Source organism: Pseudoalteromonas sp. bablab_jr011 (genome assembly GCF_016464045.1).
Taxonomy (GTDB): domain Bacteria; phylum Pseudomonadota; class Gammaproteobacteria; order Enterobacterales; family Alteromonadaceae; genus Pseudoalteromonas; species Pseudoalteromonas lipolytica.
Map to the genome: position 1 here is coordinate 1 of NZ_JACDWU010000285.1, position 57,671 is coordinate 57,671.

The 57,671-nt window shown below is 40.9% G+C and carries 43 protein-coding genes (1 of these 43 running past the window's edge); 6 read left to right on the forward strand and 37 right to left on the reverse strand.

Features of this window, described 5'->3' with window-relative positions; translation table 11 throughout:
* Window positions 1–107: 107 nt before the first annotated feature.
* The 8 genes from JIG41_RS16900 to JIG41_RS16935 form a co-directional block, all read right to left on the reverse strand.
* A complete protein-coding gene (locus tag JIG41_RS16900; protein WP_199525132.1) occupies window positions 108–578 on the reverse strand; it encodes a hypothetical protein in 471 nt (156 codons plus the stop codon).
* Between the two features lie 77 nt (window positions 579–655).
* Window positions 656–1,420, reverse strand: a complete 765-nt coding sequence (locus JIG41_RS16905) for a hypothetical protein (RefSeq protein ID WP_199525133.1) — start codon at window positions 1,418–1,420, stop codon at window positions 656–658.
* The gene (locus JIG41_RS16910; RefSeq protein ID WP_199525134.1) at window positions 1,417–2,250 is read right to left on the reverse strand and encodes a hypothetical protein; all 834 of its coding nucleotides are present in this window, start codon (window positions 2,248–2,250) and stop codon (window positions 1,417–1,419) included. The genes JIG41_RS16905 and JIG41_RS16910 overlap by 4 nt, the downstream gene beginning before the upstream one ends.
* A 100-nt stretch (window positions 2,251–2,350) precedes the next feature.
* The gene (locus JIG41_RS16915) at window positions 2,351–3,769 is read right to left on the reverse strand and encodes a TnsD family Tn7-like transposition protein (protein ID WP_199525135.1); all 1,419 of its coding nucleotides are present in this window, start codon (window positions 3,767–3,769) and stop codon (window positions 2,351–2,353) included.
* Window positions 3,770–3,794: 25 nt separating this feature from the next.
* A complete protein-coding gene (locus JIG41_RS16920; RefSeq protein WP_199525136.1) occupies window positions 3,795–4,787 on the reverse strand; it encodes a TniQ family protein in 993 nt (330 codons plus the stop codon).
* On the reverse strand, window positions 4,784–6,058 hold the full coding sequence (locus tag JIG41_RS16925; RefSeq protein ID WP_199525137.1) for an ATP-binding protein: 1,275 nt from the start codon (window positions 6,056–6,058) through the stop codon (window positions 4,784–4,786). Before JIG41_RS16925 ends, JIG41_RS16920 begins: the two co-directional genes overlap by 4 nt.
* A 167-nt stretch (window positions 6,059–6,225) precedes the next feature.
* Complete coding sequence (locus JIG41_RS16930; RefSeq protein WP_199525138.1) at window positions 6,226–8,436, reverse strand: hypothetical protein; 2,211 nt, start codon at window positions 8,434–8,436, stop codon at window positions 6,226–6,228.
* A 5-nt stretch (window positions 8,437–8,441) separates the two neighbouring features.
* Entirely contained in the window at window positions 8,442–9,245 is an 804-nt protein-coding gene (locus JIG41_RS16935; protein ID WP_199525139.1) for a TnsA endonuclease N-terminal domain-containing protein, read from the reverse strand.
* Window positions 9,246–9,654: 409 nt separating this feature from the next.
* On the opposite strand from JIG41_RS16935, the gene JIG41_RS16940 reads away from it, so the two are divergent.
* Entirely contained in the window at window positions 9,655–9,870 is a 216-nt protein-coding gene (locus tag JIG41_RS16940; protein ID WP_199525140.1) for a DUF3892 domain-containing protein, read from the forward strand.
* Between the two features lie 261 nt (window positions 9,871–10,131).
* On the opposite strand, the gene JIG41_RS16945 is transcribed toward JIG41_RS16940, so the two are convergent.
* From JIG41_RS16945 to JIG41_RS17015, 15 genes are all read right to left on the reverse strand, one after another.
* Window positions 10,132–13,407 (reverse strand): DEAD/DEAH box helicase, encoded by a 3,276-nt coding sequence (locus JIG41_RS16945; protein WP_199525141.1) that lies wholly within the window; start codon window positions 13,405–13,407, stop codon window positions 10,132–10,134.
* Window positions 13,408–13,578: 171 nt separating this feature from the next.
* On the reverse strand, window positions 13,579–14,466 hold the full coding sequence (locus JIG41_RS16950) for a hypothetical protein (RefSeq protein WP_199525142.1): 888 nt from the start codon (window positions 14,464–14,466) through the stop codon (window positions 13,579–13,581).
* Window positions 14,466–15,932, reverse strand: a complete 1,467-nt coding sequence (locus JIG41_RS16955) for an AAA family ATPase (protein WP_199525143.1) — start codon at window positions 15,930–15,932, stop codon at window positions 14,466–14,468. Before JIG41_RS16955 ends, JIG41_RS16950 begins: the two co-directional genes overlap by 1 nt.
* 37 nt (window positions 15,933–15,969) lie before the next feature.
* Window positions 15,970–17,316 (reverse strand): McrC family protein, encoded by a 1,347-nt coding sequence (locus JIG41_RS16960; RefSeq protein WP_199525144.1) that lies wholly within the window; start codon window positions 17,314–17,316, stop codon window positions 15,970–15,972.
* A gap of 10 nt (window positions 17,317–17,326) precedes the next feature.
* Window positions 17,327–19,636 carry an McrB family protein gene (locus JIG41_RS22930; RefSeq protein ID WP_249406698.1) on the reverse strand — a complete coding sequence of 770 codons (2,310 nt, stop codon included), beginning with the start codon at window positions 19,634–19,636 and terminating at the stop codon, window positions 17,327–17,329.
* A gap of 81 nt (window positions 19,637–19,717) precedes the next feature.
* A complete protein-coding gene (locus tag JIG41_RS16970) occupies window positions 19,718–21,487 on the reverse strand; it encodes an ATP-binding protein (RefSeq protein ID WP_199525145.1) in 1,770 nt (589 codons plus the stop codon).
* Window positions 21,488–22,621 carry an SIR2 family protein gene (locus JIG41_RS16975; protein WP_199525146.1) on the reverse strand — a complete coding sequence of 378 codons (1,134 nt, stop codon included), beginning with the start codon at window positions 22,619–22,621 and terminating at the stop codon, window positions 21,488–21,490.
* A 36-nt stretch (window positions 22,622–22,657) separates the two neighbouring features.
* Entirely contained in the window at window positions 22,658–23,830 is a 1,173-nt protein-coding gene (locus JIG41_RS23200; RefSeq protein WP_199525147.1) for a restriction endonuclease subunit S, read from the reverse strand.
* On the reverse strand, window positions 23,827–25,407 hold the full coding sequence (locus JIG41_RS16985; RefSeq protein ID WP_199525148.1) for a class I SAM-dependent DNA methyltransferase: 1,581 nt from the start codon (window positions 25,405–25,407) through the stop codon (window positions 23,827–23,829). Before JIG41_RS16985 ends, JIG41_RS23200 begins: the two co-directional genes overlap by 4 nt.
* Before the next feature lie 43 nt (window positions 25,408–25,450).
* Window positions 25,451–28,906 carry a DEAD/DEAH box helicase family protein gene (locus JIG41_RS16990; RefSeq protein WP_199525149.1) on the reverse strand — a complete coding sequence of 1,152 codons (3,456 nt, stop codon included), beginning with the start codon at window positions 28,904–28,906 and terminating at the stop codon, window positions 25,451–25,453.
* 51 nt (window positions 28,907–28,957) lie between these two features.
* Window positions 28,958–30,466 (reverse strand): sigma-54-dependent Fis family transcriptional regulator, encoded by a 1,509-nt coding sequence (locus tag JIG41_RS16995; RefSeq protein WP_063529647.1) that lies wholly within the window; start codon window positions 30,464–30,466, stop codon window positions 28,958–28,960.
* A gap of 224 nt (window positions 30,467–30,690) precedes the next feature.
* The gene (gene gcvP / locus JIG41_RS17000; RefSeq protein ID WP_075593791.1) at window positions 30,691–33,579 is read right to left on the reverse strand and encodes an aminomethyl-transferring glycine dehydrogenase; all 2,889 of its coding nucleotides are present in this window, start codon (window positions 33,577–33,579) and stop codon (window positions 30,691–30,693) included.
* 199 nt (window positions 33,580–33,778) lie between these two features.
* Window positions 33,779–34,168 carry a glycine cleavage system protein GcvH gene (gcvH, locus tag JIG41_RS17005; protein ID WP_036966655.1) on the reverse strand — a complete coding sequence of 130 codons (390 nt, stop codon included), beginning with the start codon at window positions 34,166–34,168 and terminating at the stop codon, window positions 33,779–33,781.
* Window positions 34,169–34,221: 53 nt separating this feature from the next.
* On the reverse strand, window positions 34,222–35,304 hold the full coding sequence (gcvT, locus tag JIG41_RS17010) for a glycine cleavage system aminomethyltransferase GcvT (protein ID WP_199525150.1): 1,083 nt from the start codon (window positions 35,302–35,304) through the stop codon (window positions 34,222–34,224).
* Between the two features lie 177 nt (window positions 35,305–35,481).
* A complete protein-coding gene (locus JIG41_RS17015; RefSeq protein WP_036966649.1) occupies window positions 35,482–36,081 on the reverse strand; it encodes a hypothetical protein in 600 nt (199 codons plus the stop codon).
* A 124-nt stretch (window positions 36,082–36,205) separates the two neighbouring features.
* On the opposite strand from JIG41_RS17015, the gene JIG41_RS17020 reads away from it, so the two are divergent.
* Window positions 36,206–37,051, forward strand: a complete 846-nt coding sequence (locus JIG41_RS17020; RefSeq protein WP_065978637.1) for a LysR family transcriptional regulator — start codon at window positions 36,206–36,208, stop codon at window positions 37,049–37,051.
* On the opposite strand, the gene JIG41_RS23120 is transcribed toward JIG41_RS17020, so the two are convergent.
* Window positions 37,043–37,177, reverse strand: a complete 135-nt coding sequence (locus JIG41_RS23120; RefSeq protein WP_256719294.1) for a hypothetical protein — start codon at window positions 37,175–37,177, stop codon at window positions 37,043–37,045. The genes JIG41_RS17020 and JIG41_RS23120 overlap by 9 nt on opposite strands.
* Before the next feature lie 382 nt (window positions 37,178–37,559).
* Between JIG41_RS23120 and JIG41_RS17025 the strand changes: the two genes are divergently transcribed.
* Window positions 37,560–39,710, forward strand: coding sequence for a TonB-dependent receptor domain-containing protein (locus JIG41_RS17025; RefSeq protein ID WP_075593793.1), 2,151 nt, complete (start codon window positions 37,560–37,562; stop codon window positions 39,708–39,710).
* A 138-nt stretch (window positions 39,711–39,848) separates the two neighbouring features.
* Here JIG41_RS17025 and eno read toward each other — a convergent pair whose 3' ends face one another.
* From eno to rlmD, 5 genes are all read right to left on the reverse strand, one after another.
* The gene (gene eno / locus JIG41_RS17030; RefSeq protein WP_036966640.1) at window positions 39,849–41,147 is read right to left on the reverse strand and encodes a phosphopyruvate hydratase; all 1,299 of its coding nucleotides are present in this window, start codon (window positions 41,145–41,147) and stop codon (window positions 39,849–39,851) included.
* Between the two features lie 102 nt (window positions 41,148–41,249).
* On the reverse strand, window positions 41,250–42,884 hold the full coding sequence (locus JIG41_RS17035; protein WP_036966637.1) for a CTP synthase: 1,635 nt from the start codon (window positions 42,882–42,884) through the stop codon (window positions 41,250–41,252).
* Between the two features lie 146 nt (window positions 42,885–43,030).
* The gene (gene mazG, locus JIG41_RS17040; RefSeq protein WP_036966634.1) at window positions 43,031–43,831 is read right to left on the reverse strand and encodes a nucleoside triphosphate pyrophosphohydrolase; all 801 of its coding nucleotides are present in this window, start codon (window positions 43,829–43,831) and stop codon (window positions 43,031–43,033) included.
* The gene (gene relA / locus JIG41_RS17045) at window positions 43,831–45,990 is read right to left on the reverse strand and encodes a GTP diphosphokinase (protein ID WP_036966631.1); all 2,160 of its coding nucleotides are present in this window, start codon (window positions 45,988–45,990) and stop codon (window positions 43,831–43,833) included. Before relA ends, mazG begins: the two co-directional genes overlap by 1 nt.
* Before the next feature lie 8 nt (window positions 45,991–45,998).
* Window positions 45,999–47,324: a 23S rRNA (uracil(1939)-C(5))-methyltransferase RlmD gene (gene rlmD, locus JIG41_RS17050; RefSeq protein WP_199525151.1), complete on the reverse strand. Its 1,326-nt coding sequence runs from the start codon at window positions 47,322–47,324 to the stop codon at window positions 45,999–46,001.
* Between the two features lie 80 nt (window positions 47,325–47,404).
* Here rlmD and barA point away from each other — a divergent pair, with 80 nt between their 5' ends.
* From barA to JIG41_RS17065, 3 genes are read left to right on the forward strand one after another with little or no spacing between them, the layout of a single operon-like run.
* Window positions 47,405–50,173, forward strand: a complete 2,769-nt coding sequence (barA, locus tag JIG41_RS17055) for a two-component sensor histidine kinase BarA (RefSeq protein ID WP_036969088.1) — start codon at window positions 47,405–47,407, stop codon at window positions 50,171–50,173.
* Between the two features lie 36 nt (window positions 50,174–50,209).
* Complete coding sequence (locus JIG41_RS17060; protein WP_075593794.1) at window positions 50,210–50,686, forward strand: energy transducer TonB; 477 nt, start codon at window positions 50,210–50,212, stop codon at window positions 50,684–50,686.
* Window positions 50,687–50,698: 12 nt separating this feature from the next.
* Window positions 50,699–51,025 (forward strand): hypothetical protein, encoded by a 327-nt coding sequence (locus tag JIG41_RS17065; RefSeq protein ID WP_199525152.1) that lies wholly within the window; start codon window positions 50,699–50,701, stop codon window positions 51,023–51,025.
* Between the two features lie 71 nt (window positions 51,026–51,096).
* On the opposite strand, the gene pdxJ is transcribed toward JIG41_RS17065, so the two are convergent.
* The 8 genes from pdxJ to JIG41_RS17105 all read right to left on the reverse strand — a co-directional run.
* Complete coding sequence (gene pdxJ, locus JIG41_RS17070; RefSeq protein WP_199525153.1) at window positions 51,097–51,828, reverse strand: pyridoxine 5'-phosphate synthase; 732 nt, start codon at window positions 51,826–51,828, stop codon at window positions 51,097–51,099.
* Window positions 51,829–51,871: 43 nt separating this feature from the next.
* Window positions 51,872–52,558, reverse strand: coding sequence for a DNA repair protein RecO (gene recO / locus JIG41_RS17075; RefSeq protein ID WP_036966616.1), 687 nt, complete (start codon window positions 52,556–52,558; stop codon window positions 51,872–51,874).
* Window positions 52,559–52,575: 17 nt separating this feature from the next.
* Window positions 52,576–53,508: a GTPase Era gene (era, locus tag JIG41_RS17080; protein WP_036966614.1), complete on the reverse strand. Its 933-nt coding sequence runs from the start codon at window positions 53,506–53,508 to the stop codon at window positions 52,576–52,578.
* Window positions 53,498–54,175, reverse strand: coding sequence for a ribonuclease III (rnc, locus tag JIG41_RS17085; protein WP_036966612.1), 678 nt, complete (start codon window positions 54,173–54,175; stop codon window positions 53,498–53,500). Before rnc ends, era begins: the two co-directional genes overlap by 11 nt.
* Window positions 54,176–54,177: 2 nt before the next feature.
* Complete coding sequence (lepB, locus tag JIG41_RS17090; protein ID WP_036966610.1) at window positions 54,178–55,113, reverse strand: signal peptidase I; 936 nt, start codon at window positions 55,111–55,113, stop codon at window positions 54,178–54,180.
* A gap of 26 nt (window positions 55,114–55,139) precedes the next feature.
* The gene (lepA, locus tag JIG41_RS17095) at window positions 55,140–56,927 is read right to left on the reverse strand and encodes a translation elongation factor 4 (RefSeq protein ID WP_036966608.1); all 1,788 of its coding nucleotides are present in this window, start codon (window positions 56,925–56,927) and stop codon (window positions 55,140–55,142) included.
* A 70-nt stretch (window positions 56,928–56,997) separates the two neighbouring features.
* Window positions 56,998–57,447, reverse strand: coding sequence for a SoxR reducing system RseC family protein (locus JIG41_RS17100; RefSeq protein ID WP_036966606.1), 450 nt, complete (start codon window positions 57,445–57,447; stop codon window positions 56,998–57,000).
* Window positions 57,448–57,450: 3 nt separating this feature from the next.
* Window positions 57,451–57,671: the end of a MucB/RseB C-terminal domain-containing protein gene (locus JIG41_RS17105; protein WP_199525154.1), read on the reverse strand. 736 nt of this gene lie beyond the right edge of the window; the window shows 221 of its 957 coding nt (coding positions 737–957); the start codon falls outside the window, past its right edge; its stop codon occupies window positions 57,451–57,453.

Genomic DNA, 57,671 nt, shown 5'->3' on the forward strand with positions numbered 1-57,671 from the left:
CGTTCAATGCGAGGATCGGTAATTGAATTAAAGTGTTTCAGAAAAGTAGCGCTCATATTTTACGTGACCAAGGTGATTATTATGCCTTGATCTGATCACTACATATTCTATAAGTTCAATTTATAATGATCTTGCCGTGTGTGGCTGTATTTTAGTTTATTAACTGTTTGCTTTATCAATTCGCGACCGCGAATAGAGTTCATATAACGACGGGGAGGCTCGCCATTAAACAGTAAAACCGGAGTATCTAGCCAGCCATTGAAGTTCTCAACATTATCGAAGTACTTAACACAAAACTGACCTAGCTTTGCAATGTCTAGGACGTTGTCAGTCAGTTGCTTATTGAGCCTTTTTGACTTATGTCGTATCAACATGCCTGATGTTGTGTTTAGGCTCTGAGCGATAACTTCTACGCTCCAGTTCAACGAGTCAGCAAGTGAGCACACACCGGCTTTTGTTACACCTGTATTCGTAAAATCGATTTCGGCAAGAGGGTTTGAAAACGTTGTTAGCTCACCTTGAGTGACGACAGATAAGAAGTCGCATTTACTTGTGTTGCTAGATTGAAACTCAGCCATATTCCGCTCACTCATTTGATGTCTACTATTAACTTTAGTGAGCCGCACTCATAACTTCAAGTATCATCACCAGCCATTCATTCAAGTCGTATAACTGACTGCTCAAAATCTAACATTGATAAGTGCTTACGAATAAACGCCATATCCTTTTGTCTTATAAAAATTTCAGTATCTAAACCAGCTGAATACCCTTTCATTCGCACACTTTGCTGCGTTAATTGAATTTCTCCGTAATAAAACCGTGAATTGACTTGGCGACTCACGTTGTAAAGTGTTGAACTACGACCACTAAGTGCAGCCCCATAATGTATGACCGCCAACAGGTCTTCACGTGTAATTTTATCGAGATGAAGCTCTAAGCCGGGCGTTGTGTATCTTTTTAACCTAACCATCATTTCATGAAAGAGATGCATACCAAGACCTGCATTTTCATCATGCACTGAATCGATAGGCTTTACATACCATGAGGCCCTATTGCGGTATGCTTTTATCTGAATACACAGTTGAGGCTGGGGAGTTGAAAAGCTCAATACTTTAAACGCACTCTTCTTCAATTCATCCTTAAAGTGATACCCAAACTTTAAATCAGACTGATAGCTAAGCTTTAATTCAAAAGCTGTGTTGCTTCCTTTAGGTATGATGTAAATCTCACCCCACCATGAAATCAAAATATTACAACCAGCAGCTTTAAACTCTTTGAATAACTGCTTTAGAACACTTAAGCACTCAGCCCATTCTTCATTTTTAACATCGACACCTGCTCTCCCTCGTGCATGATAACTTAGAATAACGCGACGTTTTCTGGCTTTTTTAAGCTGTGATAGTAGCGTCTGAATATTCATGGTGCTGTCACTAGACTCAGGTAAAATGAAGCATCACGTTTGCCGACCTTCCCTGTTTTTGTAATACCAGCCCCTCTAAAACAGATACGCCCACCATGGTAGTAGCATCCCTCAAACCGCAGAGTCGTCACTGTGCCTTTACCACTCTCAGCATATGAAATGAAATCACCAAAACCGACATTAAACGCTTTATATATAATGCGCTGTAGCAACTGCTCAATTTCAAGTTCATGCGCTTGAACTTGAGCATCAAGTTGGTTCGACTCTTCAATAACTTTAGTCAGCGCACTATCAGCATCAAGCGACAACTTATTAATACACGCTTCGTCGAGGTTTTTTAACGGCTCTTTGACCTCTTCTAGCTTCCAGTATAACTCTGACAGTTCTTCGTATCGCTCCGTTTTACTTTCAAGCTCTTTTATCAGTGATAGAACAAACGGCAAGTATTGAGTATTACGAGAAAGCGATACAACTTCTGTGTCATCTAATATCACTTCCTCGATATCTACATACGGAGTAATAAAGTGCGCCTCGACTTGTGGCGACATAGTCCCTGCAAAAGCAATTTTCCTTGCCGTTATATGAAGGAATGAATCAACACCGTAGTGAAACCGCTCATGTAAATCATAAAACCAGTTCACTATCGTTGTTTTTACTACAACTTCTTGTAAATTATGCTCAAGTAGCAGTTGCCGATTTTTTAACACGCACTCTTTAAAAGCCTGTGTATACTCAACTAACGCATAACTCGGCAGAGTTAAACGATGAACAGGCTCACTCTCGTGCTCTTTAAACTGATTAACATCAAAGCAAATCACTTGATGACTCATCCATATGCCTCCGTTAGTGCTAGTTTTAGCGTCTTTTTAAGCTTTAACGCATTCAATAAAAAGACCAACCCATCTTGATAAAATACAACAAAACCACCTCTCAACCACTCTTAAAATAAAACTTTTTGAATGAGTTCAACCATGGCTTATCGTGCTTAAATAACCACACGTATTCTTTGTCAGCGCTGCGGCGTAACAATGTTATTGTAGGCGTTTTAAGTGTATACAGCGTTGCAATGAGTGCGCGCCTCGCTTGTTGACGATGACGATAAAAACGAATGCGACGCCGAAGCTCTTTAATGATTGGTTGGCCGCTCAAGACTTGCTCGACATCGCCTTTTTTTAAGTTAAATTTATTCGCAATATCAGCAACGTGTCGGCCGATTATGAGCTGAATGGTGATAGCGCGGTGAACTTCGTCGTTAATTTTGCGCTCTTGCGTTTTTAGTGGGATGGCGTGTTTTCTGGCGATATTTCTTACTGTTGCAGCACTAACGTTAGCCACCTGAATAATTTGTCGAAGCGGGAGCCCCTGCCTTAAAAGCGTTAGCACAGTGTCTTGTCGCAATGCATCTATTTCAGATTGCGGTGTAATTGGCTCAGAATGAACCACTTTCAATAGCTCTTTTTGAGTATAAGCATCAATGAAATCATCAACATGTTCAAACAAAAATGTGCATACCAATAAATGCTTTAATGGGTGATGGATTGCTTCATCATTGTAGAAAATGCTTGCGGGGAAAGCATACTCTGCGTCGTTTTGTAATAGCTTAAAAACGGCATCATGGCTCATGTACTCATCAAAATACACTCTCATCTGCTCACGCCACAGACTGTGACGCACAAAACGCGTAGTAGCCAAACCTTGATTGATTAACCTAACTGCATAAGCTTGCCTGAGCCGCGCTGGATCAAAATAATGTGCTTGACTGAAAGCGTAATTAAACGATGTGAGTTTATGCTCAAGCGTTGATATGACAAATGAGGGCTCATAGTCTATCAACGGGAAAAGAAGCCGCTTTCGTTGCTTGGGTATAGAGACAAGCCGGCAGTGGTGCTTATAACAACTGTTGGTTAACGGTAATTGATGTGCTCTAAGCCAATATGCTTCACCAAATTGCTTTTCTTGCTCCTGAGCACACACAGGGCAAAACTGATGAACATCGTGACATGAGATGCGATTAGCTAACAGCCCCAGGGTTTTAAATGCTTCAATACTGTTATCTTTTAGCAACAGTGCTCTAGCTTGCGCTCTGACACTTTCTGTTGAGAACAATGCGTAGTATTGAAATAACGAATGTTTATCAAGAAGCTCGTCGCGTGAGCAGCCACTGACCAAGGCTAAGCGATTAATAAAAGAAGGCAAAATTGAATCTAACTGAATATTTTTATTTTCAAACACATTCAGCATGGATTGAGATATCGATGATGACACATCACTCAGCACTAAGCGTGATGCGATGCTATAGATAGTTTCACCATCGTAAATACGTGGGTATATTTGCTTCATTCGCATCATCAACCTCTGCTTATATACCCGTTAGTTAAGCGGCATTGTCATTTATCAAATCTTCAATCTCAATCGGTGAAACAACAGGCGGTACTCGTTCAATCGCTTTCGTGCTTGCAAGTGAATATTGCATTGATAAATCAAGCTCATCTTGCTTTAAAAATAGATCGATTAACATCAAATAAATCATCGGATGAAAGTTTTTGGCAGGGTCTAGAAACCCCATTAGGCCAATGACTGAATTGAGCGGATACAACCCAGATGCAAGTGCTCCCCATTCAAAATAAGCCATGAAATGCGAGCGATTAAAGCGTTTAGCAAGTCGATTTTGAACATATTGCACTCGCTGCACGTGATACGGATTCTTTCTGTCATAAGAGAAAATACATATTTTTTGATGTATCAAATTCAACGCTCTTATCTTGCGTTCCTCTTGGGGTATTTCTTTCAGCGCATCAACCCAACTTGATAAAACCGCCTCTGTTTTCATATCGCTCGCAGAAGCGGCCACAGACTCAGTTCCTAAGGGCGGCAGAGAAAAATGATAAGGGTCACTTTTTTCAAGCAGCACATTGTGCTTTCGACAAACACGCTTATAAAAGCACTGATGGACGACATGAAAATATGTTGTACCGAACTTTTCATCGTCTTCGCGCGCGCACATTGGGCAGTAACGCCAAGACACATCTTGTGATACATTCAGTGCGTTATGAAACTTGAAGCCAGATAGCTTGTTCAGCATGCTTTCGACAGAGCTATCTTTAAAAACTGATTCATCTAAAAGCAGGCTGTAATCAGTGATATTTGTATACTTTTCAATGAAACGTGCGAGTGAGTATTTTGACGAAAATGACTCTGCGAGCATTAAAAATGCTGGCTGCCACAGGCGTCTTGGCGAGTCTAATTTTGAGTTATATTCTGACTTTATCATTGTTTCAAATTTTGTAAATCGCGTCATTTGAAAGTAGCGATACATTATGCTCGCAGCGTGCTCGCCGGGTAATGGGACTGGCGGCTGATAAATCATGACTCATCTCGCTTTTCATAACTTGCAACTATTGAATCAGCATCAATGACTTCGTCGCCTTCATCTATACGCTCAACTGCACTTGCCGGCTTCAGGTGATGTGCACTAGTACGTTTTCGCTTAGGTTTTAAAGTGTGCGTTTCTGCTTCATCATAATAATTCGATAAATCATCTTCTCCCTTCAAAGGTGATTGCTGATTTAACTTATTCAGAACATTATAATTTCTACGCAACTTCGAAAGCGGCGCATGCCACGTTTCAAGTCGCGCTTTATATACTTTTTTTAGTAACCCAAGACAGTCCTCAACTTCTTTTTCTTGAGTGATAAGGTAATAGTTTCGAATAAATGCAATAGCAAGTGCTGATATTGCGTCACTTACCCCAGCACAGAGAACGAGTAACTGAATTTTAAATTCATCAGTATGTACATGAGTATTTTTAAATAAGTCATTGTCGAAGTATGCTGTAAAAAAAGATTTAAAATGTGACGAGTTCAGATGCCAAAGCGGAAACTTAATATGTGATGCAGAGCTCAGTCGTCGAACTGTTTGTAGTTTTGTTGCTTTAGTTTCAGCTTCACTGGCGGTACTTTGAAATGTTGTTAATGCATCTTTAGTTGTTGAGATAATAATCGGCACACCTATCTTATTAAAAAGAGCTTCGAGCTCAGGTAAGCTCGGTGCATCTTTGAATTTTGATGATGGATTTAAGATAAATTGTGCTTCATCAATATGTATTATTCCGATGTCATACTGCTGGGCAGCACTTTGCATTGCATGAAATAGCTGATCAACTGAGTCACGCTTGCTCACAAAGTTTGCTGTCAGCGGGTGACCTACGACACGCTCAAGCTCATGAAAGAAATTAAACACTAAAGCTTTGCGACTTTTAGATGCTTGCATGTCAAAAGACAACCAGACGACCTGCTGCTTTTTAAACAAATTACCCCGGTACACTTCATGTTCAATAACTTGAGGGAAAAGACTCAAAACACGTCTTATTGTCACAGTTTTACCTGTACCGGCTTCGCCACTCACAAGTATAGATGGAACAGTGGCAACATACTCCGCTGGCCTTGAAACATCAAAGGCTTCATTATTTTTTAAGCGATAACTTGTAGCGTTGCATTGCTTTCTATAGTTTGCTGTCAGAGGTGAACGCTTTTCATAACACTGTCTAAGCTGGAGATATACACTTTCGTAAACTTGATATGCATGCTTTGTTTCAATGTATATCGATTTCATGTCAACTATAAAATCGTTTACATCCATTTTAGAAAAGCTTTCAAGTTCACTCGGCAAAGGTTTAAGAACGCGTATGAGTTCAAAAAAATCGTCCTGTGACAGGGCGTGAGGTAACGCTTCAACAAAAGGGTTTCCTTGATACTTTTCAAGTGCTTGATGCTTATAGATGGCCTTAGTTTTAACAATAGAATTCATTAATAAATATCCTCATCAAACTCATTAAAATTATCATGCTGACTTTCATTTTTGGCTTTCTCGACATCTTTAAGCTGCATAAGGGCTTTTTGCTTTTCTGCTTTTTGTCTTTGTTCATCTTCAATCATGATTGCTTTGCGTTCAGCGATGCCTGCTTGTATTGTCTTCTGCGTGTTAGGCGGCGCATCTTTGAAGTCGTTTTTAAGACGATATTCTTGAACTTGCTCGATTTCATGCTCAAAGTTGACGAGTGCATTTTCTTTTTTGTACTCAAGTACTTTTCGATGACTTTTAATTTCATCGAGTCTGAACTGAGCTTGCTGCGCCGTCATTCCTCTGTAAGATTCATATTCATCTTTTAGCGCAAGCGGCTGAAGCTCACCGCTGTCATCTTTAAAATAAATTACATCGACTGAGCCACCCAAGCTGATAACATCAACTTTAAAATGCCCCTCAACCGCTTTTGCAAACCAGCCCTGCGCTTCAGCCCAACAACTGTGATAGCCAAGTCCATTGAGCTTCACTTCAGTCCTCGCCACTGTTGCCACTTGCTTTGGCATAAGTGAGTACATGAGCTCAGGCAGCCGCTTTTGTGACATTTTTGGGCGGCCCAAAAACTCGTCATTCATTAGATGTGACCACATAGCCGATGGTGTAGGCGTAACGTCATCCGTTGCCATTTCAGGGGATAATAGACGCTCGCGAGCATGCATCGAGTTATGTATAGATATTGCGCGAATGATAAATCGATGAATATCATCAATCTGAAAAACCGCTTTTTGAGATGAGTGCTGAATGCTCGCATCGCGGCCCTTTTCTACTGAGCCAGTCACATTTGAAATAAAGCTTTGAATAATGCGTAAAATGTTCTCAACAGTGCCTTTCGCAGCACCTCTAGCAGGCGGACAATAATCGACACAAGAAATACCCAAGTCATCAGTTAAAACATTTAAAAATTGGTTCGGCGTATTTTCACCGCCATTGTCAACTCGCAGCCCTTCGGGAAAATGCTGGCATGGCCAATCGCCATCATCTAATTCAACATTATATTGCTCAGCATATACTTGCTTGTTTTGCACGCAGTTAATGAGCGCTTCGGCCACACTCATCCATTGTGGCGCGCCGAAGTTTAATGAATAACCCATTATTAGCTGCGTTTTAACGCACACGACGATGCATATATAAACTTTACCAGCCGCCTGCCGTTTTTTTGCATTGAGAGGGTAAGCGACATAAATTGTTAATTCTGTAGAATCTGATTCACACAACTGCCCTGCACGCTCAATGCCCTCTGCTGCGTTGCCTGTTTTATCTTTTCTGTTGTTTTGATACGCTGACTTACCGGTTTTTAATACTTGCTGCTGTTTTGAGTCGAATGCTTTTTTAAACAAACGATTAAATTGTTGAGCATTGATTCTTTTTGAAACATCAATCTCAAGCTCAAAGTGTGTTTCATTTCCTTTTTTAACGATTCGTTTAGTAGAGCAATATTCTTTCAAAAACAGTATATGCAAATGCTTTAGACAAAACTTACCGTCTTTCTTGTCAACGCAATTTCTCAATGCAAGACGCTGAACCCTTGTAACATCATCAGGCTCCGTCATTCTTGTTGCCAACTCTGTTGAATTTTTTGGTTTTGGGCCAGTTTTTTTCATACCTTCACGCAGGCCTTTGCTACCAATTTTTGCATAATCAATTGGTAAAAGTGCATTTTTACGAAAACCAAAAGAGATATAATAGTTGAGCGGTCGACGGATAGCTTTTTCATTCACATTCAAGTCGATTGCATGTTGTGTAATAGCGTGGCCTAACTGGCCTAACAGATATTTCAACACCGCTTCATCTGACTGAAACGGCGCCATCAAAGACCATCTAAAGTCACGCTTTTTTAACCATTTAGGGTGCTCATTTTTTAACTGCTCATCGCTCAAACGTGAGAGCTCTTCATACGAATGAAATAAAGCACAACCATCTTTATCCAACAGGTGCTTAAAGTACTTGTGAGCCGGGTTTCTTGTCAGCGCGAGCGGCTTTTGCGGCTCTTTCTTGCGCTTCATCAACGATAGGTTTGTTATGATAAAATACTCAGCATACTCATCCGTCTCTTGTATAACTTTTGATACTAAAAACTCATCATCAGAAGCAAACTTTGATTTATATTTTTCCACGCCCGCTTGGGTTAATTGCAGTATGTCATTTGCAGCAAACATCAGTCTTAAACCTCATACTCAAAGACAGGGCATAGATTAAGTGGCTTGTGCAGTTTAATTTTCTGCGTCAAGTCGATGGGTAAAATGTGTTTAAACATTGAGTTTGCAAACAATGTCATGCAGTGTGATGGCTTAACTTTGAGTGACGAAGAAACAGCTTTCAATGACTCTCTTAATGAGCTGCAAGGATGTTCAATAACATCATCAAGTAAAGCACTTACAAACTTTCTTAATTCACTATCGCTAAGTTCTGCATCGTAGTAATTAATATAATTCAGCAAGTTATGTGCTTTTATTTTTGAAACATCATCTCTCAAGACTTGCTCTGTTCGCACGCCAAATCGTTCCCAATAGGCTTTTTCGATATCAAATTTTTGCATTGTGCGTGTTTTACTACGCGCATCGATACTGTGCTTAAATGAGTAAGCAACGCGATATTGAGCGCCAGATTTATCACGGTAAGTGACGAGTAAATCAGTCGTTAAAACAGTTAGTTCACCGGTTAAATGTTTACGCGGATGAATCACCCCCTGCGCATCAGCAATCTCTTGGGTGCGCACGTAATCAAGCGGGTATTGCTCTTTTATTTCAACGACATTTGGCTCAAACAACTTTGTGATATAAAGATGCTTTTCACCTTTGCCAAGCAATGTGATAACTCGCTTTTGGACAGGACAAAAGAAAATAGATCGCGTTCCTATCGACATGAATGTGCTTCTCACATATGGAATGTGAACACCGTGCTTTTTAGCTTCGTTAAACGCTTTGATTCGTTTTACTGTTGATTCTGATACATATAAATCTTTCACTGTATTTACTCCAAATATCTCTTCTATTTTTAGTAATAACAGCAAATCAAAGTTAAGCAAGTAAATATCAAAATTTATTTTTTTAACTAACTGTTTTTAAATATCTTTTTTTGGTTTAAATAGATAAAAACAAAACTAAACACTAACCATCTATTTATTACACAAAAAGATAAATTAGAAATAAAAGGAAAGATAATTCAATAGCTTATTTTTTTAAAAATATAAAACTTCCCCAAAAACCGATGCCTTTTATTGTATGAAAAACACTCTACAAATCATTAGAACAGGTTGAAAAATAAGCTGTATATCCATACATAATAAAAAGTGAGCACTGGAGGTGAAATAAAGCGTTGTACCTTTATTCTTGAGTTCACTACGACTTTTAATTTTTAATTTAGGAATAACTATTATGGCAAAAGGTAGTAGCATCAACGGTAATGGTGATGGTCAAAATGGTGGTAATAATAGCTACACAATTACAGGCCGAGGAGAAGTATCACGCGCTCAACTTGTAAGAGAAGTTAAGCAAGGCCTACATCCTGATACACACGTTTATAAACGTGATGGTGTCGAGTATGCACGCAACAACCCAAATCACGATAGGCCTGACAATATCAATGATTAAACAACTATAGCTGAAAAGGGATTCGGCTATCTTCAATACTCGCGCTACTCAAATCTAAAGAGAGTTTTAAACCACATGATAAATATATATCATCGTTTACCTAAAAGTATTCTAAAATGATGAACCAACATAACCTCTACCTTGCTAGTTCGAGTCTGGGTTTATTGATAAAGGTTATAGGCACACTAGAAATACAATTTACTCATAAAAAATATGACTCTCGAAACTATTTAAACGGGTTATTTATAATTTAAATCAATGTCATCCAGAGCACCAAACTTGCAGTTCTGCCATAGTTGTCTTTTTAATAAATAGTTCCGTAGTGCCCAGTAACTTCAACATTTCTTCAGTTACTGATGATTTAAGTACGCCGGGCTGCACAATAGTCACCTGAAACTCAACGGGTGTTGTTCTTGATCTATTTTTCAGGTTTTCTAATGCTGCAATGTTACCTTTTAAAAACCTACTGTTTCCTTTCCCTCTCCAAGCAGATTCCCGCTTTTTAATATGCTTATAAACGTAAGGTAACCCAACATGCTTCCAACGGACTGAGCGCTGAGCCTGTCCACATACTTCATATAAATCACTCAAACGCCTTCCGGGGGTTGCTCCGTGCGAATATTTACAGTGATACAAACTTAAAATGATTTTGTCTGGTAGAGATCTAAGGGCAACTAAATCAGCAGCCTCACCACTATCATCGTCATTGATGATGATATCGAATTCATCCTCAATTGTTTTCCAAGTTTGATACTGCACACTGTCTGCTTTTTGACTTGCCCCCATCGATTCATTTGTAATATCTACTGTCCACTTAACGGGAGTTAGATGTTCTCTATCAAACTCACCAATGTTATTTTTTACCTCTACCCAATAGCAATTATATGAAAACGATCCATCTGCGTAATAAATAAATATTGGGTCTTTCAACATTTCTTCCATCAGAGGCATTTCTTCTGAATTGCCAATTTGGATCTTTATTTCATCGCCTTCAATTAACTTATATTCGTAGCCTTTCGGTAAATCTCCATCAATTATCAATTCGTAAACAGAGCAATATAGTTCAGATTGGAAAACTAGTTTTGGATTATTGTTTGATTCGTCCCAATCTACCTTTAAATCAATCTCATACAAATATTGGAATACAGTACCAAAATAGATCCTAACTCCATCCTCAAACCTCTGCTGAAGTTGTTCACCCCACTGAATAGAAATAGGTTTAGAGTTATGAGGCTTTTCTATCTTAGTCGGACGCAAGAAGTCTCGTGTAATGTTCGCTTCATCGGTACTTCCATTAGCTACTTTATCCCAAGCATCTTTTACCCAATCTAACCAATCAGCAATCGTTCCTGCTTGCGGAGACCATACTTTTCCTTTTCTCTCCGAGCACCCCCACAAAACTTTGTCTCCATTCTCATATCCCAAAGCCGCTATGTTACTTAAAGTAGAAGCAGACTTTTCAACTGCACTCAGCCCCTCTGTTACGTTTGGACCGAAAAACTGTGTGAAGCTAATAGCTCCATTCTGTGCAGAGCCAAGATTGGTAACCAAAGGGTATTCAATATTATTGAGAACATTAAATATCTGCTTTCCAGACATAACGAATGATGATTCGCCACAAAGCTTTTCAACTAATTTTTCAACCTTAAAGCTTTTGTAGTCATTAGAATAAACGAACAGCGCATCTCTACCACTATCCCAATGAGCGATTAATATTTTGTAGTTAATGTCATTGATGTCTTTGAAATGCCCCCACTTTACTGCCGTACTTTTGACAGCGAGGAGCACCAATATATTTTCTTCTACTGAGATTGAATGCCAATGTTCATTACAAGCAAAATCTATCTCTTTAAATTTCTCTGGCTGCCAGTTGTCGCAATCGGTTTTAAATAGCATAGCTGAATGAGATGGTCGTAAATTCCAAAGTGATAACTGATCATGTAAATCACCTTCACCTTTTAACGAGTCAACTACTTCCTGTAAGCGGACTTCCCTCTCTATTTGATTTTCCGATAATCGCCTAAGTACTACATCCCAATCAGCACCTAAAGCATAAAGTTTTTGAAGTGCGCCCTCTACACCGGGATCAGCGATGTTAACGACGACCTTTGCAACGTCTAATTTTTCCTTGCTCGACACTCGCGTAAAGCGACCTATAAACTGTAATGTGATAGCAAGACTTTTATGGTGATCATGAATTGCAGCTACTTTTAAATTAGGAAGGTCATAACCTTCCCCAAGCATATCAACACATACTACAAGCTTTGAGGTTTTAGCCTTTAACAAGTCTAAACGTTTGTTTTGTTCTGTTTTTGTCAAGTCAGAGTGAACAAGTATGGGGGTCAATTTGGGAGCAAGGCGTTTATAAAGTTTATATACTTCCTCCGCTCGTGATTTAGTGCGAACCCTAGCCATCATCAAATGATCAAAACCGTCACCAATATCCTTCTTAAGCAAAGCTAAAGCTTTATCAGCAATAGATTCATCCATCTGCTCCTGAAAGTACTCTTCTACAGGTTCTAATTGGACACTTGTGAAATAGCCAGCTCTCTGCGCTTCACCCATTGTGTAGTTATAAATAATCTTGGCACCAAGACTCTCTGTATCATTTCGAAATGGCGTTGCAGTAAATTGCAAAACACGTTTCCCAGCAAACTTTTCTTTAATTTCATTCCATTTTTTAGCTGAGATGTGATGAGCCTCATCGACAAACAAATAATCACAGCCCTCACATAAAACATCTAAAACACCAGCTTTAGAGAACTTGGAATTAAGAATTTGAGGTGTGGCGATAATGACATTCGAATTTTCTACAATCTGTTTAGCGTCATCGCTAGACTTGATACCATGTTTAATCTTTGTCACTGCTGGATAAAGGGTATCCTTCTCGATGACTCCCAGCTCTTTTAGGCATCCTAGCGTTTTGAATTTTTCACCTATTTGATCTCTAAGTGAATTTGACGGAACCAATACCAGTACCTTTCTACACCGATGATAAATAGCAGTAGATAGCATAGTTTCGGTTTTACCCGTACCTGTTGGTAAAACTACGGTGCTAGGTCCAATGTTACTCTTGGAAAACTCAGCAGAAATGGCATGCAACGCTCCCACTTGGGGCGTTCTGAGGCCATGTACACCTAACTCCAGATCTTCTTCCTTAAAACTGAATTTATTAATCCATGATTTAGCGATATCAATTGGAGATACTCCTTGGATAAAGCAAGCTGGTGACCTTAACCAGATCACTTCCGTCTCAGAAGAAATAGCGTTAAAAGCGGCTGAATTTTTAACTTTCAAAACAGGTAAATCAGGATATGCGTCAATATCACATTTACTACTTTTAACTACCAGAAAACGCTCAAGGTAAGCACCAGCATTAGAAGTTGCGAGCAATACCCCTGCATTATTTGTATTAGCTAGGTGAATCTCAGTATTTATTTCTGGATAAAGCAACCTTTCAACTTTATTCCCATCGACTTTAACATCACAATTCCAAACAGTAGGAATTTTCAAACTAACTTTTTGTATTTCAGGCATTTACTTCACTTCCTTATAATTTGAATTTACCTATAAATGCACAATAGATGCCAAAATCAAATAACTTAATTTTCAGCAACTTAGCTTAACCAAATGCACACACACGACAATATAAAACACTTAAAAGTAATATTTATTACCTTTTCACACCTAGTAGCAGTACATCGCTTATTAATTTGATGACCAAACGTCTCTGACTAACGTAAATTGCTCATACTGTTGTGCTGTATTGAATGCTCTTGCCTTTTCAGTCAATAATCCGATTGGCATAGGCGTAACATCGGTTAATTCAACTCTTTGTGCTAAGTCACTAGGCTCTTCAAAACCACGGTCATAAACGAGTCCACCTTTAGAAGTAAATAGTCCTCTAGAGTGCAAGAACCCTGAGCCATTATCATCGACACAGTACCAGAATAAACGAATGTTCGCGGGAAGATCTTCCTTTAATGCCAATAAAGAACCTAGCCTAAGTTGCCAATCTGGTTTTCGGTCTTCTTCAGAGAAAATATGAAATTCAACATCAGCTTTTCTACATAGATTCATGCATTCTTTTAAAGTGTTTAGAAAACCTACTTTTGTTGGGCAAAAGTAAGGGTCATATAACGTTACTTTTTCTGCTCCGTTAAGCAAAGCTTGCGCAGCACTTGCGATTGATTGAGCATTTCGCTGGTATTGTGTAGCAAAAACGAAATCACCTTCCTCTAAATCTTCAATGGAAGATATTAAATGAGGAGGTGCATTCAATGACTCTTCGATCACCCTATGAAATGGAGATTGAACATGGCTATTTTGAGCTGCATGCGCCCAGTCATCACCAACATAATCCCGTTGAAAAGCTACTAATTTATTATTTTTAATCTGCCGAAGTTTTTCTGTAGTACGGTCAATTCTATTTGCAGCAACATTTCGGCGCAGGTGTTCAGAAACTTCTCGAAACCATCCATTAGGAAACCTAGATAAAAGGGCACCTTTTTCAAAGCCCATTCTGGCCTCAATTATCGATAAATGATGTAAAGAAGTAACTTCGTGTGGAGCAACAGCAAACTCTAAATGAAGCATTAGAAAAGTTCCTCCCTTCTTTCCTCAAAGAAGCCATTAGGCCACGGCGCGTCAAAGTCTCCCTCATCGGTTGTTTTAATCGGTATTAGCTTTGTTTTGCCGTTCTCTTGTTCACAAAAAATTATTTGAACATCTGCTTTTAAACACTGAAAACTTCGCTCATCAAGTTCACCTTCAGCAGTAAGCCGTCTTCTCTTAAGCAAACGCAGCAGAATATGCTCACTATGCGTTTCAATAAAGAATATTCGCTCTGGGTTTTGATTAATAGCAGATAGCATCATATCAGCCAACGCCAACTGCCACTTGGGATGGATATGTAATTCCGGTTGCTCGCATGCAATAAGTAAGTCCTTATCTAGACTAGTCGCTACAACAAACGGAAATACCTGAGATAAGCCAACTCCAACACTCGAAGGTAATAACGAAACACCCGAAGAAACCTCCTGTACTACGACTCTTTTGTCTAAGTTTGTTGAGTCACCAAATGATTCAGTTGTAAATTTATAGCCTGAATTAAAATAAGAAGGTGCATTAAACTTTTCATTAACGATATCTTGGAAACTGTTACCGCTATATGCAAAGAGATCCCATCCTGCTTTGCCATCATACCATCTGTTTGTATTGGTTTTTGCCGAGAGGGCAAGTGAACGAGATGGCACAACACGCAGTGGCCCGATATGAAACATATTTTCGAGCTTCTTAACCAACAGTTTCATTGGTGCTAAAGTAGCTTGGGATAATGCTCCTTCTGCAAATAACTTGGCAATTAAAGGGTGTTCTTCATATATGCTTGACCAATCTACAGAAGCTCCTGATAAATCAAGTCGGTTATATATATCTGGCAAAGAGTTCTGACCACTGAGTGAAACATCTTGCCATTCACCTGATTCAAAAACACTCTCAAGTTGAAAGGCATCATCAACTTGCCAGTGCGGCAGGGGTTGATAATGGGTTATTTGGCTATCAGGCTTCCCTTCTTGAGACTGAATTTTAAAATAACAAGTCCCATTACTTTTGCATTCATAGCGACTGATAAATACTCTTTTTTTTAAGTTGTCCCATTTCAAGTCAATTTCAAAGCTAACTTCAGGCGCATCAGAGTCAGGATAAAAACCTAGATTTGTTTCCAGCAGCCACCTTTCAGAGTCTGATAAATAGTCATCCCACACATCACTATCACTTTGGCTAAAATCTAACGATACGCCAAGAGTAACTACTTGATTAAGGTCTTTTCCATGAACAAGGTTTTTAAATCCACCAAAATACAATTGTTCACCTGCAATACTACTAACCAAGGGGTCGTAATTGCCCTTTGCAATAACTTCATAAAGATATAAAAACGCGTGTAACACAGTACTCTTTCCTGTGCTATTTGCTCCAAAGAATAAGGTAATAGGAGCTACTGGTAATACAGCCTTTTCCTTTATTCCTTTAAAATTCTGAATACTCAGCGATTTAATTTTCATTGTGTTCCTTTTAGTATCCTGTGGCTCATACTTCGCCTTATTTATTGCTAATGCCTAATAAACTTAAATCAATTCGTTCATTGCCATTACTTTCTCGGTAAGGACTAACGTCAAAAGGTAGTACCCTTAATTTCAGTCTATTTTCATTGTCGTAATTGAAGCTATGCTCAAGAGGTTCATCGAAACTATCTGTTTTAGGGTAAATCAAAACGAGGTCACCTTCACCGTTGAGGTACTTGTAGCCGTACCCCAGCATTTGATAGAAGTCATCTTGCGATAAACCAAATTTATCTTTGCCAGATTTTTTATTTTGATTGATTAACTTCCACTTGGTATCTAATACCGTATCCATGCCGATGAAATCTTTAAGATATAGATCAGGCTTGAGGCGGAAATAACTCTTATCACCATAAGTTACCAGTGATTTGCTTTGTACCTGAGAAGATAGCTTTTGAGGACTGGAAACTCGTTGCTTCAGGTACTTAGCGACGAAGTTTTCAAACACGGCTTCCATTGGAAACAATAACGAATAAGCATTGTTTTCACCTAACATTGACTGAGGCGAGTAGCCCTCCAATATTAGCCTTGCCCAACTTAAAGGCACATCGTAGTGCTGCATACCTCGTTGCAGTTTTACACTAGAAAAGTCATTCTTGTAGTTTGAACTGAGTGGCACCTCATCAAAAGCAAACAGCAGCTCCTGAGATAGCTTTTTACTCTTATTCACATTGGTATATGAGGCGACAGATTTTAGTGCTAAATGAATAAGTCGATTTTCCGCTCTATCCATCAAATAAGCATCGTATTCAACATAAAACTTGTGGCGATTAATAAAATTATGTTTAAGTTGTTGGCTGTTTAGAAGCTTGCCTTTTAGATAAGCGCTATTAATTTGCTCTCGAACATAGTCACTTCTTACGCCCTTCTTAACGAGAACATTTACCGCATTTAAAAACTGCGCGATAAAAATTTCCATCAATGGCATTTTTTGCTTCTTAATGCTCGCAACCTCAGTCTCAATGTGGCGAAACTGCTTTAATGACTTGAGCATCATTAACAAGGACTTTTGCGCTGCTGTAGCTGTACGTTCTTGATTATTTGCTTTAGCGATTTTGGGGAGTATTTCTATTTGTGTTCCATCAGGGCAAAGAACTACACCAGCGTAATTCTGTACTTGCAGCACTTCCATGCCATGCGCAATTTTCAGCTTTAAAAAACGTGATTCCGACTCATCACATAAACAACACTTTTTAAGATATTCAAAAGCACCTTCCGATATTGCTTCAACATTATCTTTTTCCGCCGCTTTAGAACTAGCACTTAAGAGTCCATACTCAAATACGGTAACGTTTGTCGTTTTTTGTCGTTTTAATCCCTTAATCATGCTGAGTAAGTTAACCTTCATCCTTTGGTAAACTGCCAACGCTATATATGCCCTTATAGGTCAAAGGATCAGTCCAAAGTTCAGAGTCAGCTTCTATCAACTTATAATCTTGAACGTCATCGGCAATGTCACCAGCATCCTCAGTATCACCAAAGAGCACTTCGTAATCGACATCTGACTGTTTAATAAGTTGATAAGCTTCGGGCTTTTGATTATCACCTAGAACTAAGCGAATTTTTTGCCAGTCTTCAAAAAAGTATTCAGCGAGTAGTGGAATAATTTTATTCTGGAAGCAGTTTTTCAATTCGTGAAGCGCTTTCTCATTCTCACCAGCGGCAATGGCTTCCACAACAGGCATTAAAAACGCATGACCTAGCTGATGTTCCCTGTCATAAAGCGCGGAAATTCGCTTATTCATTGTTTTAAGTAAACGCGCTAAATCTATTTCAAATCCGCCATTTTCAACTTTAAATGGCAAGCCGTCTTCGTTATATAAAACATTGTAATCAGGCATCATCTCAACAAAGTCAAAACGGCGACGAAGAGCTGTATCCATAAGTGCCAAAGACCTATCTGCGGTATTCATTGTGCCAATAATATAAAGGTTATCTGGCACTGAAAATTTATCGCCGGAATACGGTAATGTCACTTCGATAGCTTCGGATTTCCCCAAACGCTTTGATGGCTCAATCAAGGTAATTAGCTCACCAAAAATTTTTGATATATTACCTCTATTGATTTCATCAATTATTAATACATAGTTCTGCTTCTGAGCTAGTTCCGAGCTAATAACACCTTCTGGAATGTGTTTTTTTATCGCCTCTAACGCTCTAACAAAATAAGACGCATGTTGTTTAGCTAATCCTGAAACATTCTCTGACTTTTTAATACCCTGCCTACTTTCGACCCCACTTAAATACAATGTTCTAAGGTCTTCATATTTCATGATCGGAGACGAGTTCCAGTTCCCACCATACCTAAACCCATCATCTTCAATGGCTAAAATTGAACACGCTTCAGTCAATGGGTACACGTCAGAATCATCAAACATCGACAACTTAAAACTTTCTAATGCATGGTTAAATTTGTACTCATCATTTAATTCTGTTTTAGATTTCTTACTGTCTTTAAAATTACGAATAGCTTCATCACAAATAACTTTAAACACACCATCTTTTTCAAAGTAACTAAGTTGATCACCTTCAGTTTTAGCGCTTAAACCCTCAACAAACTCCTCGTAACCATAACTTTGATGGAAAGTTACAAACCTTATGCGACCTGCATTATAAAGCTCTTTGTAAAGGCGAGTTAATTCAGCTCGCTGTTCAGGTGTTGCACCTGAGCTTTCATTAATACCAAGAGCACTAAAAATTTCAGGTTCCGCCGCTTTTACCGCCGCTTGAATTGAGTGATAGGTTTTCCCGGTTCCCGGTGGACCATATAAAATCTGGTTAAGAGAAACTGTATTCATTACTTCCACCGATGAGCTGAGGTTAGTAGGTTTACTTATTTGGCTTGAATCAAAGCCTAAATCTTTAAGAGTAAGCTCGTAATAAGGTTGAAGAATTTCTTCTTCGAACATCCAATATTCTTTAATCGGCACTTCCCATGATGTACCCGGATACCTTGGTGACCATCGTTTATTTTTACCCGTATATTTCACAGATTTATCTAAACCCTTAATGATCTCATATCTTCTCATTAACCATTCTGTGCTCAGTGATGAACCCTCTATATATTCAATATCGGATATAACCCTTACAATACGAAATACTGTATTGCCAAGCCCAAGTGATACGATGTCACCCTTTTTCATCTTTTCAAAAGCGTTAACACTACCGTTACCTGTGCTTTCATGAATCGCTAGTACATTATTATTTTTCAGCCACTCAAGTGCTGTAGCATCAAATTCTTCAACTTTAGGGCTGTGCGATACCTTCCAAATTTTAGGCATCTCAACCGAGCCTGACACAGCATCAATAACCAAGCCTAAATTTCGAGCCTGTTTAATCAAACTCTCAATATTACCAACTCCCCACTCAGTACAAACAAGTATGTTTTGCCCATCCACACATAATTTCTCATCTTGTTTGGTAAAAAAACGCTCTTTCTGATCGTTAGAGTTTTCTTTGCGAGCCAAGTATTCTTGCTCTGTGCAGAAAACACCAATACTACCTTGAAGAGGCTTTGGAAAAGCTTCTCGCAACTGGTCTAATGTAGGTTGGTTAATATTTATGAAGTTTTTTACAACTGCCAGTACCAAACGTCCTTTTGGGTACTCCTCACCATTAAATAAGTATTTGCTATTGTCTTTAGGCATAACTTCAACCCTTCTCATTTGTCAGTTTCTTACACACCACATAGTGGAAATTAAACGTAATGTAGGTATAAACAGAACTCATTAATCACTCCAGAGCGAGTTCAGGTCAACATCGCCACTATCAGGTTGGGATTCTTTTTCTAAGCGCTCAAATTGCACGACCATTGGAATATCAAATGACGTCCCTGTTATTACCGCACAGCCTTTTGATAAATTTGGGATCATCGACCGTGACAATGAATCAAGTGTACTAATGGTGTTATCAAGCAACATTAAGTCTCTGTCGTTTACAAGCCGATGAATAAAGAAATTATGAATTTGCGACATTATCGTTGGTGATATATCGGCTGGACGCTGACTAGATAGAGTCAAGTAAAAGCCAAATTTACGGCCTTCTTTAATTATCTCTTCAAATAATTCAAGTCTGTAATCTTTCCAGCTTTCACTTTCACGATTTGATTGCATTGATAAGATATTGTGAGCTTCATCAATAACCATATGAAATGTATGGCTTGGAGGGCTGTCGTCAATAACCTCATCCTTATGACTTCCATAGTAATATTTAGCCAACAAGAGAGGTATGACTTTTTTAATTTCCTGATTGGACTTTCGAAGCGATACGACAGTTAATAATTTATTTACTGGATTTGCACCTACCTCAAATACTCTTTCCAATGACGTTAATGAAGCTTCGATTCTCTTTAAAAGGGGCTGAATATGATCGAATTGCACGTATCCATTAACTAAGTCTGCTAAAAGTTGAACATGTATACGTAGCCTAAGCTCGGCAAAATGATTCAAATTACCTACCGTTATGTTTTCAACGGGTCGCTTGAATTCTCTAACATAAACGGGGTCTGTATCTCCGCCATTTAGATGATTTGCATCGTTAAGATAAAAGTGACTCTTTACACCGTGCCATCTTAATCGACTGATATTTTGCTTTAACTCTTCAGCGTCAACTGAACCTGCAATTTCTCTTATTAATTCAGCAAACTCTTTTTTGGGCGATGGACTCGTGAGTGCTCTAGCAACCGTTTTTCTTGTATAAATTCCAAGACTATCAGCGGTATCTTTAAATCGTTCTCGACCAGAAACAACTCGCTTCAAGAAAGGTTTCTGTGTGTTCTCTGTGGCTTTGAATAAAATACCAAAGACTTCTTCGTCCCAAAAAACAGATTCACTTAGCGGAAACTTACTGTCACCGCCACCTCTAGTATCCAAGTCATAAACTTGCTTAAAATCTCGATCATTTATAAGTTGCTTACCTGTGTACTCACCATTGAAATCAATAACAACAAAGTGACTTTTGCCATTCAGTGCCTGTAATTTATTGGTAAATAAGGTGGTATATAAATTTGTAAGTGTATTAGATTTACCACTGCCAGTGTTACCAAACACACCTATGTGCGTGTTAAACAAGCTTGCCCAAGGAAGAGAAACTGGTAGCTCTTCTTTTAAAATTTCACCAATAACAAAACTATCATCAGCTTCTCCGTATATTTGCCTGACTTGCTGTTCATTCATCAAGTAAGCAACATCACGGATCATCGGTAAGTGCTTAATTCCCTCATAAAACTCACTTTGGTCATAATAGCCAATTGGTTTTAGCTCAACCTTCCTTACGTAACTTTTTCCGTCTTCTTGCTCAAACCTTTCATCTAAATATTCGCCTTGAACCAAAGCAACAATATCTTTGAAGCCACGTTTAATGAGAATATGCTCTTGTATTGATACTCCTTTAAACTTTTCGCCTTGATAAAATAGCGTTTCTTTATTGGATTCCTCATACAATTCAACAAGAATATTTACGCCTTTAACGGCGATAACCTCTCCAATAGCAATGCTCATTTACTCTTCACCTTTTTTGAGAGTAAATACTCGTTTGTTAAAGCGGGTAAAAGTTAAATCATCATCAATCGCGATAAATTTAACGTTTGAATACCCCTTAAATTTCTTCTTCATTTCTTGTTTTTCATCGTCGTTATAACAAGAAACAAATACGGTCAGGCTTGGGTTTGATAGTGAGCGTTGAACTAAATGCAAAATGTGCTCATCGGCAAACGAAAAACCAAAGGTGATCAAAACAGTATTGGGCCGCTCTAATTCAAAACTCAAGTGCCTTAAAATTTGGTAGTAAGCTTCTTCAAAAACGGTTTCGTGAAACTTCCATTTGGTAGGATTTACAATCGGGATCGCTTCGTACTGTTTCCAAAAGTCATTTCCTTGCAAGTTTTCCCAATCTTCAAATTCATCCAAACCAAATTCTTTTAAGTCATTAATATTTTTAGTTGGGTTATTTACTAGCTCCTCAAACGAAGAAATTAACTTTTCTTGCTCGTCAGTAAATGGAATTGCATAGGGGGTGTTTCCGTAGTCAACTTCAATTCCTTGTCCTTCTTTTTGCCAATAAACAGAGCCATGCGGGTGTAGAATGTTTATTTGAGGAATGACTTCCGCATGTTTATCAAAAATGCCTTTTTGAATAACTCTATTATTAAAGTTTTTCGTGTGAAACTTTCTAGATTGAAAGCCTGCACTGCCGTCATTAACTATGCAGTTGGCGGCATGTGCGGAAATCAATTCATCAGCCGAGATCTCAAAACAACTATCATAGTTTGTCGTATATATATTGCATTTTTTGTCATTGTGATTTTGCTTCTGTAGCACAACTAACAACGTGTTTAGAAACGCACGATATTCATCAAGAACTGCTTCGCGATGCGGAGGATAAGGTACTCTAGGAATTCGAGGCAAGCCTGTATTTATGCACTTTTTAAAATAGTGCATAAATAGTAAAGTATACAAATTATCAGTTTTATCTGAATCAAGTTCCTTTGCTAACGTTTCAAATGTATAAGCTTTCCCTTCAGCGTCTTTGATTGCTAGGGCCAAAGTTGGTAAAAAGCCAAATGATGCGCCAGCGCCAAACAGAAAATTTAGATTCTGCTCATAAACATCGTACAAATTAAACTTATCTGACATATCAACGTCCTTGTTATTCTTGTTTTGAGGTTATCGCTATAGCTCGCCAGCGAAAGCTTTTTGGCTTAACGAGTTGAAATTATCTTCTAACAACTCAGCACTCTTTTCGAAGCTTTTTAGCTTTGATTTCGTTGCTCTCACAATTTGTTCATATTCATTTTGAAGTTCAATTGGTGGCAAAAGAATTTTTATATCCTGCAACTCTTGAGCATTAATATTCGCCATTCCGACAATGCTTTTACACATATTTAAGAGTGTCTGCTTACCATGAAATGAATTCAAATAGCCCGAAATATAGTAATTGTTGCCGTGTTCATTAGGGCGAACTCGTATCAAGTAACCTGCTATCGCCATTGGCTCGTCTTCATCAAAAACAGCCGTTTTTCCGACTAGTTCTTTACTGTTTGTGCGATTGAACAGTAAATCACCTTTTTGAGTTAAATACTTTGGCTCATCTTTTTCTGATAAATCGATATATTTTAAGTTTGTGAAGTCCCAACCACCTTCGTATGTAATATTGCCCATACGTAGAATCGGATATTTCCCTTCGGTTTCAGAAGCTTTCCCAGAAGTACCATAGTTGGCGCTTTCAATAAGCTCTCGAACAGTACCTTTTTTAAACCCCTTCGGGTTAGAAATAGGATCGCCGAACATGTCTAGGAAGACGCTGCGGAGGAAGTCGTCGGCGAGGTCGATGGCCTGTTGGCGTTTACGGCGCACGCTGTCGGCTTTATCTAAAATCGCAGCGATTCTTTTTTGCTCTTCGAGTGGTGGGAGTGGGATTTTTAATTCTTTTAAAAAATCCAAAGTAATTCCCTTAACAGTAGCTCCCTTTCCTTCACCTTCAATGTACTTAGCCTTGGAAGACAAATACCTAACTAGATAATTTCGCTCAACCTTGGACACATCTTTAATAAACAATGCTTTCAAGTCTTGGTTAATAGCCATATCCACAGAATTGATTACAAACTTACCTAAAGCCATTCGTGTAGCAGTAAGAATAGTCCCAGCAGGTATTAGATTAGTAGCCGAATTTTTAACACCTAGCTCTGTAATAGTATCAGCAGTAATACTAATCTCATTACTCTTTAAGTCTTTAACTGAAGCCCAAGGAATATCACCATTCCAATATTCCTCGACTTTTTTGCTGGGTGTTCCGCCACCTTTGATAACAACTAAATCACCAAGTTTAACTAAAGGCCAACTCACAGCATCCCCTCCAGCTCTTTCAAATCTTTTAGAATATCATTTTCAAGCTTTACGAGTTTTTTAAGAATATCTGCTGGCGGATCGTATTGCTCTTCCTCATAAACCACTTCCTTATAGCGGTTAATTGAAAGGTCATATTTATTTGAGGTGATATCGTCTTTACTCACCCAAAACGCCTTTTGGGTTTTATTGTTTGCTTCGGTTTCTGCTTCAGCTTTATCACGCGCTTTAAACTGGGCAACTAAATCAGGCAGGTCGTTGTCTTTGATTGGTGTGCGTTTGTCGTCTAGCGAGAAGCCATCGGCTTGTACGTCATAAAACCATACATGGTCGGTAGTACCGCCTTTGGTGAAGATTAAAATTGCGGTTGATACACCCGCATAAGGTTTAAATACCCCGCTTGGCAGTGAAATTACCGCCTCAAGCTGGTTATTATCCACCAGCAATTGTCGCAATTGTTGGTGCGCATTAGACGAGCCAAATAATACGCCATCTGGCACGATAGTCGCTGAGCGACCACCCACACGTAACATACGCTCAATTAGCGCAACAAACAGAAGTTCGGTTTTTTTTGTTTTTACTTTACGCAGTAACTCTGGGCAAACGTCTTCTTCATCCAGTGAGCCTTTGAACGGCGGATTGGCGAGAATAATTTCCATGCCGGATTTTGCTTCATTTGGAAACTTCTCTAAGAAAGATTGGCTTAAGGTATCTTGGTAGTGAATATCAGGCTGTTTTATACCATGCATCACAAGGTTCATTGCCGCAACACGTAACATGGTGGCATCAAAATCAAAGCCGTGGAACATATCGGTATCGATGTGCTTGCGAGCGTCTTCGCCAATTAAATCGCCTGAATACAAGACGTTTTCAAGCTGTTTACCGTTGATGTCGAGCAGCGGCTTGCCATCGATATCAAATAGCGGCTCGCGTTCTATACCTTCTGGAGAGGTGTATTTTTCAAGTAAATATTCGTAAGACACTGATAAGAAGCCACCTGTGCCCGTTGATGGGTCGCAAATACGGCTGTTTTTATCTGGGTCCATCATTTCCACCATTGCACGAATAATGTGACGTGGCGTTCTAAACTGGCCGTTAATACCTGCCGTGGTTAACTTGCTTAATAGATATTCGTATAAGTCACCTTTGGTATCAGAGTTTTCTAATGGTAAGTCGTTCACCATCTCTACCGCTTTCACTAATAGCGATTGTTTTTGGATCATCAACTGTGCGTCTTTCATAAACTCGTTGAAAATAGCGCCTTCGGTTGATTCATCGTCATTGGCTTTAGAGAAATATGGGAATAGCTCGTCCTTAACCACTTTATAAAGCTCTTCAGCGCCTAAATGACGCAAGTTTTGCCAACGCAAGTGCTGCTCGTTGTCATTAAAGCGGCGTGTAAATGGCTTTTTCGTTCTGGCGAAACGCTTTTCATCCGCTTGCTCATTCATATCAAGCATACGGGCGTACATTAAAAATGTGATTTGCTCGATTACCGTTAGCGGGTTAGTAATACCGCCCGTCCAAAATTCTTCCCAAAGTTTGTCTATTTTGCTTTTAAGCTGACCTGTGATCATTTTCTCTTTTCCTCTTGTCGAACTGTTTAATTTAACGCTCGACCTACAACTGAATTTCTTTATCTACTGATGTGGATTTTTGTCCAAGCTCCACATCAAACTGTTTAATAAACTGCTCTATCACATCGGCTTGCGCTTCACTAAACACGCCATCTAAGCCCATGTCATGTACTTGGGTAAATGGCGCATCGTAAAGCTGATCAATTTTGATAACGCCATATCGCACTAGGTGATTTTTTAATAAACCAATAAAACGCTGTTGTTTGGCGTTCATATGGGTATGGGTTTGCTGTACGAATTTAGTAAAGCTTTGCTCGATTGCCTCTTTATCCATGCCAACAATGGTACGAAGAATTTTGTCTAAGCTTGCCGTTGAATCTGGGTAAAACTCTTTCAAAGTATTTAAATCAACATTCGGGTTTTGAATGTGGACTAAAGCATTTAAGCGAGCAATGTCATCTTCTGTAACTGGGCTACCAGCACGGATTTTTTGTAACACGCTATCGGTTTCAAATAGTGGTGCTAAGGTTTTCTCCACCTCTTGGCGGAAGATTTGATAGTCAATCGACACTATCTTGGTAGGACGTTCCGTAACCTGATAGTCAGCTTCATCTTCTCTGATGTCTAAGATGACTTCTTGTGAAGGTGGTTGAATACCTTTTTCTCTTAAGTGAATAACGCTACGCAATGCTTTACGGCTGGTTTCCAATGTTTCAAAACCGTCTATTGATGCTGTTAGGTTCTGCCAGTATTCCTCTTTTTGAATATCTGCAATAAAACTTGCCTTAGCACGCACCTCATTTAAGTGCATTTGTAGTTTTTCTATCTTCACCATTAATGCTTGCCTAGCTAAGTCGATTTGGCTTGGATCGGTGTATAGCAAAGTTTGGATAATGGCGATTTCATTATCAAATTTATACGCTTCTGACTGGCCCATAATATTGCGCCATTGCATCAGAGGTGCAATATGTTCATAGAGACTTGTTTTAGTTTCTGGGGCAAACTGATTGAGGTATTTTTCGTCTTTGCACGCTTCAACTACCTGCCAATTGTCACGCACCGCTATGGTATTCATATCAAGTGAACATATGTCCTGATGAATGAGTTTTATCACTTCATCAAACGTTGCGACATCGGCTTTTTTAAGTGAGGTTTCAGCCAATAACAAGCGTGATTCAAATAGCTTTTGAGTTAACGATTTTGACTGTTTAACGTCCTCTTCTTCTGGGTCCATATCGAAGTATTCGAAGTTTTCCCAGTGATCGAAAATCAAGAAGTGAGTTTTATCTTTACCTGCTCCATAAAGATCTTTACACAAGCGCGTGCCTCGACCAATCATTTGCCAGAACTTCACTTTCGATTTAATTGGCTTAGCAAATACGAGATTTACACATTCAGGCACATCAATACCTGTGTCGAGCATATCAACCGAGACGGCTATGCGAATGCTGTTTTCATCTGTCGATTTAAAATCGTCAATAAGCTCTTCAGCACGTTCATATTTCGAGTGAATAACTCGGCAAAAGTTATTCCCCAACTGCGGATACATTTCTGCAAATAGGTTTGCCATAAGTTCGGCGTGAGCAATATTCCGCGCAAATACAATTGTTTTACCCGGCAATTGACCATCAACATCACGTAAACCTTTTTCCATCAGGTTTCTAATAATTGCTTCATTAGTTCCTGTTATTTTCACTGCATCATCAATTTCTTTTGCGTCAAAATCCAACTCATTAGGATCAATCCCTTGGTCTTCAAGTTGAGCAATTTGCTCGTCACTAAGATTGTCCTTGCTAATGCCTTCGCGCTGGAATTTAGTGGTAAAGCTAACGATTTTGTAGGGTACTAAGTTGCCGTCTTCTATCGCTTGTTCTAGCGGATAATTCGCCGTCGGCATTTTAAAATCACAACCGAATAGCTGACAGGTAGAACGAGATACCATTTCAACTGGGGTTGCAGTTAAGCCAACTTCTAACGCATCAAAGTATTTAAAAATGTCGCCGTAAATATTGTAAATAGAACGGTGAGATTCATCAGCAACAATCAGATCAAAATAACCTACATCATACTTTTGGAAAATGCGCATCATGCCCGGATAGGTTGCAATAAAGACACGAGCACTACTTGCTGCTTCTTTTTTACTTTTACCAACTACATATAGCGGCTCTTTGGTAAATTCGTTAAAGGCATTACCCGCTTGCTTACGTAACTCTTTACGGTCACACAGGAATAAAACACGCTTTGCCCAACCAGCATCCAACAAGCGTTTCGCCAGCGCGATAGATACTCGCGTTTTTCCCGTACCCGTTGCTTGTACGATAAGAGATTTACGGTGTTTGTTGGTGAAACGCTCACAGACACGAGATATGGTTTCCATTTGATACATACGACCAGCCACATCGGTATCAATAGGCGTTTGGTTGAGATTTTTTTTCAACGTTCGTTGCTTAATAAGGTATTGCAACGAGTCTTTTGAGTAATAACCGTAAAGCTTGCGACTGTTATAGCCTTGGGCATCGTCTAAAATACGAATGTCGTAACCATTTGAATAGAATATTACAGGGCGCTGACCATATTCCTTTTCTAGCGCATCAGCATAGATTTTTGCTTGCTCGCGACCTTTTTCAACTGATTCACGAGTACGCTTTGCTTCAATAACCGCCAATGGCTTACCATCATCATCCCACAAAACGTAATCAGCTCTTCCGTTTCCACTATTCGTTGGCTGATGAGGCAAATCTACTTCTTTGCCCACTTCATCGGTGCTAGATTCGTCCAGTGAAACATTCCAGCCCGCTGCACGTAAATCCATATCAATAATACGGGCGCGAGTTTCAGCCTCGTCAAACTTAAAGCTTGATGTGATTTTCTTATTCAGTGATTGCACTTGGCTGACTTTTTCAGAGTCAATTGCTTGTTTAAGCTTGGATGCTTCAATTTGTGCAAGTTTTTGCGCTTTTTCAGACGCTTCCAGTTCCTCTAGTGCTTTCTTTAATCGCGCTTCATTTTCAGCTAGCTGTTTTTCAAGTTGCTTGTTCTTTTTAACAAACTCTGCACCAGATTGGTCTGTTGGTTTTGTTTGCTCAGGGATCGTAAACTCAGGGCAATCTTCTTGCTGGCCTCCCGCATAAGCCATAAAGAGGTAACTAGCGACAAAGTAACTTTCTTTTAATATCCAGATAGCTTGCTGTTGATCGACTTTGCCTTCATGCGCAGCTTGGTTACCGCTTTTACGGATCGCATGAAGTTTATCTGTTATTAAACTAGGTACGACACTTGTGAAGTCGTCTGAGGTTAACTTGTCATAGATGTTAGAATTGGGGAATACAGGTAGGCGAAGCTCCTTGTACAAATAGCCAACCACTTTTTCAGCAAAACAGCGTAGTTTTACTAAAGCACTTTGTGGGTCACTTATTACATAGTCTTCTGCAAATGCAGCAAGCTGATGTAACTCAGGCCATTTGGTTTGGATGTGTTCAAAATTCATTGATTGCTTCATTCCTGATTATTCCTTGTGTCCTATATCGCAAGCGCAATGCCAAATTCGAAATTATTGTTCTTTTTCATTGTGAATCCCCAATCGCTTCATCCAATTTGTTAGCGTTTGATGGTCTTTTAAGCCCAACATTTGGGTAGCGTGTTTCTTAACATTACCGCTTGCTTTTAATGCTGCTTCAACATACTTTTTTTGATAATTTTCAGTCAGTTGAACTATATCTACTTTGTCGTTAAAAGACAGCCTAACATCATTACTTTGCTCACCAAATCTTCTATTTATGATCGCGTCAGACAGTTCCTTTTCACCTACCAATTTTGCATCTGTCCAGAGAAAAGCCCTGTTCAATGTGCTCCATAATTCACGAATATTGCCTAGCCATGACTGCGATAAAATAAATTTAATTCCATTTTCGGAAACTTTTTTACTTATATAGTCTGGGTGTTTGGCCCCCGACGCATTAATTTGTTCTGTTAGTTGTTCAACTATGACTGGAATATCTTCAAGCCGGTCTCTAAGTGGTGGCATATTGATAATGCCCACTGCTAATCGATAAAAAAGATCTTCACGAAAATCCCCTTGTTCAATCAAGGAGGTCAAATCTTGGTGAGTAGCAGCAATAACGCGCACATCGACATTAATGGTTTTCGTATCACCAAGTCTGGTAATTTCACCTTGCTGTAATGCCCTTAGAAACTTAACTTGTATATCAGGCTTTAATTCACCTACTTCATCTAAAAATAAGGTTCCACCGTTAGCTTGCTCAAATAGACCTGCATAATCTTTATCTGCGCCAGTAAACGCCCCTTTTTTATGACCAAACAGTGTTGAATCAACTAGATTGTCAGCAAGCGCACCACAGTTTACAACTCTAATAGGCTTATTTGCTCTAAGGCTCCCTTTGTGGATAGCATGTGCCATTAATTCTTTACCCGTACCTGTTTCACCTAAAATAAGGGCAGGAACTTCAGAAGCGGCTATTCTCTTTGCCTTTTCAACCACATCAGTCATTGTTTTTGACTTGGCAGTTAATTCTGAAAACGCCTTTTGTATCTTAGGTAATGAGGTCGCTGTATGAGCAATGTTCTTTGAAGCAGATTTTACGTATTCTTTACCGAAATCCAGTGGTATTTCGACTTCTTCAATAACGTTTTTCGGGGACGATTGCACAAAGCGTGTATTGGACTTTCCCTTTCCATGAAGCACAGAAAGCGTTGTCATTGCAGGTGTACCAGACGTTAGATTGATCGAGAGCGTGTCAGACTCTTCAGATAACTTTGTGATCCACTTTTCTGTTTCAACTGAAATAGACTGGTAGTCAATTGGACTTTGGATTTGCGCTAAGTGGATTTTAATATCTTCAGATGGTCGGCTTATCATCGCCATCCGCTTTTTCAGAAAGCGCTCAAACGAATCCCACTTAGCTTCATCTTTGTTGGAAAGAATAACTATCTTGTCGAATGGAATTTCAGATTTTGTCGCAAGTGAAACAATAGCAGCGCTCTGCTCCTGTTCCATGTTTTCAATATCGCGATTACCAAGCCACGTAAAAAGTGTATGCACTGTCCAATTGCTTATTTTTATTCATTTGTAAATCATCTTACATGAAATAAAAATTTTTACCCATTAAAAAAGCGAGCCATCACTGGTTCGCTTTTTATCTATGCTAGGCATTTTAAATTATTGAGCTTTAGTTATAGTTTGGGAAAAGAATTCCCAATCTTTAATAACTTTCCCAATCTATAATTATCATTCCCAAACTATAATAACTCTGATCAAATCAAACCTTAGTCACGGTATGTCTCAACCGCTGGGCATGAACAAACTAGGTTACGGTCGCCGTATACGTCATCGATACGCGTTACTGTAGGCCAGAATTTGTCTTTTGCTACGCTTGGTACTGGGAATGCTGCGTAGAAACGGTCGTATGCACGGTCCCACTCATTGCCTAGTACGTCTTCTTGTGTATGCGGTGCAAACACGAGCGGGTTGTTTTCAATTGACCATTCGCCAGATGCGATACGGTCGATTTCTGACTTGATTGACACCATGGCTTCGATGAAACGGTCAATTTCAACTTTAGACTCAGACTCAGTTGGCTCAATCATCAGTGTGCCAGCTACTGGGAATGACATAGTTGGTGAATGGAAGCCGTAGTCTTGAAGACGTTTAGCTACGTCCATTTCTGTCACGCCTGTTTGCTCTTTAAGTGGGCGTAGGTCAACAATACACTCGTGCGCAACGCGGTTGTTACGGCCACGGTATAAAATTGGGTAGTGTTCGCTTAGCTTCTCAGATAAGTAGTTAGCGTTCACGATAGCCATTTCTGTTGCTTGTTTTAAGCCTTCAGAGCCCATCATGGCAATGTATGCCCACGAGATTGGTAAAATTGCTGCTGAGCCGTAAGGGGCTGCAGAAACCGCGCCGTTACCAATGTTTGTGCCAGCAACGTTAATTACGCTGTGGTTAGGCATAAATGGCGCTAGGTGAGATTTAACACCGATTGGGCCAACACCTGGACCACCACCACCGTGTGGAATACAGAATGTTTTGTGTAGGTTAAGGTGCGATACGTCAGAACCGATTGAACCTGGGCTTGTAACACCAACTTGCGCGTTCATGTTTGCGCCGTCCATGTACACTTGACCGCCGTGCTGGTGCACGATGTCACAAATTTCACGAATTGTTTCTTCGTAAACGCCGTGTGTAGATGGGTACGTGATCATGATACACGATAGGTTTTCAGATACCTCTTCGGCTTTCGCTTTAAGGTCTGCCATATCAACGTTACCGTTTTTATCACAGTCAACAACCACGATTTTCATGCTTGCCATTTGTGCAGACGCTGGGTTTGTACCGTGCGCTGAACTTGGGATCAAACATACGTTACGGTGACCTTCACCGCGTGACTCGTGGTATTTACGAATAGCGATTAAGCCTGCGTATTCACCTTGTGCACCTGAGTTAGGTTGCAGTGAAACGGCATCGTAACCTGTGATGTTTACTAACCAATCATGTAACTCAGTCATCATGATTTGGTAACCCGCTGCCTGATCAAGTGGGCAGAATGGGTGTAGGTTTGCAAACTCAGGCCAAGTGATTGGGATCATCTCTGCTGTCGCATTAAGTTTCATGGTACATGAACCTAATGAGATCATTGAGTGGTTAAGCGCTAAATCTTTGTTTTCTAGACGCTTGATATAACGCAACATTTCAGTCTCGCTGTGGTACGAGTTGAAGTTAGGGTGCGTTAGAATTTCGTCATCGCGTACAAGGCTTGCAGGAATTGAGTTGCTGCCGTTTACTTCGATTTCGTTCGCAAGTGCGTCAACGCTTAGGCCGTGGTCGTCACCTAAAATGATGTCGAATAGCTCTGCTACGTCTGCACGCGTTGTTGTTTCTGATACAGAAATTGAGTATTCACCCGCACGGTTTGACGCAAAGTTAACGCCATTTGCTACTGCGCGTGCAACAACGTCGTCTTTGTTGTCTGCAACAACGGTAATGGTGTCGAACCATGTGTCGTGCTTAAGGTTTACGCCTTTCGCTTTTAAGCCAGTCGCTAAAATATCAGCAAAACGGTGAATACGCTGAGCGATTGTTTTAAGGCCTTCTGGACCATGGTAAACCGCGTAGAACGCAGCCATGTTCGCGAGTAATACTTGCGCTGTACAAATGTTTGAGTTGGCTTTTTCACGACGAATGTGTTGTTCACGTGTTTGCATTGCCATACGTAGTGCGTCGTTACCTAAGCGGTCTTTAGATACACCGATAATACGACCCGGTAATGAACGCTTGTACTTGTCGCGTGTTGCAAAGAATGCAGCGTGTGGACCACCGTAACCCATAGGTACACCAAAACGCTGTGCTGAACCAAGTACTACGTCTGCGCCAAGTTTACCCGGTGCTTTAAGTAGTAATAAGCTCATGATGTCTGCGGCAACACAGGCAATTGCTTTTTTGCTTTGAACGCCAGCGATTAAATCAGTTACGTCTGTAATTTCACCCGTTGTTGATGGGTATTGGAATAACGCACCAAAAATGTCGTGGTCTAGCGCTTCTGCCGCTTTACCTACGATAACGTCAAAACCGAACTGCTCTGCACGTGTCGCAACAACGTCGATTGTTTGTGTGTGAACGTCATCAGCGATGAAGAATGCATTTGATTTTGATTTAGCAACACGCTTTGCAAGGCCCATTGCTTCAGCCGCAGCTGTTGATTCGTCAAGTAACGATGCGCTTGCAAGGTCAAGACCAGTTAGGTCTAGGGTCATAGTCTGGAAGTTTAATAATGATTCTAAACGACCTTGTGCAATCTCTGGTTGGTATGGTGTATACGCCGTGTACCAGCCTGGGTTCTCTAGTACGTTACGTAAAATTACGTGTGGTACGTGAGTTGGGTGGTAGCCTTGACCAATGTAAGATTTGAACACTTTATTTTTGCTTGCTACAGATTTTAAGTAGCTTAGTGTTTCAACTTCAGTGCGGCTTTCGCCAATTGATAAACCTTGCTCTAAGCGAATGCTTGCAGGTACCGTTTGACCGATCAGCTCTTCAACACTCGATACTCCAAGAGCGCTCAGCATGTCGCTTACTTGCGCTGGGCTTGGCCCAATGTGACGGCGAATAAAATCTTGCTTCTGCTCTAATTGTTCAAGAGATTTGGCGTTTGACATTTGTCCAGATTCCTATGATCCAAAAAAAAGTGGTTACTGCCAATGGGTAACTGGCAATAACTTAAAAACAGTGTGATTCAATAACTTACAGCGTATGGAAAGGTAAGCTATAAAATCATAAAAGCCCCTATGAAACCCAAGCTACGCATTTAATTAGCTGGGGATCTAGACGGGGCTTTTAGTCGGCGTGACTAATTAATTAGTCTTCGTCGATCGTGTTAGCGTAGCCTTCAGCGTCTAACAGGTTATCAAGCTCTGATGTGTCAGATGCTTTGATACGGAATAACCAACCGTCGATGTACGGGTCGTTATTTACTGTTTCAGGCGAATCTTCAAGATCTTCGTTGATTGCAACGATTTCACCGCTGATTGGTGCGTAGATGTCAGATGCTGCTTTAACAGACTCTGCTACTGCGCAGTCTTCACCCGCGTCAACTTCATCACCAACTTCTGGTAATTCTACGAATACCATGTCGCCAAGAAGTTCTTGTGCGTGCTCAGTGATACCTACAGTAAACGTACCGTCACCTTCGTCGCGAACCCACTCGTGTGAAGTAGCATATTTTAATTCGCTTGGGATATTGCTCATTTTTTTGTTCCTTTGGTTTATATTGGGTGATAACACCAAATTTTTTATATTACTTAGATAACTGATTTACCGTTACGTACAAAGCAAGGTTTAACAACCTTAACGTTAACCAGTTTTTTACGCATCTCTACTTGAGCTGTTTCGCCAGTTGAACGCGGAACGCGTGCAAGAGCGACACTGTGACCAAGTGTTGGTGAGAATGTACCAGAGGTAATCACCCCTTCACCACCTTCAACGATGACTTTTAAACCGCTACGCAATACGCCTTTTTCTTCAAGCACTAAACCAACTAGTTTGTCTGTGCTTTTGTCAGCGCGTTGCTGTTCTAATACTTCACGACCGATAAACTTACGATCTTCTGGCTCCCACGCAATCGTCCACGCCATGTTAGCAGCAAGTGGTGATACGCTTTCGTCCATATCTAAGCCGTAAAGGTTCATACCTGCCTCTAGACGAAGTGTGTCGCGTGCTCCTAGACCCGCTGGCGCTACGCCTGCATCTAGAAGTTGTTGCCACAAATCAGCAGCTTGATCATTAGGTACTACGATCTCATAACCATCTTCGCCAGTATAGCCTGTTGTTGCAATAAATAAATCACCAGCTTGCACACCAAAAAACGGCTTCATACCTTCAACAGCAGCTTGTTGCTCTGCAGTAAGTACAGTGGCCGTTTTAGCACGTGCATTAGGGCCTTGAACGGCAATCATTGCAAATTCAGGACGCTCAGTAACCGTTACGGCGAAATCAGCCGAAACTTTAGCTAAATGCGCTAAATCTTTTTCACGGGTTGCTGAGTTAACAACTAAACGATAGTCAGTTTCTGAGAAGAAGTAGATGATAAGGTCGTCGATTACGCCGCCTTCTTCGTTAAGCATACCTGTGTAAAGTGCTTTACCCGGTACCGTTAACTTAGCAACGTCGTTTGCTACTAGCTTACGTAAGAACACTTGTGCTTGTTCGCCTTGCACATCAACAATTGTCATGTGCGATACGTCAAACATACCTGCATCTGTGCGAACCGCATTATGCTCTTCGATTTGTGAGCCGTAGTTGATTGGCATTTCCCAGCCGTGAAAATCAACCATTTTTGCGCCAGCTTCAAGGTGCTTAGCATGTAAAACTGTTTTAGAAGTCATAATATTCCTTCACTTTTAAATTAACCCACTGAGTGGGCGTGGCCTCAATTTAATGAGGGGGAATAACATGGGCGGCGATTATACATTAGTTGCACAGTTGTCACACCCAAATTGCGATTTGTAACTACAAAAAACAGCTAAACACCCAAGTGTGTAGCTGTTTTTAAAATTTATACTTTAAGCAACATCCGCTAAGGTTAAATCAAACCCGAGCTGCTGTAAGTGCGCTTGCCATTTATCAAGCTCTGCTTGGCGCGCTACCAGTTGAAACTGCTGCTGATCTTGGTTATCAATCGCGGTAATAAATACCTCACCGCTTTGTGCACCATAACAGCTGCGCATGTCAGATAAACGCAGGCCTGGTGTTAGCTTAAAGTTATCTACCAAGGCATCAAACGCTTGCTCACCACTTAAGGTTAACGCGCTTAAGTCGTTACGCATAACATAATCAATATCGTAACGCAGTTGTTGCTCGTTTATTAGCGACTGTAGCTGCACGCTGGCGTCTTTGGCGAGTACAAAACGAAAAGCGGTTTCGTTAAAGTAATACAACGCATAAGCGTAGCTGCTTGTTAGGTCATCGTCTAATGAGCTGCGTAAGCCTAAACCGCTGGCGGTTAGCTTATTAATATCAAGACCTAAAATAGTCGTTAAAAATGGGATTGCTTCAGTGCCACTAAAATCCATAATGGCAGTATCGCTATTTGCTTGTAGCACGTTGTTTGCTGGCGTATTAGCTTGGCTGTGACGAGCAAACATTATTGGCGTAAAAGTCATATATGACACCTATCAATCTTTAATGCTTGAAGTATATTGCCCCGTGCTTGCAACAACAAATTGTAATTATTTATCAATTGATAAATAATACTTATATATGCAGCCCTATAAATAGAATTTTTAAATGAAAAATATTTCTACCGATAGTTTACGCACCCTCGTTGCGGTTGTTGAAGTAGGTGGTTTTGCCAAAGCTGGCGAGCTATTAGGGCTGTCGCAACCGGCGGTTAGTCTGCAAATAAAACGGCTTGAAGATATGCTTGGCCACAAGCTATTTAAAAAGCAGGGGCAACGCCAAGTACTCAATCAATACGGTGAGTTATTGCTGCCTTTGGCAAAACAAATGTTGCAACAAAACGATGCCATTTTGCAGCAGTTCACCAGCGAAAACGTAACCGGTAAAGTGCGCTTAGGTATTCCCAGCGAATTTGCTGCGCGTATCTTGCCTTCTATTATTGGCGACTTTGTGGCGCTCTACCCTGATGTATCGCTAGAGGTTCGCTCGCGCTTAAGTAAACATTTATTGTCGGTATCGCGCCAAGATCAGTTTGATCTGGTGCTTGCTCTAAACGAAGAACTCGAGTCGGCCAAGTTCCCTATTTTTATGCAAGATCAACTGGTGTGGGTAGGCGATTTAAACCTAGCACAAAACGATGTAGTTACCCTTGTTACCGCTCCCGAGGGCTGTATTTATCGTCGCCGCGCGATTGATGCATTGCAGCACGCAGGGATTAAATACCGTATTGCGTACAGTAATGCCGATTTAACAGGCCTTACTGCGGCATTAAAAGAAGGGTTAGGTATTACTGTTTTAGCAAAAAGCACCGTACCGAATGAGCTAAACTATCAACTACACACCAAGGATCTGCCTGAATTAGGCCAAATAGGAATTAGTTTAATTAAGCGGGCTGACGAACCGGGCAATGCGGTTGATAAACTTGCCGAGTTTATTGCGCTGCGTTTAACGTAAGCGAGTGGCGATTAATTCATTGATTGAGTATTTCGATGTGGATGTGAGTGTTTCGTTGAGTGTTTCGGTGGATGAGTATTTCGATGAGTGTTGTTTTATTTCACCTTGAAAGTCTTTTTTCGGCATTAAAACGCCTTCTATGTTTCGTATTGAGCCGTTTATCGCAAAATAAATTGCACGCCGACACCTAATCCCCCCCTGCAATACCCTACTTGTGGGCACGGTTTTCGCCATGCAGGTTTAAACTTATAACCTGCAAGTGGTTAACGTGTTATGCAGCAACAAATATTGCCTTTGCATCATACTCACCCAATTAGCACATCGTTAAGTATTACTTAACGAGGTATCGCACACAAATAATACTACAATACTACTGTATTTATTATTTTCATTTTAATTCATGAACTTATGCTTTATATCAATTTTATTACAAATAGGATTGATTCGCATTACTTTACATGTTTAAATTGCGCCGGTTAAAAAAATCTAAACATACACAGGACGCACAATGAAACCTACGTTTATTGTTTCAACTCTTTCTACTGCCATAGCGTTATCACTTAGCGCTAATGCTTTTGCTAAAGATGTAACTAAAGAAGAAAAGAACTTCGAGCAAATTACTGTCATTGGCTCTGCATCTGCTATTAACGATATTCCGGGTTCTGCTACTTTCATCAGCGAGCAAGATCTTGAAAAGTTTGAATACACCGACATCTCACGTGTTTTAAGTGCGGTGCCCGGTGTATACGTTCAAGAAGAAGATGGCTATGGTCTACGCCCTAACATTGGTATGCGTGGTACAGGTACTGGCCGTAACGATAAAATCTCTGTAATGGAAGACGGCGTTCTTGTTGCTCCTGCTCCTTACTCTGCACCATCGGCTTACTACTTCCCTACTATGGGCCGCATGGAGTCTATCGAAGTACTTAAAGGTGCTGCATCGGTTAAATATGGTCCACGTACAACGGGCGGTGTTTTAAACTTAGTATCACGCAGCTTACCGACCGAAGGTTCTAAAGGTTTATTAAACGCTGAACTAGGTAGCGATGGTTTTTACAAAGGCCACGCATACTTCGGTAAAAAGAAAAACAATGCAGCAGGCTTAGTTGAAGTATTCACTTACGGCGCAGATGGCTTTAAAGAATTACCGGTTGGTAGCGATAACTCTGGTTTTGAAAAGAACGATTTCTTATTAAAGTTTGGTTTTGATTTTGGTGATAACGAAGCTCACAGCCTTGAAATGAAAGTTAAATACTCAGACGAGCGCTCTGATGAAACTTACATGGGCTTAACCGATACAGACTACCAAGAAAACCCATATCGTCGTTATGCTGCCTCGCAAAATGATGAAATGAACACGCAACACAATGCATACCAAGTTAACTATGCATATCGCTTTGGTAAAGGTTACGAGTTACTTGCAACTGCTTACTTAAATGACTTCCACCGTAACTGGTATAAAGCGAGCAAAGTAAGCTCAAGCTACCTTGAACAGTACAGCGAATTTGAAGCAAACCCAACCAGCGAAGGTATCGAAGGGGTTGCTGTTAAAGCAAATAACCGTGACTACCAAGCGAAAGGTTTACAAACAGAGTTCCATATTCCTGCGGGTAACCACTACATTACAGTGGGTGCGCGTTACCACGAAGACGAAATGGATCGCTTCCAATGGCAAGACAAATACACGCTTAATCAAGACCTTTCAATGACGCTAACTGAAAAAGGCGTACCAGGTTCAGATAGCAACCGTGTAGATAGCGCTGAAGCTACAACGCTATTCATTCAAGATGAGTGGTCATTAGACGCATTAGTAATTAGCGCGGGTCTGCGTTATGAAGATATCACGATTAAACGTGAAGAATGGGCAAAATCAGATCCAACACGAGCAAACGGTTTAACTAAAAATATCAGCAACGACACTGAAATTTTAGTGCCGTCACTGGGCGCAACATACACTGTTAGCGATAGCTTAACGCTACTTGCTGGTATTCAAAAAGGGTATGCGCCAGCAGCACCAGGTAATGCGGATCAAGAAGAAGAAGAGAGTGTTAACATTGAGCTTGGGGGTCGCTACGACTATGCAGGCTTTAATGGTGAAGTGATTTACTTTAACTCTGACTACACAAACATGCACGGTAACTGTACTGCTGCTGTAGGCTGTAACGACAATAACATTGGCGACCAGTACAACTACGGTGAAGTGTCGGTATCTGGTTTTGAAGTGAGCGCCGGTAAAGTGTTTGCAACAGATACAGCCTCATTCCCTGTGCGTTTAACGTATACCTACACAAACTCTGAGTTTGAAAATGACTTTGAATCAGATCTTTGGGGCAGCGTTAAAAGTGGTGATGCTATGCCATATGTACCAGAAAACCAGCTAGCGCTTTCGTTTGGTGCCGAGTTCTCAAGCTTTGTGTTTGATACGCAAATGCGTTATGTGTCTGATGCACACGCAGACTTATCAACTTCAGGCCGTAACGCAATTGACAGCCGTGTAGTATGGGATTTAGCCGCTAAATACCTTATCGACGACAAACAAAAAGTATACCTAACGGTCGACAACCTGTTTGACAAAACCTACGTCGCAAACCGTGCAAACGGAGGTATTCAACCTGGTAAGCCACGTACCCTTCAAGTAGGTTACAGCTACTCTTTTTAATACCGAAGCGTATTAGTAAGATAGCCGCGTGATGAAAGTCACGCGGCTTTTTATTTTGCTTTTTTCAAGCTTAACTTTTCACACATAAAAAAACCTCCCGCAGGAGGTTTTTATCAGTCTAAATAAACGGTGTGTTTATTATTGACCTTTCACTTCTTTAAGACCATTGAAAGGTGCTTTTTCACCTAACGCTTCTTCAATACGAAGAAGTTGGTTGTATTTAGCAACACGGTCAGAACGGCTTAATGAACCTGTTTTAATTTGACCAGCCGCCGTACCAACAGCAAGATCTGCAATTGTTGCATCTTCTGTTTCACCTGAACGGTGAGAGATAACAGCAGTGAAACCAGCATCTTTTGCCATTTTAATCGCAGCAAGCGTTTCAGTTAATGAACCGATTTGGTTGAACTTGATTAGGATTGAGTTAGCAATACCGTTATCAATACCACGCTTTAAGATTTTCGTGTTTGTTACGAAAAGGTCGTCACCTACTAATTGAACTTTATCGCCAATTAGTTTTGTTTGGTGTGCGAAACCGTCCCAATCAGACTCATCTAGGCCGTCTTCAATTGAAACAATTGGGTACTGCTCTGTTAGGTCTTTAAGGAAATAGTTAAATTCTTCTGACGTGAATTTTTTACCTTCGCCTTTCAGGTCGTAGATGTTTGCTTCTTTGTCGTAGAACTCAGATGCAGCACAGTCTAGCGCTAAAGTAATGTCTTTACCTAGCTCGTAACCTGCATTTGCAACAGCCACTTTAATTGCAGCAAGTGCCGCTTCATTTGATTCAAGGTTTGGTGCAAAACCACCTTCATCACCTACTGATGTAGAGTGACCGTCTGCTTTAAGTACTTTTGCAAGACTGTGGAATACTTCTGCGCCCATGCGCAGTGCTTCACGGAAGTTTGCAGCGCCAACTGGCTGGATCATGAACTCTTGGATATCAACAGAGTTATCTGCGTGCTCACCACCGTTGATGATGTTCATCATTGGTAATGGCATAGAGTAAACGCCCGGCGTACCATTTAAGTCAGCGATGTGCTCATAAAGCTCAACGCCTTTAGAGTTTGCAGCTGCTTTAGCTGTTGCTAAAGATACCGCTAAGATTGCGTTAGCACCTAATTTTTCTTTATTTTCAGTGCCGTCTAAATCTAGCATTACTTGGTCAACAGCTTGTTGATCAAGTGCGCTTTGGCCTTTAAGAGCCGCTGCGATTTCGTTATTGATATAACCTACCGCTTTTAAAACACCTTTACCTAAGTAACGTGCTTTATCACCATCACGTAATTCAAGCGCTTCGCGAGTACCTGTTGATGCACCAGAAGGTGCTGCAGCACGGCCCCATGAACCATCAGCTAAATGTACATCAGCTTCAACAGTTGGGTTACCACGCGAGTCCATGATTTCGCGACCAATCACTTTTACGATTTCTGACATCTTGATTCCTCTTTTCCCGAAAATGGTGAGTTTATGCCAACTTTGTTAATTCGTTGGCTTTCTAAAACAAATAAGCCGTGCATATAGCACGGCCTATTTAAATTACGATGACGCTTTTTGGTGAGTGTGTGCAGCTGCAACAAACCCTTCAAATAGCGGGTGACCATCACGTGGTGTTGACGTGAATTCCGGGTGGAATTGCGCGGCAATAAACCAAGGGTGATCTTTATTTTCGATAATTTCGACTAGTTTCTTATCTTCAGATAAACCAGTGAAACTTAAACCTGCTTTTTCAAGCTGCTCTACGTAGTGGTTATTTACTTCGTAGCGATGACGGTGACGTTCAACAATTTCGTCACTACCGTATACTTCACTTACTTTAGAGCCTGGCGTTAAGTGACATTTTTGTGCGCCTAAACGCATTGTGCCTCCAAGGTCAGACTGCTCATCACGTACTTCAACGTTACCGTCGGCATCTTGCCACTCGGTGATTAAGCCAACCACTGGGTGTGCTGATTTTGCATTGAATTCCGTTGAGTTTGCATCTGCAAGGCCTGCAACGTTACGCGCATACTCAATAAGTGCCACTTGCATACCTAAACAAATGCCTAGGTAAGGTACTTTGTTTTCACGTGCGTATTTAGCCGCTAAAATCTTACCTTCAACACCACGACCACCAAAACCACCTGGTACTAAAATAGCGTCAAGGTGAGAAAGCATCTCAGTGCCTTTGCTTTCTAAGTCTTGTGAATCAACGTATTCGATGTTCACTGTTAAACGGTTTTTAAGACCCGCATGCTTTAATGCTTCGTTTACTGACTTGTAAGCGTCTGGTAGTTCAATGTACTTACCTACCATACCAATTGTCACTTCACCCGTTGGGTTAGACTCTTGATATAATACTTGCTCCCACTCAGATAAATCTGCTTCTGGGCACTCAAGGTAAAAACGACGACACACAAAGTTATCAAGTTCTTGTGACTTAAGTAACGCTGGGATCTTGTAGATGCTTTCTACGTCTGGTAATGAAATAACGGCTTTTTCTTCCACGTTAGTGAAAAGTGCGATTTTCGCGCGCTCGTTATTAGGTAATTTACGATCAGAACGACAAATTAAGATATCTGGTTGAATACCAATCGAACGTAATTCTTTTACTGAATGTTGTGTTGGTTTCGTTTTAACTTCACCTGCAGGGCCTAAGAATGGCACAAGCGTTAGGTGAATAAACAATGCGCGCTCACGGCCGATTTCTGTGCCAAGCTGACGAATTGCTTCTAAGAACGGTTGTGACTCAATGTCACCCACTGTACCACCAATTTCAACGATGGCTACATCGCGACCTTCTGCACCGTCGTATACACGTTGCTTAATGTCGTTTGTGATATGTGGAATAACCTGAATTGTTGCACCAAGGTATTCACCGCGACGCTCACGTCGTAAAACATCTTCATAAACACGGCCTTGTGTGAAGTTGTTGCGGCTACTCATCTTAGTACGGATGAAACGCTCATAGTGACCTAAATCAAGGTCAGTTTCTGCACCGTCTTCAGTAACATATACTTCACCGTGCTGAATTGGGCTCATAGTGCCTGGGTCAACGTTGATGTAAGGATCCAGCTTTAAAATAGTCACGTTTAAACCACGTGCTTCTAAAATTGCGGCTAACGACGCTGCTGCAATACCTTTACCCAACGAAGAAACAACCCCGCCAGTAACGAAGATAAATTTTGTACTCATGCGAACCCTAGAATATCAGGAATTAAAAGGAATAATATAGAATCAAGACGGGGCGATATTATAGCAAAGGCACTGCTATCAATCCAGATAAAATTAGCAAATAAGTGCACAAAAAACGAGCGCGGCATTCCTGTCCCTATGCTGTGTCATTGTGGGTGCTTTTTAATGGCTTCCCACGCGCTGTCCATCTCTTCTAAACTGGCGGTCTCTAAACATTGCCCGCGCTCACTTAAATAAGCGGCCACTTTTTCAAAGCGTGCCATAAACTTAGCGTTAGCACTGCGTAATAATTGCTCAGGGTCGCGCTTAATATGACGGGCCACATTGACCGTTGCAAATAACAAATCGCCCAGTTCTTCTGCGCTGTGTTCTGAGTACGGATCATGCGCAAGCGCTTCTTTCACTTCCCCGACTTCTTCGGCCACTTTATCAAGTGCCCCCTGATAGCTTGGCCAATCGAAGCCAAGACTTGCCACCCGCTGCTGAATCTTTTTCGCCTTAGTAAGCCCTGGCATCGCATCGGGGATGTCTTGCCATAAACTCAGTTGCTGTGTGGGTGCTTTTTGCGCCCGCTCTTGTGCTTTTATTGCTTGCCACTGCTGTGATAATTCAGCCTCTGTGAGTGTTGTTTTTTCAGCGAACACATGAGGGTGCCTGCGCACTAGTTTTTCGTTTAATGTGCTGACAACGTCATTAAAATCAAATAGCCCCTGCTCTTTTGCAAGCTGCGCGTAAAACACTACTTGAAAGAGTAAGTCACCCAGTTCACTTTTAAGCTCACTCAGCTCGCCCTTTTCAATGCAGTCAGCAACTTCGTAAGCCTCTTCAATGGTATGGGGCACTATCGATTTAAAATTTTGTTTTAAATCCCACGGGCACCCAGTATCTGGGTCCCGTAGTTTTTCCATGATCGCTAATGAGTCATCAATACTGTGTTTATCTGTCATTACGCATGCCCACGTTTTGCTTCATGGACCCCTTCAATTTGGTGAAGTTTAGACAACAAGCGGTTTGTGCTTGATAAGTCGTGAACTTCTACCTGCATTGAGAAAAGTGCTAATTGCTTGTCTTCGACTGTGTTGACGTTCATGTTCAGCACATTTACTTTTTCATTGGCAAGTACAGAGCTAATATCACGAATAAGCCCAGATCTATCGGTTGCCTCTACTTTAATGGTTAGCGTGTAAGAGCCATTTACATCGTCTGACCAACTTACTGAAATCACACGCTCTGGGTGCTTTTCTCGCAGTTTTTCAAATGAATCACAGTCTTCACGGTGAACGGCAATCCCCCGCCCTTGCGTGATATACCCAATAATTTCATCGCCGGGAACAGGGCGACAACATTTAGCCACGTGGCTCAATAAACTGCCGACGCCATCAACTACAATGCCATTTTTATCACCGTTGACACTTTTTGGTTTTTTAAACCTGATTTGTGGCTCGTCGTCATCACGGTCGCTAATAAAGTTAAGCAACTGATTAAGACGCACATCACCTGCGCCAACAGCGACCATTAAATCTTCAAGACCCCGCAAGTTAAAGCGCTCTATCGCGGGGGTAAGATCTTTGGTTGTAAGATCGAGCTTGTGTAGTTCTGTTTCTAGAATTTCTTTACCGGCACTTAAGTTTTTATCGCGGTCGAGCTGCTTAAACCAATGGTGAATTTTCGAACGTGCTCGCGACGATTTAATATAGCCTAACGACGGATTTAACCAATCTCGGCTCGGGTTCGCTTGCTTTTGCGTTAAAATCTCAACCTGATCGCCCGTACTTAGTTGGTACGTAAAAGGCACAATTTTGCCAAATACTTTTGCGCCGATACACCGGTGCCCTACATTAGAGTGAATGTAGTAGGCAAAATCGAGCGGCGTCGCACCGAGTGGTAAATCAAAAATATCGCCTTTCGGGGTAAACACGTAAACACGGTCTTCCACCACCTGATTTTTAAGCTCTTCGGCTAAGTCGCTGCCATCAACAACTTCTTCTTGCCATTGCAGTAACTTACGCAACCAGCTAATTTTTTGCTCATAACCTGAGCCTCGCCCCGGTAATGCGCCTTCTTTGTACATCCAGTGAGCCGCGACACCGAGCTCGGCATCTTGGTGCATCTCGCTGGTACGAATTTGAATTTCGACAGTTTTACCTTCAGGACCAAACACCACGGTATGAATCGATTGATAACCATTTTGTTTTGGCGTTGCAATGTAGTCATCAAACTCTTTATTTAAATGACGCCAGTTTGTGTGAACAATCCCCAAGGCCGCGTAGCAATCTTGCAAACGCTCAACCACAATACGCATGGCACGAATATCAAATAATTGATCGAACTCGTAGTTCTTCTGCGCCATTTTTTTATAAATGCTGAAAATATGTTTCGGGCGACCATACACCTCGCCAGCAATGCCCGCTTCTTGGAGGCGTGCTTTAACCAGTGCCACCATATTTTCCATGTAGGCTTCGCGGGCAAGCCGTTTATCGTCTAATTGCTTGGCAATATTTTTGTAGGTGTCTGGGTGCAAATAACGAAAAGATAAGTCTTCTAGCTCCCACTTAAGCTGACCTATCCCTAAACGATTGGCGAGTGGCGCAAAAATATCGCGCGTTTCTTTTGCTGCTATTACGCGCTCTTCTTCACTGCCATTTTTCACTTCGCGTAGGTAACACACTTGTTCAGCCAGTTTAATAACCACTGCACGCACATCTTCAACCATTGCCAAAAGCATACGGCGAATATTATCAATTTGAACGGTGCCTTTACCTTGATGTGCTAAGGTGCTGATGGTTGCCATTTGGCTCACACCAGTAAGCAGCAAGGCAACGTGGTTACCAAGCTTATCTGTTACTGTGTCGATAGAAATTTTTTCAGCTAAAAAATACGGCGTTAAAAAGGCGGTTGCCAATGAATCAGCATCTAAATTTAACTCAGCTAAAATCTCCACCATTTCAATGGCCATATTCTGGCGTTTAACATCATCGCAATGCAGACACAATTGATGCGCCTGTTCTAATAAGGTAGATTTATCTTCTGTTAGCGCTAACAGCTCTATACGGCTGGTAAAATCACTCGGCTTAGTAAGCTGATGTGACTGTCTAGTGGCTACCATAGTGCGCTTTACCTCCTGTGAAATAACGCCATCGTTTCAATATGCCCTGTATGCGGGAACATATTCATAAGCCCAATTTTTTCAATGCTGAAGCCTGCTTGTAAAATAATTGCACTGTCACGGGCTAAAGTAACAGGGTCACAAGAGACATATAAAATCGTTTTAAACTGAGTAAGTGGTAACTGCTCTAAAATAGCCATAGCGCCAGTTCGTGACGGGTCAAGCACCAATACATCAATGTCTTTGCTGAACCACGCAGCTGATTGCATTGATTGAGTTAAATCAAAGCAATAAAAATCGGTATTCGATAATGAGTTAGTTTGCGCATTTTGTTTCGCTAATGCAACCGCAGAATCCACTCCTTCGACACCAATAACGTGTTTTGCATACTTTGCAATCAATAATGAAAAATTACCAATACCACAAAATAAATCTAATACCTGTTCATGACCCTGCAAATCAAGCCACTCTTTTGCTTGATGTAACATGGCTTGATTAACATGCGGATTTACTTGCACAAAGTTCTCTAAGCCAAACTCAAAGGTTAAGTCGTACTCTGGTATAGTGTAGTACGGCATTGGATGATGAGTGTGATCAATCTCACCGCTGTGTGATTGCCATACTAGGCACCATTGATACTCATCACAGGCTTTCTCAACAACCGTTTTAAGCGTATTGCTAATTGGTTTTGTATGGCGAATGACAACATAAGCGGCATTGTCTGCCTCGCACAGTTGTAAGTGACTAATACGGCTTAGCCCTGCGTGGTTATTTATCAGTTCATCAAAGACCGTAAATAACGCGCTAAATTTAGTTGAAAGCACATCACAACGCTCAATACTCACGAGCTGCTTTGACCCTTGAGCACGATAACCAACGCGCATTTTTTTCGCGGCTTTATCATGCATTACGGCAACACGTGCCGATCGTCTGTAATGACGCGCTTCACTAACAAGCGGCGCTTGCCAATTTAAATTCTCTGCTTTGGCAAATTTACTGAATAGCTGGCTCACAGCTGCTTGCTTTTCAACTAATTGCTGCGATGCATCGAGGTGTTGTAACTGACAACCACCACATACTTGATAATGCTGACAAAAAGGCGTTACTCGATGCGCTGACGCGCGCAATACTTTTTTGCAATCAGCACTGGCAAAACGTGCCTTATCGTCAATGAGCTGTGCTTTAACTTCCTCGCCGGGCAGCGCACCGTTCACAAAGCACACTTTACTGCCTTGCTTTGCAACACCTCGTCCTTGGTGATCCATGGCCGAAACGGTGAGTGTGAGCATTTTTTGTGAGACGGATTTCTTTTTAGCTTTGAAAATCTGTGCCATCGGGCAACACCTTAATTATTGATAAAGCGGGAGTAAGTATATACTCTTAAACTACGATAATAATGATAACAACATCTTTTATGACTAAATTTGGCTTACGTGACTCAGTCTTAACCCTCACACTTATACCGACTGTGATCATAGGCTTGTTGCTGGGCGGTTATTTTACAATAAATCGTTACATTGAGCTCGATGAAATTTTGTATCAACAAGGCGAGACCATCATTGAGCCCCTTGCTATCGCTGTAGAGCAACCTTTACTTAAACGAAATAAAGCGCTGTTAACTCGTTTAGTTAGTCATACTCACAACAAACACTCGCCTGCTATTCAGTCTATTGCTATTTTTGATGAAAATAACGAGCTGGTTATTTTCAGTAAATACCAAAGTGAATTTAGAGAGCTGATGAACACGAACAAACCGATATTAGACGGTGTTCATATGCAAAGCTCAGAACATTATTTAACCTTTTCAACAGCTATTATTAATCATAGCCGCCAAGACATGATATGGAATCACCATAGTTATCAGGCTTCTTTAGGCACTGTGGTGATCATGCTCAATAAGCAGCAAGCCATCATTGGTCAACAACGTGCGTTATTAGTGAGTGGTGTAGTTATTTTACTGGCGCTTGTTTTAGCAACCGTGCTGGCGTTTAGATTATCGCGTATGTTTATTCAACCTCTTAATAAGTTAGTACTTGCTACAGATAAACTTAATGAGGGTAAGGTCGATACAGGCCTTGATCAAAAAATGTTTGGCGAATTTGAGCTCCTTCGTGAAGGACTTAATACGATTTCAGACACCATGGTGATGCAACGCGATGAAATGCAAAAGCACATTGACCAAGCCACTGCAGATTACCGAGAAACACTCGAACAGTACGAAACACAAAATATTCAGCTGAGTATTGCAAAAAAAGATGCTCAAGATGCCAACCGTGTTAAATCAGATTTCTTAGCGAAAATGAGTCACGAATTACGTACTCCTTTAAATGGGGTTATTGGCTTTACGCGTCAGCTATATAAAACGCCTCTGAATAAACACCAAAAGGATTACCTCGATACGATTGAGTTGTCTGCTAACAGCTTAATGACCATTATCAGCGATATTTTAGATTTCTCGAAATTAGAAGCCGGTGCGATGGAACTCGAATCGATGCAGTTTCAACTGCGCGATACCATCAATGAAGTATTAACATTGCTTGCTCCTAGCGCCCACGAAAAACAACTCGAGCTATCTATATTTATTCACCCGCAAGTGCCCGATAACTTAACTGGCGACCCGACTCGCTTTAAGCAAATTTTAATTAACTTACTCAGTAATGCGATAAAGTTCACCGAAAAAGGGTCTATTAAAGTCGATGTCGGTTATCGTTTGCTTGATGAAGAGCGAGCCTCTATTTTGGTGTCGGTAACCGATACCGGTGTGGGTATTCCTATGGATAAGCAAGATGCTTTATTCACACCATTTGGCCAAGCCGATTCAAGTATTACCCGCAAATTTGGCGGCACAGGCTTAGGGTTAATTATTACCAAGCATATTGTTGAAGCCATGAACGGCCGCATTACCTTAAACTCAGCCCCCGGTAATGGCACCTGCTTTACGTTTAATGCGGTGTTTAGAACGCCGTCTAATTCAATCACCAGTGACTTACCAACTCAATCACTGATTAATAAACGCATTCTATACTTAGAACCGCACGAACATACGCACCAAGCAACCTTGTCATTATTGAATGAGTGGCAAACACAAGTTACCGCCTGTACCGATGAAGAAAGTTTCTTAAACGAGATAAACAAAGACTTTAGTTACGATATTTGTATTATCGGTCACACCGCAACAATCGATGATATGCAGCAGCTTAAAGGCTACGTTAAAGCGGTAAGACCTGTCACTGACTATTTATACATTATGCTTAATACTGTGTCGCATAATATGCGTGAAGCCTTTGTGGGTAGTGGTGCTGATGCCTGTTTAAGTAAACCACTTAATCATCGTAAATTATGTGAAGTATTAGCAGCCCCGTATCGCCTTGACCATCCGGTACACAATATTGAGCAAGGCGATGAAAAACTACTGCCATTAAAAGTGCTGGTTGTTGATGATAATGACGCAAATCTAAAACTTATTTGTACGCTATTAGATGAACAAATTGAGCTTATTGATACCGCCCATAATGGTTCACAAGCCTATAGCTTAAGTAAAAGCCATAAATACGACTTAATATTTATGGATATTCAAATGCCTATTATGGATGGCATTACAGCGTGTAAGCTTATTCGTGAGTCATCACTTAATGAAGACACCCCAATTATTGCGGTAACAGCGCATGCGTTGGCTGGTGAAAAAGAGCAGCTGCTAAAAGATGGCTTTAAAGGTTATTTAACCAAACCGATTGACGAAGATATGCTAAAGCAGATCATTAGTGATCATAGCCCACAATCCCCTATTAACCGAGAGCGAAGCAAAACAGTTGCCGTTCAATCTGAACCTCCATTTGAGAGCACACGCCTAGATTGGCAGCTTGCGCTACAGCGCGCAGGCGGCAAAGAAGAACTCGCTCTTGAAATGCTCAATATGCTGTTACTCAGCGTGCCTGAGACCTTGCGTCTACTCAATGAAGCAATAGAAAATGAAGATTGCGAGCATGTACTTAGCATCGTGCATAAGTTCCATGGCGCGTGTTGTTACACCGGCGTACCAAAGCTAAAATCGCTTGCCGAAACCCTTGAAACGTCACTCAAAGGCGATTGTGATTTAAATTATATTGAACCTGAATTATTTGAGCTTATTGACGAGCTGAATAATTTGTTAAGTGATGCAGGCATGGTAGAGCAGCAACGATAAAAGCCGCTCAATAAAACGATATAAAGGAATATATAAATGAAAAGTTATTTAATTCTAGCGGGCAGTTTACTTGCCTTTGGCTGTGCTTCAACTGCAGATAAACCGATGACACTAGAGTATGCGGATTTATCAGTTAGCTATGATGAATTGAAAACACCAAAATGGCAGCAACTTGAGCGCTTTCCTGCCAGATACCCCAAAAAAGCAGTTATCCAAGCAACAGAAGGGTGCGCGACCATTGAGTATGTTATTACGCCACACAATGAGATTAAAGATATTCAGGTAGTTGCCTCTACTCACCCTGTATTTGCCGATGCAGCAAAAGAAGTAATCACGCATTGGCACTGGAATGAGCTGCCGCAAAATATTACTGATAAAGCGGTGAAAACCCAAACTCGTTTTGATTTTTGTTTTGACACACCCGAGCAATCTTGTAGAACACTAAAACCTAATTATTCATGCCCTAGTCGCGATATTATTTATTCTACGGGTACACGAATTGTGAAGTATTAAAGGGAGCCTGCTTTGTATTTTATCTTACTTATTCTCTTTAGCGCTATTTCACTCACGTGGTTTTTTCTTCGCTATAAAGAACTAAGTAAAGAAGCTAATAACTACGTAAAAATCAATTACGCTGAGCAGTGGCAAACATACGAAAGTAAAGCCCGCTTAATGAGAGCAACACCCAACTCAATTGTGTTTCATTCAATTAAACAAGGCGAATTGTCGGCCATAGATGATGGTGTTTTAAAAAGCTTTAAGAAAAAGCATCAGTACATAGTTACCCTACTCTGTATTTCACCTTTGTTATCATCATTGCTTGCACAATTTATTGCGTATTTGATGAAATAAAAAGCGCGCTGGATACAACATCCACCGCGCTCTCAATTCAATACTTGCTTAAAAGTGCATGAAGCTTATATTTACAAACGCGCCTCAATCATCAGGCGTTTCATATCACGTACTGCTTTGTCTAGGCCGTCAATCGCGGCACGCGCAATAATCGCATGACCAATGTTTAACTCGTAAATTTCTGGCATGGCAGCAATTGGTTTTACGTTGTGGTAGTGCAGGCCATGACCAGCATTTACAATTAAACCAAGACCGTGGGCGTATTGTACACCGCTGCGAATACGCTCAAGCTCTGTATGTAGCTCTTCGCCGTTTTCTGCATCTGCATACGCGCCAGTATGAATTTCTACATACGGTGCGTTACAGGCTTTAGCAGCATCAAGTTGCGCGTTATCAGCATCAATGAATAACGATACTTTAATACCCGCTGCCGTTAATTTTTCAGTCGCCGCTTTTACTTTTTCAAAGTTACCCACTACGTCTAGGCCGCCTTCTGTTGTTAGCTCTTCGCGTTTTTCAGGCACTAAACACACATAAGCGGGTTTTACTTCAAGCGCAATATCAATCATTTCATCAGTCACGGCAACCTCAAGATTCATACGCGTTTGAATGGTTTTAGCCATTACATACACGTCACGGTCTTGAATATGACGACGGTCTTCACGCAAATGAATGGTGATACCATCTGCACCGGCATGCTCTGCAACACTGGCTGCATGAGCAGGATCTGGGTAACTTGTGCCACGCGCTTGGCGTAAAGTGGCAATATGATCAACGTTTACACCAAGAAGAATATCTTTCATTTTTTTACCTGTTTAAAACAACGATTAACGGCTGCTATTCAGCCTACTTAATAAATAACTCACGACTTTTTAATGGCTTTTTACCGAGTAAAGGCTTGAGTAAGTAACGACTTAACTGCTTTGCCATATATAACACATCAGGCGCGCTGAAGTCATGGGCAGCAATGGCATTTAATTGCGCACCTGAAAAACCACTGTGCGGGTCGTCATGCAGCAAAAAGCCATATTCAGCAAAGTACTGGTAACTGGCACTGCCAATGATCTCATCACCGTGCGCGTCGACACTAAAATCAACCCCATAACCGAGCAATTCGAGTAACTGAAATTCATACGAACGTAACACTGCTTGCAAATGTTGAGTACCCGATAAATCGCTCAAGTGCTGTTTATACAAATGGTAAACACTTTCCATAGGTTCATTGATAGGTACGATACGATTGGTTAATTCGTTTAAATAAAATCCACAATACAACTCATTCCCCGTGAGCATGGTTTGCGTGCCATGGGGTTCAAAACGATTAATGTATTTTAAATCTGATTTACCGCTGTATTGTACCAGCAGTGATTGGAAAGGTTGCAGTTGTGCTTTATGTTTAGTGGCCTGGCGACCACTAATTCGGGCCAGCATTCTAAGCTGACCCACGCCTTCTACCAGCATATCAAGCATTACTTGTGAGTCACTAAATGGACGTCGGTGCAACAAGTATGCTGTGTAGAAATCGCTATCCATGGCGTCTCAAGCTAAGCTTAATCTTCACCATAGCCTAAGCTGCGTAGCGCACGCTCATCATCAGCCCAGCCAGACTTCACTTTAACCCAAAGTTCTAAAAATACTTTGTTATCAAGCATCTCTTCAAGGTCTTTACGTGCTTCACGGCCAATAACTTTTAGCTTTTCGCCTTTATTGCCAATAACCATGCGTTTTTGCGTTTCACGCTCAACTAAGATCAGGCCATTAATTTGCCACACGCCGTTATCGAGCCATTTAAACTGCTCTATTTCAACGGTAACAGAATACGGTAATTCATCACCCATAAAACGCATTAGCTTTTCACGGATAACCTCTGCCGACATAAAACGCATCGAACGGTCTGTCACATAATCTTCAGGGAAGTAAAACTCACACAGCGGAAGACGCTTGGTTACTTCTGCTTTTATAAGCTCAATGTTTTTACCCTGTTTTGCTGAGACAGGAATAATGCCAACAAAATCAAATTTATTGCCTAAAAACTGCATGTGCGGAAGCACTAAGTCGCGGTCTTTTACTTGGTCAATTTTATTCATAACCAATAACACTGGACGACCACTTTGACGGACTTTATTCAGTACCATCTCGTCATCTTCATTCCAGTGAGTACCTTCAACCACAAAAATAATCAGCTCTACATCACCAATCGAACTGGATGCAGCACGGTTCATTAAACGGTTAATAGCACGCTTTTCTTCAACATGTAGACCCGGTGTATCAACGTAGACTGCTTGGTATTTACCTTCGGTATGAATACCCATAATACGGTGACGCGTGGTCTGTGGTTTGCGCGAGGTAATACTCACCTTTTGCTCAACAATGTAGTTAAGTAAGGTCGATTTACCCACATTTGGACGACCAACAATGGCCACCATCCCACAGTGCGTATCAAGCTCTGCAGGTTCTTTGCTAATTAAATCATCAAGATTCATTTTTAAGTATCTTTAAGGCTTTTTCAGCAGCTTTTTGCTCGGCTTTACGACGCGAGCTCCCTACTGAGATAATGCTATCCATCCCTTCAACAATACATTCAACCGTGAATGTTTGATTGTGCGCTTGGCCTTTTGTATCAATGACAGTGTAGCCCGGTAACGATAATTTGCGCGCTTGTAAGTACTCTTGAAGTAATGTTTTTGGATCTTTTTGGTTTAAGCCAGGAGAAATTGCATCAAGGCGTGATTCATACCAATTTAAGATTAACTCACCACATTGTTCAATGCTTGAGTCTAGGAACACGGCACCAATAATGGCTTCTACTGCATCGGCAAGAGTCGATTCACGACGGAAGCCACCACTTTTCAGCTCGCCAGGCCCTAAGCGTAAGTAATCGCCCAGACCAAATTCAAGGCCAAACTCAGCCAGTGTTTGACCACGTACTAAGGTTGAGCGCATGCGGCTTAAGTCGCCTTCACGTGCTTTTGGAAATTTAGTATAAAGCGCATTCGCAATCACGAAGCTCAAAATCGAATCGCCTAAAAACTCTAAACGCTCGTTATGTTGACCTTTGTGGCTGCGGTGCGTCATTGCCTGTTCAAGCAAAGCTTGATCAGTAAATGTATAACCTATTTTGTTGTATAACTCTGTTACGTTTTTTTTCATCGTTACTGAATATTACCTAGGCGTTCAAAACGAACACCAGTTGGAACCCAGCCTGGTAAAAAGTCATCTGGGCCATTTTCAAATTCAAAACTCATCCATATAAAGACGGCTTTACCTACCAAGTTTTCTTTTGGCACAAAGCCCCAAAAGCGACTGTCTTGGCTGTTATCACGGTTATCACCCATCATAAAATAATGATCGGCAGGAACAACCCACTCGTCAGAGCGTGTACCCGGTTGTTGATAATAACGGCCTTTCATTTCAAGCGCCTCTGGGTTAATCAAAATGTTGTGATTCAATGGGCTTAGGTTTTCTTCTAAACGCACTAAATTCATTGACCCTTGCTTGAACTCGTCACTATTGAGAATTTCCATATCTATTTTATTGTATTCATTACACAGCAAATCACCTTGCTGTTCGACACCTTCTTCACATTTTGGCTGAATATAAAGGTGCTTATTGCGATAAACAATTTTATCGCCAGGTAAACCAATGGCACGTTTAATGTAATCAATACGCTCATCTAATGGGTATTTAAATACCACAATATCACCGCGCTCTGGCTCATCCACATCCACTAGTTGGGTGCGCCAAATTGGGTCTTTAATGCCGTATGAGTACTTTTGTACCAAAATAAAGTCACCAACAAGTAATGTTGGCATCATTGAGCCTGATGGAATTTGAAACGGTTCAAAAATAAATGAACGGAAAATAGTAATAGCCGCAATCATCGGAAAGATTGATTTAGCCGTTTCAGTAATACTTGGCTCTGGTGCAATTAATGCAGCGGTTTCTTCGTCTAATTCACCGCCCGCCGCGTTTTGAGCAAGGGCGATACGCTGTTGACGTTTAGGCGCAAACATAAAGTGGTCAATTAACCAGATTAAGCCTGAGCCTAGCGTTAACAACACTAAAAAAATCGAAAAGTAACCCGCCATGCATTAATTCCTTTATTTACTTCTAATTATTTACCAACTTTGAGGATAGCTAAGAATGCATCTTGCGGTACTTCAACGTTACCTAGTTGCTTCATTCGCTTTTTACCTTCTTTTTGCTTCTGAAGAAGCTTTTTCTTACGGCTCACGTCACCACCGTAACATTTTGCAATTACGTTTTTACGTAATTGTTTAACCGTTGTACGCGCTATAACATGCTGACCAATTGCCGCTTGAATTGCAATATCAAATTGTTGACGCGGAATTAGCTCTCTAAGCGCTTCAGCTAACTGACGACCACGCGATTGTGCAATATCACGGTGTACAATAATAGCTAATGCATCTACACGCTCACCATTAATAAGTACGTCAACACGTACCATGTCTGATGCTTGGAAATGCTTAAAGTTATAATCAAGCGAAGCAAAACCACGGCTTGTTGATTTTAACTTATCAAAGAAATCCATAACCACTTCAGCCATCGGTAATTCATACGTTACCGCAACTTGCTTGCCGTGATAGTTCATTTTAGTTTGTACACCACGCTTTTCAACACAAAGCGTAATAACGTTACCTAAAAACTCTTGCGGAACTAATATGTTAGCTTCAACAATTGGCTCACGGATTTCAAGAATGTTGTTTACCGGCGGAAGATCAGATGGGTTATCAATCTGTTTAACGCCCTCTTTAGTTTCTACTTCGTAGATTACCGTAGGTGCCGTAGTAATAAGATCAATGTCGTATTCACGCTCAAGACGCTCTTGAATAATCTCCATGTGTAGCATACCTAAGAAGCCACAACGGAAACCAAAACCAAGTGCAGTTGAGTTTTCTGGTTCGAAGAATAACGATGCATCGTTCAAGCTAAGTTTATCTAGCGCATCACGGAATGATTCATAATCATCCGATGAAATTGGGAACATACCCGCGTAAACCTGTGGTTTAATGCGTTGGAAACCCGGTAGACGCTCTGGTGCAGAGTTGCGCTGTAACGTAATTGTATCGCCAACAGGAGCACCATGAATCTCTTTAATACCAGCAATAACAAAGCCTACTTCACCGGTTTTTAATAAACCTGTGTTAGTTTGTTTTGGTGTGAAAATACCCACTTTATCTGCGATATGAACTTGTTCGTTCGACATGATCTTAATTTTATCGCCCGCGCGTAATTCACCGTGTTTAATACGCACAAGTGACACAACGCCTTGGTATGGGTCAAACCATGAATCAATAATAAGCGCTTGTAATGGCTTATCTTTGTCGCCAACTGGTGGCGGAATATCTTTAACAATAACTTCGAGTACGTCTTCAATACCCACGCCTGTTTTTGCACTGCAACGCACGGCTTCAAGCGCATCAATACCAATAATGTCTTCGATTTCTTCTGCAACACGAAGTGGGTCCGCTTGCGGTAAGTCGATTTTATTCAGTACTGGAATAACTTCTAAATCCATTTCAATTGCTGTGTAGCAGTTAGCAAGTGTTTGCGCTTCTACACCTTGACCAGCATCAACAACTAAAAGCGCACCTTCACAGGCAGCAAGCGAACGTGATACTTCGTAAGTGAAGTCAACGTGTCCTGGTGTGTCGATAAAGTTTAATTGGTAGGTCTCGCCATCTTTGGCTGTATAATTAAGTGTTACACTTTGCGCTTTGATGGTAATACCACGCTCACGCTCGATGTCCATTGAGTCTAACACCTGCTGCTGCATTTCACGGTCTGTTAAACCACCACAAACTTGGATAAGACGGTCAGAGAGAGTCGATTTACCATGGTCGATATGGGCGATGATCGAAAAATTACGGATATGCTTCATAAACTGGATTCTAAACTTCTATATAAAATGGACTAAGTGTATAAAGCGGCAATTTTACATTTAATTGGCTTTAATCACCATCTATTTGAGTGAAAGGAATAGTAATTGGGTGAATTTTTATTACTTTAATATCATGTTTTAGGCTCTTAACCCTTGATTTAGCTATCGCATAGCCAGTTAAGCCCCCTAATACAGCAGCTAAAATTTGCCACCCCTCAGCAAGCGAAAACACTGAAAAAGCAGCCAAAGCAAACCCTAAACTAAATAATAACGGCAACATGTACACGGCCATTGCGTGTTTTACAAGGTGGCTATCGTCTAGTGCTAAGGTGACTTTTTGTCCGACTTTTAGCTCACTGTCGAAAGTGTATGGGAATGTTTTTTTGGCAGTACCAAATAACTTGGCAAAGATTTGCGAGCCACAACGGCCATTGCATCCTGCGCAGGCTTGTTTTTGCTCGGCTTCTAAATCGGCTGTCGTGCCTTTTACCGACACGACAGTGAGTGTTTGTTCTATCATTATTTAAAGAGGTCGCGCTACCGACTCTGCAATGGCTTTGGCTGTCATAGCGGGGATATTACCAACAACCGACACGTCAAAGCTACCACCATTGTGAACATACACGGTTGTCGCACCCGATGACAGCGCCCCACTGGGTCGTTTACCAGGCAGTGGTCTTTGTACGAACACAGAAACCTCAACAAAACCATCAGAGTACAAGTAGTAATCGGTTAGTTCGTTAT

Coding starts and splice junctions, on each gene's coding strand:
- JIG41_RS16900 (WP_199525132.1), bottom strand. CDS start 578: ATGGCTGAGTTTCAATCTAGCAACACAAGTAAATGCGACTTCTTATCT.
- JIG41_RS16905 (WP_199525133.1), bottom strand. CDS start 1,420: ATGAATATTCAGACGCTACTATCACAGCTTAAAAAAGCCAGAAAACGT.
- JIG41_RS16910 (WP_199525134.1), bottom strand. CDS start 2,250: ATGAGTCATCAAGTGATTTGCTTTGATGTTAATCAGTTTAAAGAGCAC.
- JIG41_RS16915 (WP_199525135.1), bottom strand. CDS start 3,769: ATGATGCGAATGAAGCAAATATACCCACGTATTTACGATGGTGAAACT.
- JIG41_RS16920 (WP_199525136.1), bottom strand. CDS start 4,787: ATGATTTATCAGCCGCCAGTCCCATTACCCGGCGAGCACGCTGCGAGC.
- JIG41_RS16925 (WP_199525137.1), bottom strand. CDS start 6,058: ATGGATGTAAACGATTTTATAGTTGACATGAAATCGATATACATTGAA.
- JIG41_RS16930 (WP_199525138.1), bottom strand. CDS start 8,436: ATGTTTGCTGCAAATGACATACTGCAATTAACCCAAGCGGGCGTGGAA.
- JIG41_RS16940 (WP_199525140.1), top strand. CDS start 9,655: ATGGCAAAAGGTAGTAGCATCAACGGTAATGGTGATGGTCAAAATGGT.
- JIG41_RS16945 (WP_199525141.1), bottom strand. CDS start 13,407: ATGCCTGAAATACAAAAAGTTAGTTTGAAAATTCCTACTGTTTGGAAT.
- JIG41_RS16950 (WP_199525142.1), bottom strand. CDS start 14,466: ATGCTTCATTTAGAGTTTGCTGTTGCTCCACACGAAGTTACTTCTTTA.
- JIG41_RS16955 (WP_199525143.1), bottom strand. CDS start 15,932: ATGAAAATTAAATCGCTGAGTATTCAGAATTTTAAAGGAATAAAGGAA.
- JIG41_RS16960 (WP_199525144.1), bottom strand. CDS start 17,316: ATGATTAAGGGATTAAAACGACAAAAAACGACAAACGTTACCGTATTT.
- JIG41_RS22930 (WP_249406698.1), bottom strand. CDS start 19,636: ATGCCTAAAGACAATAGCAAATACTTATTTAATGGTGAGGAGTACCCA.
- JIG41_RS16970 (WP_199525145.1), bottom strand. CDS start 21,487: ATGAGCATTGCTATTGGAGAGGTTATCGCCGTTAAAGGCGTAAATATT.
- JIG41_RS16975 (WP_199525146.1), bottom strand. CDS start 22,621: ATGTCAGATAAGTTTAATTTGTACGATGTTTATGAGCAGAATCTAAAT.
- JIG41_RS16985 (WP_199525148.1), bottom strand. CDS start 25,407: ATGATCACAGGTCAGCTTAAAAGCAAAATAGACAAACTTTGGGAAGAA.
- JIG41_RS16990 (WP_199525149.1), bottom strand. CDS start 28,906: ATGAAGCAATCAATGAATTTTGAACACATCCAAACCAAATGGCCTGAG.
- gcvP (WP_075593791.1), bottom strand. CDS start 33,579: ATGTCAAACGCCAAATCTCTTGAACAATTAGAGCAGAAGCAAGATTTT.
- gcvH (WP_036966655.1), bottom strand. CDS start 34,168: ATGAGCAATATCCCAAGCGAATTAAAATATGCTACTTCACACGAGTGG.
- gcvT (WP_199525150.1), bottom strand. CDS start 35,304: ATGACTTCTAAAACAGTTTTACATGCTAAGCACCTTGAAGCTGGCGCA.
- JIG41_RS17015 (WP_036966649.1), bottom strand. CDS start 36,081: ATGACTTTTACGCCAATAATGTTTGCTCGTCACAGCCAAGCTAATACG.
- JIG41_RS17020 (WP_065978637.1), top strand. CDS start 36,206: ATGAAAAATATTTCTACCGATAGTTTACGCACCCTCGTTGCGGTTGTT.
- JIG41_RS23120 (WP_256719294.1), bottom strand. CDS start 37,177: ATGCCGAAAAAAGACTTTCAAGGTGAAATAAAACAACACTCATCGAAA.
- JIG41_RS17025 (WP_075593793.1), top strand. CDS start 37,560: ATGAAACCTACGTTTATTGTTTCAACTCTTTCTACTGCCATAGCGTTA.
- eno (WP_036966640.1), bottom strand. CDS start 41,147: ATGTCAGAAATCGTAAAAGTGATTGGTCGCGAAATCATGGACTCGCGT.
- JIG41_RS17035 (WP_036966637.1), bottom strand. CDS start 42,884: ATGAGTACAAAATTTATCTTCGTTACTGGCGGGGTTGTTTCTTCGTTG.
- mazG (WP_036966634.1), bottom strand. CDS start 43,831: ATGACAGATAAACACAGTATTGATGACTCATTAGCGATCATGGAAAAA.
- relA (WP_036966631.1), bottom strand. CDS start 45,990: ATGGTAGCCACTAGACAGTCACATCAGCTTACTAAGCCGAGTGATTTT.
- rlmD (WP_199525151.1), bottom strand. CDS start 47,324: ATGGCACAGATTTTCAAAGCTAAAAAGAAATCCGTCTCACAAAAAATG.
- barA (WP_036969088.1), top strand. CDS start 47,405: ATGACTAAATTTGGCTTACGTGACTCAGTCTTAACCCTCACACTTATA.
- JIG41_RS17060 (WP_075593794.1), top strand. CDS start 50,210: ATGAAAAGTTATTTAATTCTAGCGGGCAGTTTACTTGCCTTTGGCTGT.
- pdxJ (WP_199525153.1), bottom strand. CDS start 51,828: ATGAAAGATATTCTTCTTGGTGTAAACGTTGATCATATTGCCACTTTA.
- recO (WP_036966616.1), bottom strand. CDS start 52,558: ATGGATAGCGATTTCTACACAGCATACTTGTTGCACCGACGTCCATTT.
- era (WP_036966614.1), bottom strand. CDS start 53,508: ATGAATCTTGATGATTTAATTAGCAAAGAACCTGCAGAGCTTGATACG.
- rnc (WP_036966612.1), bottom strand. CDS start 54,175: ATGAAAAAAAACGTAACAGAGTTATACAACAAAATAGGTTATACATTT.
- lepB (WP_036966610.1), bottom strand. CDS start 55,113: ATGGCGGGTTACTTTTCGATTTTTTTAGTGTTGTTAACGCTAGGCTCA.
- lepA (WP_036966608.1), bottom strand. CDS start 56,927: ATGAAGCATATCCGTAATTTTTCGATCATCGCCCATATCGACCATGGT.
- JIG41_RS17100 (WP_036966606.1), bottom strand. CDS start 57,447: ATGATAGAACAAACACTCACTGTCGTGTCGGTAAAAGGCACGACAGCC.